This window comes from Litchfieldia salsa, from assembly GCF_900104555.1.
GTDB lineage: Bacteria > Bacillota > Bacilli > Bacillales > Bacillaceae_L > Litchfieldia > Litchfieldia salsa.
Map to the genome: position 1 here is coordinate 1 of NZ_FNJU01000005.1, position 49,458 is coordinate 49,458.

48 protein-coding genes are annotated in these 49,458 nt (G+C 36.5%); 26 read left to right on the plus strand and 22 right to left on the minus strand.

Annotation, left to right across the window (positions count from 1 at the left end; genetic code table 11):
• Nucleotides 1-96: 96 nt before the first annotated feature.
• From BLQ56_RS11430 to yjfP, 4 genes are all read right to left on the minus strand, one after another.
• Nucleotides 97-1,215 (minus strand): TIGR04053 family radical SAM/SPASM domain-containing protein, encoded by a 1,119-nt coding sequence (locus tag BLQ56_RS11430; protein ID WP_090854014.1) that lies wholly within the window; start codon nt 1,213-1,215, stop codon nt 97-99.
• Between the two features lie 84 nt (nt 1,216-1,299).
• Nucleotides 1,300-1,893 carry a molybdenum cofactor guanylyltransferase gene (locus BLQ56_RS11435; RefSeq protein WP_175490274.1) on the minus strand — a complete coding sequence of 198 codons (594 nt, stop codon included), beginning with the start codon at nt 1,891-1,893 and terminating at the stop codon, nt 1,300-1,302.
• A gap of 252 nt (nt 1,894-2,145) precedes the next feature.
• On the minus strand, nt 2,146-2,457 hold the full coding sequence (locus BLQ56_RS11440) for a metal-sulfur cluster assembly factor (RefSeq protein ID WP_090854020.1): 312 nt from the start codon (nt 2,455-2,457) through the stop codon (nt 2,146-2,148).
• A 78-nt stretch (nt 2,458-2,535) separates the two neighbouring features.
• Complete coding sequence (yjfP, locus tag BLQ56_RS11445) at nt 2,536-3,303, minus strand: esterase (protein ID WP_090854024.1); 768 nt, start codon at nt 3,301-3,303, stop codon at nt 2,536-2,538.
• 161 nt (nt 3,304-3,464) lie between these two features.
• Here yjfP and BLQ56_RS11450 point away from each other — a divergent pair, with 161 nt between their 5' ends.
• From BLQ56_RS11450 to BLQ56_RS11455, 3 genes are all read left to right on the plus strand, one after another.
• On the plus strand, nt 3,465-4,289 hold the full coding sequence (locus tag BLQ56_RS11450; protein ID WP_090854026.1) for a Cof-type HAD-IIB family hydrolase: 825 nt from the start codon (nt 3,465-3,467) through the stop codon (nt 4,287-4,289).
• 103 nt (nt 4,290-4,392) lie between these two features.
• The gene (locus BLQ56_RS23515; protein WP_175490275.1) at nt 4,393-4,545 is read left to right on the plus strand and encodes a hypothetical protein; all 153 of its coding nucleotides are present in this window, start codon (nt 4,393-4,395) and stop codon (nt 4,543-4,545) included.
• A 2-nt stretch (nt 4,546-4,547) separates the two neighbouring features.
• Nucleotides 4,548-4,745 (plus strand): DUF3813 domain-containing protein, encoded by a 198-nt coding sequence (locus tag BLQ56_RS11455; protein WP_090854031.1) that lies wholly within the window; start codon nt 4,548-4,550, stop codon nt 4,743-4,745.
• Between the two features lie 43 nt (nt 4,746-4,788).
• Here the strand turns inward: BLQ56_RS11455 and BLQ56_RS11460 are convergent, their stop codons facing one another.
• Nucleotides 4,789-5,658 carry a BsuPI-related putative proteinase inhibitor gene (locus BLQ56_RS11460; protein WP_090854034.1) on the minus strand — a complete coding sequence of 290 codons (870 nt, stop codon included), beginning with the start codon at nt 5,656-5,658 and terminating at the stop codon, nt 4,789-4,791.
• Nucleotides 5,659-5,703: 45 nt separating this feature from the next.
• Nucleotides 5,704-6,549 (minus strand): YitT family protein, encoded by an 846-nt coding sequence (locus BLQ56_RS11465; RefSeq protein ID WP_090854037.1) that lies wholly within the window; start codon nt 6,547-6,549, stop codon nt 5,704-5,706.
• A gap of 174 nt (nt 6,550-6,723) precedes the next feature.
• On the opposite strand from BLQ56_RS11465, the gene BLQ56_RS11470 reads away from it, so the two are divergent.
• Complete coding sequence (locus BLQ56_RS11470; RefSeq protein ID WP_090854040.1) at nt 6,724-7,584, plus strand: DegV family protein; 861 nt, start codon at nt 6,724-6,726, stop codon at nt 7,582-7,584.
• Between the two features lie 73 nt (nt 7,585-7,657).
• Complete coding sequence (locus BLQ56_RS11475) at nt 7,658-7,789, plus strand: DUF3941 domain-containing protein (protein ID WP_090854042.1); 132 nt, start codon at nt 7,658-7,660, stop codon at nt 7,787-7,789.
• Nucleotides 7,790-7,980: 191 nt separating this feature from the next.
• On the opposite strand, the gene BLQ56_RS11480 is transcribed toward BLQ56_RS11475, so the two are convergent.
• Entirely contained in the window at nt 7,981-8,841 is an 861-nt protein-coding gene (locus tag BLQ56_RS11480; protein WP_090854045.1) for a CvfB family protein, read from the minus strand.
• A 144-nt stretch (nt 8,842-8,985) separates the two neighbouring features.
• On the opposite strand from BLQ56_RS11480, the gene BLQ56_RS11485 reads away from it, so the two are divergent.
• The 3 genes from BLQ56_RS11485 to metH all read left to right on the plus strand — a co-directional run bounded on the left by BLQ56_RS11485 (nt 8,986) and on the right by metH (nt 15,563).
• Complete coding sequence (locus tag BLQ56_RS11485; RefSeq protein WP_090854048.1) at nt 8,986-9,477, plus strand: YajQ family cyclic di-GMP-binding protein; 492 nt, start codon at nt 8,986-8,988, stop codon at nt 9,475-9,477.
• A 795-nt stretch (nt 9,478-10,272) separates the two neighbouring features.
• Nucleotides 10,273-12,117 (plus strand): bifunctional homocysteine S-methyltransferase/methylenetetrahydrofolate reductase, encoded by a 1,845-nt coding sequence (locus BLQ56_RS11490; RefSeq protein ID WP_090854050.1) that lies wholly within the window; start codon nt 10,273-10,275, stop codon nt 12,115-12,117.
• Nucleotides 12,117-15,563, plus strand: coding sequence for a methionine synthase (gene metH, locus BLQ56_RS11495; protein WP_090854053.1), 3,447 nt, complete (start codon nt 12,117-12,119; stop codon nt 15,561-15,563). The genes BLQ56_RS11490 and metH overlap by 1 nt, the downstream gene beginning before the upstream one ends.
• 52 nt (nt 15,564-15,615) lie before the next feature.
• On the opposite strand, the gene BLQ56_RS11500 is transcribed toward metH, so the two are convergent.
• Nucleotides 15,616-16,125 carry a GNAT family N-acetyltransferase gene (locus BLQ56_RS11500; RefSeq protein WP_090854056.1) on the minus strand — a complete coding sequence of 170 codons (510 nt, stop codon included), beginning with the start codon at nt 16,123-16,125 and terminating at the stop codon, nt 15,616-15,618.
• Nucleotides 16,126-16,215: 90 nt separating this feature from the next.
• On the opposite strand from BLQ56_RS11500, the gene BLQ56_RS11505 reads away from it, so the two are divergent.
• Together BLQ56_RS11505 and BLQ56_RS11510 are read left to right on the plus strand one after the other, a co-directional pair.
• Entirely contained in the window at nt 16,216-17,076 is an 861-nt protein-coding gene (locus tag BLQ56_RS11505) for an SDR family oxidoreductase (protein ID WP_090854059.1), read from the plus strand.
• A 311-nt stretch (nt 17,077-17,387) separates the two neighbouring features.
• The gene (locus BLQ56_RS11510; RefSeq protein WP_090854062.1) at nt 17,388-18,293 is read left to right on the plus strand and encodes a nuclease-related domain-containing protein; all 906 of its coding nucleotides are present in this window, start codon (nt 17,388-17,390) and stop codon (nt 18,291-18,293) included.
• An 843-nt stretch (nt 18,294-19,136) separates the two neighbouring features.
• Here the strand turns inward: BLQ56_RS11510 and BLQ56_RS11515 are convergent.
• The gene (locus tag BLQ56_RS11515) at nt 19,137-20,480 is read right to left on the minus strand and encodes an alpha-amylase family glycosyl hydrolase (RefSeq protein ID WP_090854065.1); all 1,344 of its coding nucleotides are present in this window, start codon (nt 20,478-20,480) and stop codon (nt 19,137-19,139) included.
• A gap of 83 nt (nt 20,481-20,563) precedes the next feature.
• Complete coding sequence (locus BLQ56_RS11520; protein WP_090854068.1) at nt 20,564-21,430, minus strand: AraC family transcriptional regulator; 867 nt, start codon at nt 21,428-21,430, stop codon at nt 20,564-20,566.
• Nucleotides 21,431-21,553: 123 nt separating this feature from the next.
• Between BLQ56_RS11520 and BLQ56_RS11525 the strand changes: the two genes are divergently transcribed.
• The 3 genes from BLQ56_RS11525 (at nt 21,554) to BLQ56_RS11535 (ending at nt 24,883) form a co-directional block, all read left to right on the plus strand.
• Nucleotides 21,554-22,930: an MATE family efflux transporter gene (locus tag BLQ56_RS11525; RefSeq protein WP_090854071.1), complete on the plus strand. Its 1,377-nt coding sequence runs from the start codon at nt 21,554-21,556 to the stop codon at nt 22,928-22,930.
• Nucleotides 22,931-23,140: 210 nt separating this feature from the next.
• Nucleotides 23,141-23,482: a P-II family nitrogen regulator gene (locus BLQ56_RS11530; protein WP_090854074.1), complete on the plus strand. Its 342-nt coding sequence runs from the start codon at nt 23,141-23,143 to the stop codon at nt 23,480-23,482.
• Between the two features lie 27 nt (nt 23,483-23,509).
• Complete coding sequence (locus BLQ56_RS11535; protein WP_090854076.1) at nt 23,510-24,883, plus strand: ammonium transporter; 1,374 nt, start codon at nt 23,510-23,512, stop codon at nt 24,881-24,883.
• 382 nt (nt 24,884-25,265) lie between these two features.
• On the opposite strand, the gene asnB is transcribed toward BLQ56_RS11535, so the two are convergent.
• A complete protein-coding gene (gene asnB / locus BLQ56_RS11540) occupies nt 25,266-27,113 on the minus strand; it encodes an asparagine synthase (glutamine-hydrolyzing) (RefSeq protein WP_090854078.1) in 1,848 nt (615 codons plus the stop codon).
• A 211-nt stretch (nt 27,114-27,324) separates the two neighbouring features.
• Between asnB and BLQ56_RS11545 the strand changes: the two genes are divergently transcribed.
• Nucleotides 27,325-27,882 carry a DUF2777 domain-containing protein gene (locus BLQ56_RS11545; RefSeq protein ID WP_090854081.1) on the plus strand — a complete coding sequence of 186 codons (558 nt, stop codon included), beginning with the start codon at nt 27,325-27,327 and terminating at the stop codon, nt 27,880-27,882.
• A gap of 391 nt (nt 27,883-28,273) precedes the next feature.
• On the opposite strand, the gene BLQ56_RS11550 is transcribed toward BLQ56_RS11545, so the two are convergent.
• A complete protein-coding gene (locus BLQ56_RS11550) occupies nt 28,274-28,615 on the minus strand; it encodes a YisL family protein (protein WP_090854084.1) in 342 nt (113 codons plus the stop codon).
• 328 nt (nt 28,616-28,943) lie between these two features.
• On the opposite strand from BLQ56_RS11550, the gene BLQ56_RS11555 reads away from it, so the two are divergent.
• Nucleotides 28,944-30,137, plus strand: coding sequence for an ornithine--oxo-acid transaminase (locus BLQ56_RS11555; RefSeq protein ID WP_090854087.1), 1,194 nt, complete (start codon nt 28,944-28,946; stop codon nt 30,135-30,137).
• Between the two features lie 268 nt (nt 30,138-30,405).
• Here BLQ56_RS11555 and BLQ56_RS11560 read toward each other — a convergent pair whose 3' ends face one another.
• Nucleotides 30,406-31,311, minus strand: coding sequence for a fumarylacetoacetate hydrolase family protein (locus BLQ56_RS11560; protein WP_090854090.1), 906 nt, complete (start codon nt 31,309-31,311; stop codon nt 30,406-30,408).
• Between the two features lie 244 nt (nt 31,312-31,555).
• Here BLQ56_RS11560 and BLQ56_RS11565 point away from each other — a divergent pair, with 244 nt between their 5' ends.
• Complete coding sequence (locus BLQ56_RS11565) at nt 31,556-31,729, plus strand: aspartyl-phosphate phosphatase Spo0E family protein (RefSeq protein ID WP_090854093.1); 174 nt, start codon at nt 31,556-31,558, stop codon at nt 31,727-31,729.
• 34 nt (nt 31,730-31,763) lie between these two features.
• Here BLQ56_RS11565 and BLQ56_RS11570 read toward each other — a convergent pair whose 3' ends face one another.
• The gene (locus BLQ56_RS11570; protein WP_238457252.1) at nt 31,764-33,026 is read right to left on the minus strand and encodes a DUF418 domain-containing protein; all 1,263 of its coding nucleotides are present in this window, start codon (nt 33,024-33,026) and stop codon (nt 31,764-31,766) included.
• Between the two features lie 57 nt (nt 33,027-33,083).
• Between BLQ56_RS11570 and BLQ56_RS11575 the strand changes: the two genes are divergently transcribed.
• The 8 genes from BLQ56_RS11575 to BLQ56_RS11610 all read left to right on the plus strand — a co-directional run bounded on the left by BLQ56_RS11575 (nt 33,084) and on the right by BLQ56_RS11610 (nt 36,034).
• Complete coding sequence (locus tag BLQ56_RS11575) at nt 33,084-33,305, plus strand: spore germination protein (RefSeq protein ID WP_090854099.1); 222 nt, start codon at nt 33,084-33,086, stop codon at nt 33,303-33,305.
• Nucleotides 33,306-33,324: 19 nt separating this feature from the next.
• Nucleotides 33,325-33,540 carry a spore germination protein GerPB gene (locus tag BLQ56_RS11580; RefSeq protein WP_090854102.1) on the plus strand — a complete coding sequence of 72 codons (216 nt, stop codon included), beginning with the start codon at nt 33,325-33,327 and terminating at the stop codon, nt 33,538-33,540.
• 274 nt (nt 33,541-33,814) lie between these two features.
• On the plus strand, nt 33,815-34,447 hold the full coding sequence (gene gerPC, locus BLQ56_RS11585; RefSeq protein WP_090854105.1) for a spore germination protein GerPC: 633 nt from the start codon (nt 33,815-33,817) through the stop codon (nt 34,445-34,447).
• Between the two features lie 2 nt (nt 34,448-34,449).
• Nucleotides 34,450-34,629 (plus strand): spore gernimation protein GerPD, encoded by a 180-nt coding sequence (locus BLQ56_RS11590; protein WP_090854108.1) that lies wholly within the window; start codon nt 34,450-34,452, stop codon nt 34,627-34,629.
• Between the two features lie 4 nt (nt 34,630-34,633).
• On the plus strand, nt 34,634-35,083 hold the full coding sequence (locus tag BLQ56_RS11595) for a spore germination protein GerPE (protein WP_090854111.1): 450 nt from the start codon (nt 34,634-34,636) through the stop codon (nt 35,081-35,083).
• Nucleotides 35,084-35,302: a spore germination protein gene (locus tag BLQ56_RS11600; protein ID WP_090854114.1), complete on the plus strand. Its 219-nt coding sequence runs from the start codon at nt 35,084-35,086 to the stop codon at nt 35,300-35,302. It begins immediately after the preceding gene.
• Nucleotides 35,303-35,450: 148 nt separating this feature from the next.
• Nucleotides 35,451-35,669, plus strand: coding sequence for a spore germination protein (locus BLQ56_RS11605; RefSeq protein WP_090854117.1), 219 nt, complete (start codon nt 35,451-35,453; stop codon nt 35,667-35,669).
• 119 nt (nt 35,670-35,788) lie between these two features.
• A complete protein-coding gene (locus BLQ56_RS11610; RefSeq protein WP_090854120.1) occupies nt 35,789-36,034 on the plus strand; it encodes a hypothetical protein in 246 nt (81 codons plus the stop codon).
• 41 nt (nt 36,035-36,075) lie between these two features.
• On the opposite strand, the gene BLQ56_RS11615 is transcribed toward BLQ56_RS11610, so the two are convergent.
• Complete coding sequence (locus BLQ56_RS11615) at nt 36,076-36,375, minus strand: HNH endonuclease (RefSeq protein ID WP_090854123.1); 300 nt, start codon at nt 36,373-36,375, stop codon at nt 36,076-36,078.
• A gap of 175 nt (nt 36,376-36,550) precedes the next feature.
• On the opposite strand from BLQ56_RS11615, the gene BLQ56_RS11620 reads away from it, so the two are divergent.
• Nucleotides 36,551-37,405 (plus strand): DegV family protein, encoded by an 855-nt coding sequence (locus BLQ56_RS11620; RefSeq protein WP_090854126.1) that lies wholly within the window; start codon nt 36,551-36,553, stop codon nt 37,403-37,405.
• Between the two features lie 109 nt (nt 37,406-37,514).
• Here the strand turns inward: BLQ56_RS11620 and addA are convergent, their stop codons facing one another.
• Together addA and addB are read right to left on the minus strand one after the other, a co-directional pair.
• Nucleotides 37,515-41,276 (minus strand): helicase-exonuclease AddAB subunit AddA, encoded by a 3,762-nt coding sequence (addA, locus tag BLQ56_RS11625; RefSeq protein ID WP_090854129.1) that lies wholly within the window; start codon nt 41,274-41,276, stop codon nt 37,515-37,517.
• Nucleotides 41,269-44,763 carry a helicase-exonuclease AddAB subunit AddB gene (gene addB, locus BLQ56_RS11630; RefSeq protein ID WP_090854132.1) on the minus strand — a complete coding sequence of 1,165 codons (3,495 nt, stop codon included), beginning with the start codon at nt 44,761-44,763 and terminating at the stop codon, nt 41,269-41,271. The genes addA and addB overlap by 8 nt, the downstream gene beginning before the upstream one ends.
• Before the next feature lie 216 nt (nt 44,764-44,979).
• On the opposite strand from addB, the gene BLQ56_RS11635 reads away from it, so the two are divergent.
• Nucleotides 44,980-46,140: an MFS transporter gene (locus tag BLQ56_RS11635; protein WP_090854135.1), complete on the plus strand. Its 1,161-nt coding sequence runs from the start codon at nt 44,980-44,982 to the stop codon at nt 46,138-46,140.
• Nucleotides 46,141-46,179: 39 nt separating this feature from the next.
• Here BLQ56_RS11635 and BLQ56_RS11640 read toward each other — a convergent pair whose 3' ends face one another.
• The 5 genes from BLQ56_RS11640 to BLQ56_RS11660 form a co-directional block, all read right to left on the minus strand.
• Nucleotides 46,180-46,743 (minus strand): HAD-IA family hydrolase, encoded by a 564-nt coding sequence (locus tag BLQ56_RS11640; RefSeq protein ID WP_090854138.1) that lies wholly within the window; start codon nt 46,741-46,743, stop codon nt 46,180-46,182.
• Between the two features lie 24 nt (nt 46,744-46,767).
• On the minus strand, nt 46,768-47,076 hold the full coding sequence (locus tag BLQ56_RS11645) for a hypothetical protein (protein ID WP_090854143.1): 309 nt from the start codon (nt 47,074-47,076) through the stop codon (nt 46,768-46,770).
• Between the two features lie 176 nt (nt 47,077-47,252).
• A complete protein-coding gene (locus BLQ56_RS11650; protein WP_090854777.1) occupies nt 47,253-47,807 on the minus strand; it encodes a YdcF family protein in 555 nt (184 codons plus the stop codon).
• Nucleotides 47,808-47,932: 125 nt separating this feature from the next.
• Nucleotides 47,933-48,511 (minus strand): histidine phosphatase family protein, encoded by a 579-nt coding sequence (locus BLQ56_RS11655; RefSeq protein WP_090854145.1) that lies wholly within the window; start codon nt 48,509-48,511, stop codon nt 47,933-47,935.
• Nucleotides 48,512-48,595: 84 nt separating this feature from the next.
• Nucleotides 48,596-49,162, minus strand: coding sequence for an MOSC domain-containing protein (locus BLQ56_RS11660; RefSeq protein WP_090854148.1), 567 nt, complete (start codon nt 49,160-49,162; stop codon nt 48,596-48,598).
• Nucleotides 49,163-49,458 lie beyond the last annotated feature (296 nt).

Consider the following 49,458-nt stretch of genomic DNA (forward strand, 5'->3'; position numbering starts at 1 on the left):
TAGTGATTTGACTTATGACCCCGAGGGGCTAGGCGCTGGAGCTAGACACCTAAACTAAGTATAGACCTTAATACTTTTTCCCTAACCTTTTTTTCTTTACGCCTTACTTTTATGTCTTAGTGATTCGGGTACATACACACAATATGGTTCACTTTCCATATAGTCCCCTGTCATCGCATAGGCACGGGAGCGTGAACCTCCACACACATAACGATACTCACATACTCCACACTTCCCTTTATATAAATCAGGATTTCTTAACTCCTGGAAGATTGGTGAATTCCGATAGATCTCTGGCAAAGGAGTTTCACGGACATTCCCTGCTTTAATTGGTAAGAGACCACTTGGGAATACATCACCAATATGAGATATAAAAACAAAGCCATTACCATCGTTTACACCTTTTGGTGCTCTGCCAAGTCCATCAAATGATCCTGTTTTGCCTTCCATAAGCGCATCTCTATATTGCACTTTTGTTTTTTCAACTGTTGTCTCTTTCATTTTCGACTGTATTACCACTCTACGGTAATGTTGTGCAGCGGTTGTTTTTATATCAAACTTGACTTTCTTACTTAGCTGATAAAGCCACCTGAAAACTTGTTCATGTTGAACAGGCGAAATCATATCCTGTTTTTTCCCACGTCCAGTTGGTACTAGGAAAAACACACTCCAGAGCACACATTCAAGCTCTTCAACAAGCTTAGCCATCTCTTCAAGCACATCAATATTGTAAGTTGAAATAACCGTATTTATTTGGATTGGAATTTCCAGTTCATGTAAATACTTTATCGCATTCATTGTTAAGTCAAACGAACCACTTGTCCCTCTGAAATGGTCATGGATTTCGGCAGTTGGTCCATCCAAACTAAATGCCCATCTTGAAAGACCAACTTCTTTTGCTTTTTCGATCGCTTCTTTTGTCACATTTGGTGTAGCACTTGGTGTCATTGAGACTCTGACACCTTTCTTTATTGCGTATCCTGCAATCTCATACACATCCGGTCTCATCAATGGATCCCCACCCGTAAATACAAGCATTGGATTATTCATTGAATAAATATCATCTATTAATTGTTTACCTTCTTCAATTGTTAATTCGCGTGGATCGCGGAGATATTGTGCTTCTGCACGACAATGTAAACATTTCAACTCACAAGCTCTGGTGAGCTCCCAAATGACTATAAATGGATCATGATTAAAATCTCTATCAAACACGAGGAACAACCTCCTTTGCCTTAATAGAGATATTGTAGCATTCACATTTCAATCGGTATGTTAAACAAATCACACAGATTCAGCTCAAGAGAGATTTTCTAAGTCAGTGAAGAAATTAATATTTTTAAAATGTTCTTCAGAACATCCTAAAACATCCTCTTTCAAGTATAAAACATTGCATTCTTCTAATAATGCAGTCATCTTTAGTACGTTCTGATCAAGCAATTTCTTGATACTCATTTCAGTATGTGCTGAATAAACGCCAATTAATGGTTGAAGTCGATTCTTTATCACTGGTATCACTGCATCTAAATCGTCATCTCGATGATTAAGTAACGTTTTGATAATACTCTGTTCCATTTTTGGTGTATCACATGGTAATACTACATACCAATCACCACACATTTCTTTCATTCCAGAATAGATGCCAGCAAGTGGCCCCAAACCTCTATATATCGGTATATCCTCAATGACTTTTACATCTACCATGTCTTCAATACGACTTTTCAATCTAGGATGACTGATAATGACTACTTCATCACAACACTCCGTTAAAATTTGAAATGAATGCTGAAATAAGTAATTATTGTTAAAGCGAGCAAACGCTTTTTCCCCTCCATAACGCCTTGATTCTCCACCTACTAACAAGATACCAATGGTCTTTCTATATTTATTCATGCTCACCATCCATCCTCAGGTTTTGTCTAATAAAGTGTCTGCTTTCGAATAATTGTTGCTTTAAATCCGCAGGCTGAATACACTCCGCGTCCTGCGGGTGACCCGTGAGCCTCCTCGTCGCAATTGCTCCTGTGGGGTCTCACTTTGGCCACTGATCCCGCTGGAGTCTACGTGTATTCAGCCTGCTAGAAACTAGCATTCCAAACCAATAAAAAAGAAGGTTATCATCTTGACAACCCTCCTTTAACAAGCTTAGTCTCTTACACCTAATGCAATCTTTGCATATCTAGACATTTTATCCTTTGACCATGGTGGATTCCAAACAATATTGACATCTACCTCTTTAATCTCTGGTAGATCTGCTAACACAGCCTTAACATTTTCAGCAATCGTACCTGCCAATGGACATCCCATAGATGTTAACGTCATTGTTACTGTAAGAATTCCTTCATCATCCAACTCTACACCATAAACTAATCCTAAATTAACAATGTCTACGCCAAGTTCTGGGTCATTAACTGTTTCTAATGCGCCCATAATATTTTCTTCTAATGCCTTATCCAAGTTTAGCCCTCCTTTTTGTTACATTCTATTTTAAGTATAACGAAAATAACTGAATAACCAAAGTAATACGGGTCACAATTATAGGTGTGTCTTGAACCATTCTACCGTTTCAAGCAATGCTTCCCTTGATACTTTATGACCAACTTTTGGATCTTCAATAAATTTGAGTTGATCTTCTTTACCTTCATAGTATGGTAAAATTCTTTTATAAAAATCAAACGTATATTGATATGGAACAACTTCATCTTGTTTCCCGTGCCAAAACAAAATAGGACGACCTTTTAGTAACTCTGGTTGTTTACCTAAATCAAATTCTGCAAGTTCCGCTATTTGCCTTTCTAATTGTTGATCACTAACCGGGAGTGTATGCCCTTGCTGTTTAATCCCAGCAATTAACCCACGACAAAAACCCTCATAATGTGGGCTTCCCATTAAACTAACTGCAGTATTAACCCACTCATACTGAGTCAGTGCCCCAAACATTGTAATAGCACCCATAGATGTCCCCGCTAACCCAATACGATTAACATCTACTAAATCTTGAGCTACAAGCTCTTCTTTCATAAATGACAATTCTTTAATATTTTGAAGTACGATATCCCAAAATTTAAAGGTCAATTCTTTTCCCTGTCCTTCTAATGCACGTTCACCATGATAGAGTGAATCAGGGAGGATTACTCTATACCCCTCTTCTGCCAAAAGATAAGCAAAATGCAGGTTATGCTCCTTCGCGCTTGTAAAACCATGTATAAAAAAAATAAGTGGTAATTTTTGTTGTTGTAAATGTTCCTTTACTATATGTAAAGTGGGTATTTGTGCAATTGTTTTATTTTCAATAATAACCATCTGACTTTGCCCCTTTAGGAAATACTTCTAAGTGTAAAACATATACATAGTTTATCATGGACAAAATAAAGATGGAAAAAATATGCATTAAAACATTTGACGTTTGCCATCGTTATTGCTTAAGTTAGTATTACCAATACATTCTTAAAGGAGCTTCTCCTATGCCTAAAAAACAACATTTAATTGCGTTAGACCTTGATGGAACATTATTAAGTGACAATAAAACCATTTCTGACCGTTCAAAAGCAACGATTAGCAAAGCTCGTGAAGAGGGTCATATTGTCATTATTTCAACCGGTAGACCTTATCGCTCCAGTGCAATGTATTATAAAGAACTTGGCCTGAATACACCGATTGTGAACTTCAATGGAGCTTATATCCATCACCCATTGAATAATAAATGGGGGGTTTATCACGAACCATTAGAACTTCAAACAGTTAAAGAAATCGTTGAAGCGAGTGAGGCCTTTGAAGCACATAATATTTTAGCCGAGGTCATTGATGATGTGTATTTCCACTACCATGATGAGAAGCTTTTAGACATTTTTAGTCTGGGAGATCCAACCACTCAAACTGGTGATTTGCGCCAAATTCTTCATCATGATCCAACAGCATTATTAATTCATCCTAAAGAAGACAATGTTGAACATATTCGCAAGCATTTATCTGATGTCCATGCAGAGGTCATCGACCATCGGAAATGGGGTGCCCCCTGGCATGTGATAGAAATTGTGAAAGCTGGGATGAATAAAGCCGTCGGACTAAAACGAATTGCTGAGGATTTTGGTATTCCTAAAGAGCGAATTATTGCTTTTGGTGATGAAGATAATGATTTTGAGATGATTGAGTTTGCTGGCCACGGGATTGCTATGGGAAATGGGATTGAACAATTGAAAAACATAGCGAACGATACTACTCTAACTAATGAAGAAGACGGTATAGCTATATACTTAGAAGATTTTCTAAATCTTTCATTAACTAAATAGCACCAAGGATTCCCTTTCATAAAAAGCGGAAAAAGACACAAAATAATATCGACGCTTAAACAAAAAGCGTTGCTGTTCTTAGCTTAAAAAGGGGGAATTACGAATGGGTAAGAGTAATAAATCGAAGCGATTTGTTAAAGATGGCGTGGATTCTCTTCAAAAGTATTCAGAGCGTTTCCCTTATCATTCGACACTAGCAGAAGCTGAAGAAAAGAAAAAACAAAACGTAGAAACTTCCTCATATGGAGGGATATAAAAATGGCTAATCCATTATTTCAACAAGCTCGTGAGACGGTTGCAATTGCAGAAAAAGCACAAGCTGGTCAGGTGGACTTATGTCCTATTGAAGCAATGAATGTTGCCAAAAATGCGTTATCTTCAGCGTTTGCGAATTCTACCACTGCTGAGAAAGAACAGCTGCATGACCTTCAAGATCGATTAGATCAATTACAATAATCAAATGTGGGCTGTCCTATTTTTAGGACAGCCTTATCAATTCTTATTGAAACTGCTCTAATTTAGCGTGATAAGTATTAACAATCGAACCATCATTAGCACTTCTTTCAAATAATTGAAGAGTTAAAGTACCATTTGAAGGAAGTTTCTCAAGCGGAATTGTTAGGTTTATTTCAAAAGCGGACCAATTTGGAGCTCCTTCTTTTGTTAAAAATGGAGTTTCTTGTATCACATACTCATGACCATCTTCTACAGAATAGAAAAAGCTGCCTTCGAAGACTCTTGCTTCCCCTGTTACCTTATATTCACCATTACCACCCATTACTTGTATATTACGAAATGCCACATTTTCTTCAGGAACACTTACCTTAGTTTCAGCTTTAAGTGTATGTGCAACAGGTACTTTAACTCCATTTATTTGTGAAGCGATAATTTCAACAGTTGCAGTATATTCACCACTTGGGACTCTTTCGCCTGTTTGTTTATAATCCCATACCTCTTGCCAAGAAACCTCTTCACCAGCTTTAATCTCAAGATCTTGAAGAGCCATGATGAATGACTTATCAATTGAATATCGATAAACCTCCACGCCTTTAGTATCTTTTATATAAATTTCATACTTTTGTCCAGAAGTGAAGGTTAAATTAATATCCTCTTCACTTGTGTTTTTTACAGTAATTGTAAAAACCGCTTCTCCTGCACTAGCTTTTGATTCAATCGTTGCATCAAGATTGCTTAACAATGCATCAACATCTCCAGTCACTTCTTCAGCCGGGACTTCAGAAGGATTATCCTCAACCGTACTACCATTCACCGGGATTTCCTTTTGTGATTCCTCGGTTATGTTTTCACTCGTCCCACAACCAGCAAGAACTGTACCAAGCACCAACAGTAAAAGAAAGATTTTTTTCATTATAATTGCCTCCTTTTTAACTTAGTCGTAACTTATGATAAAAGGTTACGTTTCTTTTCGAAAGAAACCAAAAATGCCTGTAGTCTGAACGATATTAGTAAATGCGTTCGGATCAACCGATTTAATTACTCGTTCTAAATCAAAAAGTTCATATCTTGTTACTACTATTATCATCAGGTTTTTCTCTTCATTTGTAAATGCCCCTTTTGCTGGAATTAGGGTAATTCCTCTTACCAATTTTTCATGTATTGCTTTTTTTAGTTCCTCAGCTTTCTTTGTAACAATCATGGCTGTCAACTTTTCATGACGTGTGTGAATGGCATCAATTACTCTTGTAGACACATAGATAAACACCAAAGTATATAAGGCTTTTTCCCAACCATACAAAAAACCAGCAGTCAGAATAATAAACGAATTCATAGTAAAGAAGTATGTACCAATTGGTTTATCCTTTTTTCTAGATAAAATCATAGCGACTATATCTAGCCCACCGGTTGAAGCTCCCCATTTTAAAGTGAATCCCACTCCAATTCCAATTATTACTCCACCAAAAACAGCATTCAGAATAATATCGTCGGAAAGCTTATATATTGGGACTATTGAAAGAAATAATGTTGTCGCAGCTACGGAAAGAAAACTATAAATTGTGAACGATTTCCCTATTCTTTGCCAACCAATAAGAGCGACGGGAATATTTAACATTAATAGTAAAATACCAGTCGATAGATAAAATGGCGAGTATACCTCAAGCGTTCGCGAAATGAGCTGTGCCACACCGGTAAAACCACTTGAATATACATCTGCCGGGATTAAAAACATATTAAGAGCTATTGCATTAAGTAATGCCCCTAAAATAACGACAATCGCTTTTTTAATCTGTAATGTAACCATTTATATCAGACCTCCCTTAGGATTCTTTATAGTTTGGACATTTCTTTTATTATTTAGCCTTTTTCGTAATATTAATAGAGAAAGATTGTTTTTTTTCTTTAATCTAGCTACACTAAACAAAAGAGCCATTATTTTATAATCATTGTTAAGAAAATCTTGAAAGAAGGCGATGGAATGAACGTTAAAATACTTGCAGATAGTGCTAGCGACTTGCCATTAGATTTTTTTAAAAATTCGAATGTAACCCTTTTCCCACTAGGTGTTCATTTAGATGGTCAAGACTTTCTTGATTTAGTTTCCATTAATCCAGGTGAAGTTTATGCAAAAATGAGAAATGGAGCGGCACCAAAGACGACACAAGTGTCTCCCCATTTCTTTAAAGAGGAATTTCAAAAGTTAGCTAGCAACAAACAATCTGGTATTTATATTGCTTTTTCATCTGAGTTATCAGGAACTTATCAAACAGCTCTGATGATGAAGCAGGAGGTATTGGATGAATATCCAGATTTTGATTTAACCATTATCGATACAAAATGTGCATCTCTTGGATTAGGACTAGTTGTTCAGGCTGCTGCTGAATTAGCAACTAAAGGGGCTTCTAAAGAAGAAATCATAAACGTTGTTAAGGATAAGGCCACACATATGGAGCACATTTTTACTGTTGATGATTTAGAATATTTAGCAAGAGGTGGAAGAGTAACAAAAACCGCTGCCTTTGTTGGTAGTTTATTAAATATCAAACCGATTCTTAATGTTGAGAATGGAAAACTAATACCACTCGAAAAAATTCGTGGGAAAAAGAAAGTCATAAAACGCATTTTAGACATTATTGAGGAACGCGGGACCAATTTGGAAGATCAAACCATTGCGATTAGTCATGGTGATGATTTTGAAACGGCGAACGAATACAAACGTCTTATTGAAGAAAAGTTTGGATGTAAGTCTGTGTTCACAAATATGATCGGTGCATCTGTAGGTTCACATGCCGGTCCTGGTACAATTGCGATCTTCTTTTTAAATCAAAATCGATCCTAGAATACTACATACTTTATACACCAGTGGAAATGCTAACATCGAAGTAGTTAGTAACTTTAAGGGAGTGTAATGTATGTCTAAGACTAGTGATAATGATAAAAAAGCTAAAGATCATAATGCGATGAATCATGAAAAAAATATGTTAGCCGAAAAAAATCGTGAAATGGGAAAGCATCAGTATTCTAAGAAAACAGATCATCTATAAGAAAAGCGCAAGCGCCTGTTCAGCCCCGACAGGCATAAGGCAAATCACGTAGGAAATCTTGTTTTCCGTAGTGATTTGACTTATGACCCCGAGGGGCTAGGCGCTGGAGCTAGACACTAAAACTAAGTATGAAACTTTTATGTTTTCTTGCAAAAAACAAAAGAGCAAACCGCAAAGGTTTGCTCTTTTCTCTATTCTTTTTTAAAGTATGTCCATCCATCTTTTTGGTAGACCTTGCCGTCCTTCATCAATCTGCCTAAAGCACGTTTAAAAGCACCCTTACTCATTTGGAATCTCTCTTGAATATCGTCAGGATCACTCTTATCCCAGTATGGCATTGCCCCGTCCCTGCTTTCCATATATGAGAACAATTGCTCTGAGTCACTATCAAGTAGTTCATGTGTTCTTCCTAATAGTGATAGGTTGACCGAACCATCCTCTTTAACATCAATAATACGACCTTCCACTTTTTGACCAAGACGAGGCTCTTCACGTCTCTCTGTTTCATGGATAAAACCGATGTATCCTTCTTCTGTTAAGACAAATGATCCGACTAATAATAAACGATATACAGTGCCTGATACATTTTTATTAAAATCATTTTTTGATGCAGGTTTAGAGACTGTTCTAATTACATCTTCTGTTGCAAGCTTACCAAATAAACGACCATTCTTATCTGTTTTTAAGCTACAAAACAGCATATCTCCTTTTGCAGGCCATATATGATCAACACCTGGTAAATCATCCTTTGAAACTAATACATCTTTACTAATGCCAATATTGACAAAAACACCGAGGCTTGGCTTCACTTCTACAACTTCAACCCAATCATAAATACCAATCTGCACCTTTGGTATTGTCATTGTGGCTGCAAGTCTCCCTTGATGGTCTTGATATAAGAACACTGTATTGCGGTCATCTTCATTAAAGTCCTCTGTGATATCTTTCTTGTGGAGTAGAACATCCTCGTCCCCATTCGTCAAAAAAAAGCCAAATGGTGCATCTCGATCCACCATTAAACTAACTACAGTTCCAGCTTGTAATTCATCCATATATGTAAGTCCTTCTTTCTCTTAGTTCTCTTATTAAAATCGTAACCCAATTAAGAAGCTATTATAACACTTTTTTGGTATAAGTTGTTCTTCCTGCATTATTTTACTATAATCAAAGATAAGAAAAGTATACGGAGGTAAACTATGTCAAAAGAAAGCTCATTTGATATTGTATCAAAGGTAGACTTACCAGAAGTCTCCAACGCAATAAATATTGCCCTAAAAGAAATTAAAACCCGCTATGATTTTAAAGGAAGTAAAAGTGATATTAGCCTAGAAAAAGAAGAATTAGTTCTCATCTCTGACGATGACTATAAACTTGAACAACTTAAGGACGTGCTTGTTTCAAAATTAATTAAACGTGGTGTGGCAACAAAGAATATTCAATATGGAAAAATTGAGGGTGCTACAGGTGGAACCGTCCGTCAAAAGGCAAGTCTTGTTCAAGGAATAGATAAAGAAAATGCAAAAAAGATAAACACAATTATTAAAAATAGTGGGCTTAAAGTTAAAAGCCAAATACAGGATGACCAAATTCGGGTCAGTGCCAAAAGCAGAGATGACCTCCAACAAATTATTTCTGCAATCAGAGAAGCAGACTTACCGATTGATGTGCAATTTCTTAACTATCGTTAAGAAAAGCGTAAGCGCCTGTTCAGCCCCGACAGGCATAAGGCGAATCACGCAGGAAATCTTGATTTCTGAAGTGATTTGACTTATGACCCCGAGGGGCTAGGCGCTGGAGCTAGACAACAAAACTGCATTGAAAAATTCATACCATCATTAACTTATAAAAAGGGAGCCAGAACGCTAAGTTCTCCTCCCTTTTTCTTTTATTAAAATTCACAAAAATAACACATTAGCAAAATATTCTATTGATTTTATTGTAACTTTCAGATAAATTATACTAATAAGCTTTTACATGCTAAAGCATTTAAGCAATACCAAAATTTAATACACCCATTCTTATCAAGAGAAACAGAGGGACTGGCCCAATGAAGTTTCAGCAACCAGTCAATCGAGGGAAAGTCTTACTAGCAAAATGTGAATTTTGATTTTAGGTATAAATATGAAAGCAACTGAGGAAAACTCGTTTTCCTCATCTGCTTTCATATTTATACCGTATTTCAACGAAGTTGAAATTGATGAGCGACGCTCATCAAAAATCAAAATCCACCTGCACCCGCTACAAAGACCTTAACGAGACCCAAGTTGGAATAAAAGAATGGATTTGCAAAAATCCATTCTTTTATTCACAACCACACACCCAACTAGGTGAAAAATCTCCCCTCCATTGACCAGGTGCTAAATCCAGCGAATTGTAAAAAATTCGAAAGATAAGGAGAAGCGAAACTCCAAATTTCAAGTCTTCTTCTTATAGAAGGCTTTTTTTATGTTAGATTATCTCACAAAATACAAGGAGGAACTAATATGGGATTACTTGAAGAATTAGAAACCAAGATTTTAATAGGTGATGGCGCCATAGGTACATTGTTACATTTACATGGAATTGACAGTTGTTTTGAAGAATTAAATCTCTCAAAACCAGACCAAATTAAGTTCATACATGAAGCTTATATCGAAGCAGGAGCTAACGTGATTCAAACAAATACTTATGGAGCCAACTACCAAAAACTCGCTCGGTATGGTTTAGAGGATTCTGTGGTAGAAATAAACAAAGCTGCCGTTACCATCGCTAAGGAAGCAGCAGGTAACCAAGCATATGTGGTAGGTACAATAGGAGGAATTCGAAGCTTTCAGAAAACAACCATTAGTCTCGAGGAAATTCAACGTAGTTTCGAAGAACAGCTGACAGTCTTACTTGACCAAGGTGTCGATGGAATTTTGCTAGAAACATACTATGATTTTGAAGAATTAAAAACAGTTCTTCAAATTGTAAAAAGAGAAACCAATAAGCCTATTATTGCAAATGTTTCACTTCATGAAGTAGGTGTACTGCAAGATGGTACTCATCTTGCAGACGCATTTTCCGAATTAGAAAATCTTGGTGCAGATGTGATTGGGATTAACTGTCGATTAGGCCCACATCATATGATTCGCTCTTTAGAGGAAGTTCCTCTCCCGAAAAAAGCTTATCTTTCAGTTTATCCAAATGCTAGTCTACCCGAGTATGTGGAAGGCAGACTTGTTTATGAAACACATGAAGATTATTTTAGAGAAAGTGCAAGACTATTCAGATTAGAAGGAGTCAGGTTAATAGGTGGTTGTTGTGGAACATCTCCCAAACACATTAAAGCAATTTCAGAAGCATTGAGAGGTTTGCCACCAGTAACTGATAAATCGGTTAAGAATAGACAGGTAGAAATTACAACTGAAGTTAAAATACCTAACCATACAACACCAATCCATGAAATCGTTAAAAGTCGCCGTTCTGTGATCGTTGAACTTGACCCACCTAAGAAACTAGGTGTTCAAAAATTTATACAAGGAGCAAAAGCTTTACATCAAGCAGGTGTTGATTCGGTTACATTAGCTGACAATTCATTAGCTAGTCCGAGAATCAGTAATTTAGCGTGTGGGAGTATTTTAAAACAACAGTTTAATATCAACCCATTAATTCACATAACATGCCGTGACCGAAATTTAATTGGGTTACAGTCACATTTAATGGGGTTACATACACTTGGTCTGAATGAAGTGTTAGCCGTCACTGGAGATCCTTCTAAAATTGGTGATTTTCCGGGTGCAACCTCTGTTTACGATGTTTCATCATTTGATCTTATAAGCTTGATTAAACAGTTTAACGAAGGTATCTCTTATTCCGGGAAATCCTTAGGTCAAAAAACAAACTTCTCAATCGCTGCAGCTTTTAATCCTAACGTTAGACACCTTGATAAAGCAGTGAAAAGACTTGAAAAGAAAATTGATTGTGGTGCTGATTACTTTATTACACAACCATTATATAATGAAAAACAAATCATTGATGTTTATGAACATACAAAACATTTAAGCGCACCCATATATATAGGGATCATGCCGTTAACTAGTGCAAGAAATGCGAACTTTATTCACCATGAAATTCCTGGGATTACTCTATCTCAGTCAATTCGTGAGCGAATGGAAAATGCTGACCAAGATCCACAGAAGGCTCAAGAAGAAGGAATCGCAATCGCAAAGTCATTAATCGATGTTGCATTCGACTTGTTTAATGGCATTTACTTAATAACCCCCTTCTTGCGTTATGAGATGACAGTAGAATTAACGAACTACATCAAAAATAAAGAGCTTGCAGCAATTGAAAGGAAGGTTCATTAATGAGCAAATCAATCATAGAACAACAACTTTCCAAAAAAATCCTTGTAATCGATGGTGCTATGGGGACAATGATTCAGGACGCAAACCTTACAGCAGAAGACTTCGGTGGTGAAGAATATGACGGTTGTAATGAATACCTCACATTGACCTCTCCTGAAACGATTACTAGGATTCACGAGGAATACCTAGAAGCTGGTGCAGATATTATTGAAACGAATACATTTGGGGCAACAAGTATCGTTCTTGATGAATATGACATCGGACATCTTGCCCTTGAGATTAATATAAAGTCAGCTAAGCTAGCTAGAGAGGCTGTCGAAAAGTTCACAAGCCCAAAGTGGCCACGGTTTGTTGCTGGCTCGATGGGTCCAACTACAAAAACCTTATCAGTGACTGGTGGAACTACGTTTGAGGAACTTATTAAAAATTATGAAGAACAGGCCCGTGGACTAATTATAGGGGATGTAGATTTACTTTTGCTCGAAACAAGTCAAGATATGTTAAATGTAAAAGCAGCGTTCATAGGGATAAATGAAGCCTTTCAGAAAACAGGCATTACTCTTCCTCTCATTGTTTCAGGAACCATTGAACCGATGGGAACAACATTAGCAGGACAAAATATTGAAGCTTTCTACTTATCACTAGAGCACATGAAGCCTCTTGCAGTAGGACTAAATTGTGCAACAGGCCCAGAGTTTATGACTGATCATATCCGTTCATTATCAGACCTAGCAAATACAGCCGTTAGTTGTTATCCTAATGCCGGATTACCTGATGAAGAAGGGCAGTACCATGAATCTCCAGAATCTTTGGCACAAAAATTAAAAGCGTTTGTAGACAAAGGTTGGTTAAATCTTGTTGGTGGATGTTGTGGAACGACTCCTGCTCATACACGTGCAATGGCTGAAATTGTAAAAGATATTCAACCAAGAGAAGTCCCAGCCGCTTCACATCCACATGCGGTTTCAGGAATTGAACCGTTAATCTATGATGACAGTATGAGACCTTTATTTGTAGGTGAAAGAACAAATGTAATTGGATCTAGGAAATTTAAGAGATTGATTGCTGAGGAAAAATACGAAGAAGCTTCTGAAGTTGCACGCGCACAAGTTAAGAATGGTGCACATGTTATTGATATCTGCTTGGCTGACCCTGACCGTGATGAACTTGAAGATATGGAAAACTTTATTCAATATGTAACTAAAAAGGTCAAGGTTCCACTTGTGATAGACTCAACAGACGAAAAAGTAATTGAACGAGCATTAGCCTTTTCACAAGGAAAAGCAATCATTAATTCAATTAACCTTGAAGATGGAGAAGAACGATTTGAGATGGTGGTCCCACTAATCAAGCAATATGGTGGTGCAGTTGTTGTAGGGACGATTGATGAAATTGGAATGGCTGTTACAGCAGATCGAAAACTTGAAATCGCTCAACGCTCACATGACCTGTTAGTTAATAAGTATGGCCTAAATCCTAAAGATATCATTTTCGACCCACTTGTTTTCCCTGTCGGGACAGGTGATGAACAATATATTGGTTCAGCGACTGAAACCGTCAAGGGAATTAAGCTCATTAAGGAACAACTGCCTGACTGTTTAACAATCTTAGGAGTAAGTAACGTTTCATTTGGTCTCCCACCTGTTGGTCGAGAAGTTTTAAATGCTGTATATCTTTACCACTGCACTCAAGCTGGGTTAGATTACGCAATTGTTAATACTGAAAAACTAGAACGATTCGCTTCAATAGCTAAAGATGAGATTAAGCAGGCTGAAGACTTATTATTTAATACAACTGATAAAACATTAGAAGATTTCACTGAATTTTATCGAGGGAAAAAGAAGGAAGCAAAAACAACAACAACTAACTTGAATCTTGAAGAAAGATTAGCTTTTTATATTATTGAAGGAACAAAGGAAGGACTTCTTCCAGATCTAGAATTAGCTCTTAAAAAATACCCTTCTCCGCTCGATGTTATTAATGGACCGTTAATGGAAGGCATGGCCACCGTAGGTAAACTCTTTAATAATAACGAGTTGATTGTAGCAGAGGTTCTGCAGAGTGCTGAAGTCATGAAAACATCTGTTGCTTATCTTGAACAATTCATGGAGAAGAAAGATGATAGTGGCAAGGGTAAAGTCATTTTAGCAACAGTTAAAGGTGATGTTCATGATATCGGGAAAAACCTTGTTGATATTATTTTAAGTAATAATGGCTTTAAAGTTGTAGACCTTGGCATCAAAGTGACACCTCAACAATTAATTGCAACTATACAAGAGGAAAAACCAGATATTGTAGGATTATCTGGGTTACTTGTTAAATCAGCACAACAGATGGTGATCACTGCACAGGACCTTAAACAAGCTGGTATTTCAGTACCTATTTTAGTTGGTGGAGCAGCACTTTCACGTAAATTTACAGATAATAAAATTTCCCCTGAATATACAGGACCTGTACTTTATGCAAAAGATGCTATGGATGGTTTATCCTTAGCTAACCGACTGCAAAATAAAGAGCAATATAAAGAATTATTAATTGAACTTGAAGAAAAAAGAACAAAACAACAGGCACTAGCGAAAGAAACTGTCCAAGTATCAAAATCAACCACCGCTGTGTTAACACGCTCAAACGTTTCAACGTCAGCGCCAGTGTTCGTTCCACAGGATACAAAATTACATGTTCTAAAACAGTTTAGCTTAGCACAAATTGAACCATATATTAATATGCAAATGCTGATTGGTCATCATCTAGGTCTTAAAGGAAAGGTAAACCAATTATTAGAAGCAGGCGATGAAAAAGCAACGAAGCTTAAAGAAATGATTGATGAATTAATCTTAAAAGCAAAAACAGATTCCCTTATTAATCCATCGGCTCTTTATCAATTCTTCCCTGCTCAAAGCGATGGGAATAACGTTATTATATATGACCCTGAAAATCATAAAAAAGTGATTAAAACGTTTACGTTTCCACGACAAGAAAAGGGTGCTTTTCTTTGCTTATCTGACTTCTTAAAGTCAGTAGATAGTGGCGAAATGGATTATGTAGGATTTTTTGCAGTTACTGCAGGAAGTGGAGTTCGTGAAATTGCTCAAAAATATAAAGCTGATGGTGACTTCCTGAAAAGTCATGCTATTCAAGCACTAGCTCTTGAAACAGCTGAAGGTCTTGCTGAACGCGTTCATCAACTAATGCGTGACCGTTGGGGATTCTCAGACAGTCCTGATTTTACCATGCAAGAACGTTTTGCTGCTAAATATCAAGGACAACGCTTTTCATTCGGTTACCCAGCTTGTCCTGACCTTGAGGACCAAGAAAAGCTATTTAACCTGCTTCAACCAGAACAAATCGGAATCCAACTAACAGATGGTTTTATGATGGAACCTGAAGCATCTGTTACAGCAATGGTTTTTGCTCATCCAGAAGCTAGATATTTTAACGTTTTATAAATGATTGAAAAGGCTTGAGTCTCTCGAGAGATAACTCAAGCCTTTTTTTCGATCAATTAACAAACATATACATTTCAATCTCATCCACATATTCTCCATCATCAAATTTTACAAATTTCACTTTCCTCCCCTCTTCTTTAAATCCAAGCTTTTTATAGAAGTGGATTGCCCTTTCATTATGTGAAAATACCTCAAGACATACTTTTTCAATCTTAGGATGTTGTTTTGCATAATGAAGAAGTTCATCCATTAGTAAATGCCCGATCCCTTTGTTACAGTACTCCTCTTGTATACTAATGCTAAGATAGCCAACATGCGAGATTCTTCTTTTTCTACATAACTCAAAATCAAGTACACCTATAATTGAATTTCCAACCTCTGCAACCAACAATAACGTACCGTCCTTGTCAAATTCTTTTAACCACTTTTCTTGCTTTTCAATACTTGCTTGATATTCCTCAGGAGAAGTTAGCATAAAGTTCGATTCATTTAGTACTACCTGTATATGCTTTATTAATTGTCCAGCGTCTTCTATATTTCCTTCACGAATATTGATTTCCATGTATAATCCTCCTTTGATAAATAAAGATTAATAAAGGTATGTAGTACATTCTTTCCATCTTTCCATCTTTTACATATTAGGAGGTATTTTATGAGTAATCAAGCAAAAGGACAACCTGCTCAACATCAAGATCAACAACCTGGTGTTGAATCAAAAATGAATCCGACCCCAATTTCTGAAGATGCTAGTTATAAAGGAAGTGGGAAATTAAAAAACAAGGTAGCCATCATTACTGGTGGTGACAGTGGTATTGGCAAAGCAGTGTCTATCTACTATGCCAAAGAAGGTGCTGACATTGTCATCGTTTATCTAAACGAAGACAGTGATGCACAAGAGACTAAAAAGCAAGTCGAACAAGAAGGACGAAAATGTCTTTTAATTTCCGGCGATATTGGGGATGAAGCGTTTTGTCAAAGTATTGTGAAAGAAACCATTGATACGTTTGGAAAACTAGATATTCTAGTCAACAATGCAGCTGAACAGCATCCACAAAAAAGCATTGCTGACATTACTTCAGAACAGCTAGAAAAAACATTTAGAACGAATATTTTCTCATTCTTTTATCTGACAAAGGCAGCCTTACCTCACTTACAAAAAGGGAGCTCTATTATCAATACCGCTTCGATCACAGCATATAAGGGTAATGAACAGCTAATCGATTATTCTGCTACAAAAGGAGCAATCGTTACCTTTACTCGTTCACTTTCCCAACAATTGGTAGGACAGGGTATTCGGGTTAATGGGGTGGCACCTGGACCTATCTGGACACCACTTATCCCATCAACATTTCCTAGTGACCAAGTAGCGAAATTCGGAACAACCACACCAATGAAACGTGCTGGTCAACCTGAAGAAGTTGCACCAAGCTATGTTTTTCTAGCAAGTGATGACGCATCATATATTACCGGTCAAATGATCCATGTGAACGGCGGAGAAGTTGTGAACGGATAAAAAAGGAAAAGCGCAAGCGCCTTGGTCAGCCCCGACAGGCATAAGGCGAATCACGCAGGAAATCTTGATTTCTGAAGTGATTTGACTTATGACCCCGAGGGGCTAGGCGCTGGAGCTAGAGCTAGATACCAAAACTAAATTCGAATTTTATAATTTCCTATAAAACCAAAATAGACTTAGTTCCTTCACTAAAAACATGCTAAATCGACTAAAATAGAGAAATGTTAACAAAACATTCTTTCTTTTCTTCCGATTAGGCATGTTTTTTTATTATGATTAAATAAAGTTTGTACTAAGAAAGGAAATGGGAAATGATCTATAAAAACAGAACTGAATCAGATGTATTGAAAACTTTTAGAGCATTAAACAATCGGTCTGATTTACTTGAGGATGATCAGAAGTATTATTCAAACCTAGAAAAAGGCTTTAGGGGAGAAGTACAATTTGATGTACTTCTCGAGAAGTTTCTATGTGACTATTATATTTTAATTGATTTACAGTTTGAGATTAACAGGACAACGTTCCAGATTGATTCATTAATGATACATCAAGAAAGCATCTACCTTTTCGAGATAAAAAACTTTGAGGGAGATTATTGTTATGATATTGATATTTTTAACACAACTTCTGGAAAGGAATACAAGAATCCTCTTGATCAACTTAAACGAAGTAAATCCTTACTCAGACAACTGCTGCAGAATATCGGGTGTAAATTTACCATAGAAGCATATGTGATTTTTGTAAACCCCGAATTCACTTTATATCAAGCTCCGCCTGCCCTGCCTTTTATTTATCCAACACAAATCAACCGCTTTTTGAAAAAACTTCAAATCCAACCTTCAAATTTAAAAGATTATCATCAATCTCTTGCCGATAAAATAATTTCTTTGCATATAAGTAAATCGTCTTATTCACTGTTTCCTACCTATGAATATCAACAGTTAAAAAAAGGAATTACCTGTAATGTCTGTTACTCTATTTCAACGTCTATTCTAGGAAAGCAGGCTTTGTGCACAAACTGTGGAAACAAAGAAAAGGTTGATTCAGCAATAATAAGGAGCACCCAGGAATTCAAACTCCTTTTTCCTGATCAAAAGGTTACAAGTTCCAAAATACATGAATGGTGTAAGATCATCGAGTCACAGAAAAAGATAAATAGAACACTAAATAAACACCTAACAAAAATTGGAGATTGTAAATGGACTCGATATAAGTGATTAGTTGATTTCATAGATTAATAAGTTAGGATTTTGGGATGTTAACAGATTCTTATAGACACTTTCATAGCTATACCTATGTGTTTTGTTCGATAGACGGCTTTATTGGACATTCTCACTGTTTTGCCGGAACGTTTTGTTCGATAGACAGCTTCTATCGGACAAATCCTAGGATTTGCCTACCTGTTTTGTTCAATAGACAGCTTCTATTGGACATTCTCACTGCTGCGCCTATCTCGTTTGTTCAATAGGAAGCTTCTATCGGACAAACTCTATGATTCGCCTACCTGTTTTGTTCAATAGACAGCTTCTATCGGACAAACTCTATGATTCGCCTATCCATTTTGTTCAATAGACAGCTTCTATCGGACATACTCTATGATCCCCATATCCATTTTGTTCAATAGACAGCTTCTATTGGACATTCTCACTGCTGCGCCTATCTCGTTTGTTCAATAGGCAGCTTCTATCGGACAAACTCTATGATTCGCCTATCTGTTTTGTTCAATAGACAGCTTCTATCGGACAAACTCTATGATCCCCATATCCATTTTGTTCAATAGACAGCTTCTATTGGACATTCTCACTGCTGCGCCTATCTCGTTTGTTCAATAGGCAGCTTCTATCGGACAAACTCTATGATTCGCCTATCCATTTTGTTCAATAGACAGCTTCTAACAGACAAACCCTATGATTCCCTTATCCATTTTGTCCTATAGCCACTTCTCTTAGAACTCAAAAAAAAATATATTTCAACTTAGAATCACCATAAAGAACAACATAAACATTAATAACACTCATAAAAAAGGTCTATCCATTCTAATAGAATGGATAGACCTTCTCTTAACGCTTCTGATGCTTACGACGGTTCAGAATAAAAAAGACAATCATTAATAGTGGGATAATAACTATTGTAAGAACAAAACCAATGTTGATACCTTGACGGTCTTCCAAATGAAACACTTCTGCTTTTTCACGATCAAGGATGATGGTATATTCTCCAGCTTCTTCAACAAAAACATTTTCTTCAATTAATCCTCTTAATTGTTTATTATCGTCTAATTCCTCAGAATTGATTGTCACCTTTTGTGTCTTAGTTGAATTGTTGATAACGACAATATCAGTTCTTTCTTCATATGTACTTTTAAGTACAAGCATTCCGTCTTCTGTTTGATGAAGCACATCATAATTCCCTTTTGTAATTGATGGAACACCACTTCTAATCTTACTAAGCATTGTCATATATTTCTCAAGTTCATCATCTGTACGGAAGTTCATAAGCGGACTATTTGTTGGAGGCTCTCCCCCATCCTGAACAATTTCAGTTCCATAATAAATAATTGGTACACCAGGTGTAAGATATAAATAGGAAAGTGCTAATTTTAAACGCGTGACAGGATGTTCTTCATTTTCTAATGAACGTCTAGTAAAACGAATTGTATCTTTACTATCTACATACTTTACTGAAAGCTGCTCAGTATCAATAATACTATCACTAAATGATTGATCAGAATCACTCAAGATGCTTGCTGCTTCCTGATAAATTGTAGGATCTGCTAAATAAGTAAATCCTACTGATTTATATGTCTCTAAGTCGGATTTATTTGCCTCGGCTATGAAGAGAAACTCTTTGTTTACATTCGTTATTTCTTGATAAAAATCCACCCAAAAATCGACAGAAACCTGATTCATATTTGTTAAATGATAACCGTCAATCCCCGTTTCGTTTACCCACATTGCTCCTGCATTGAGTAATTCATCCTCATTTATTGAAGCAGACGCTGGAAACTCAATCATCACCTTTAGATTTTTCTCATGTGCGTCACCAATAAGAGACCTCAAATCCTCGATTGATCCAAAATGTTGGTCGACCTCGAAATAATCAATTTGGTCTCCACTTTTATATTTTTGTCCATTTCCAAAAATGGATGAAAGTAATATAGTCGTAAAGCCCATATCCTTTATGTAATCTAACTTTGCAGAAATTCCTTTTAGATCTCCACCGTGATATGCATGTTGGTCATTTGTATTTACATCATAATCATTTGTTGGATCACCATTATTAAATCGATCTACCATGATCGAATAGATAACCTCATTACTTCCATTAACACTTGTCGCATGTACAGGAACAGTAATCAATAGAAGAAATGACAATAAGAATAATACTCGCTTAAAGCCTTTCATTATAAGATCCTCCTAAATTTTTCGAACATCGTGAACTCTCTTACATTACCCAATTAAATCAATACAGTCAAACCAGATCACACTTAACTTTCTCTTTGAGAAAATTGTCTATATTCTGATGGACTAACTCCTTCTACTTTCTTAAATAATTTTGAAAAATACGTATGGTCCTGAATTCCGATGCTTTTAGAAATTGTCATTACCTTGTCATTTGTGTTTGTTAATAGTCTTTTCGCTTGGGCAATACGGTACTTATTTAAATAATGGATAGGACTCATCCCTATCGTTTTTTGCATACATCTCGTAATATAATCAGAGTGAAAATGAAGTTCTCTCGCAATATCATCCATTTTAATATCCTCTTTGTAATTTCGTTGGATATAGTTCAATGTTTTTTCAGTTACATTCTCAGTTGCAGTCGGAATTGTCATAACATCTTTTTGTAGTTGAAGTAATAACTCCTCAAAGTAAATTTGTTGCCTCAAAGGAAAATCAGGAGTATTTGTTACACCAACATTAAGCATGTTTTCAAAGATACTTTCTATATAATTAGACTGATTTACTTTTCCAAACCTAGGAATTTGAAAAACATATTTACTTGGGGTGACAAAGTCTCCTTCTGACACAAGAATATTTCCCCAATTAATTTCTTTACGTTTTTTTATAAGAAACTCTTCTTGGATTCTAAAGTGAATCCAAAAATACTTCGTTTCAACCTCGCACCCCTTATACCCAAAATGTTCTAGACCAGGTAATAAGCAAATATATTCTCCCTTTCCAATCTCAAAATTACTATTATCTTCTGAAAGAAACATTTTTCCTTCAACAACATAAATCAGATCAAACACTGAAAAAGTTCGTTTAAAATGTTTCTTCCCCACTGGGAGTGTTGCTTCTCCCATTTTCACAAATACTGGAAATGGGGGAACATCAATATGTAATACTGTCATTATAGACCACCTTTTATGTCGTTATATTCCAAACTCAGTCGATTCTATCTCTTTTTATTATAACGGATTCACTATAAACTAGGAATTGTTTTTCACATCGGAATCGTCAAAGGGAGTGACACAATGAAAGTAACTACTACCACGAAGAAAATAACCCTGTTTGCTCTAACATGGCCGATATTCATAGAATTATTACTTCATATGCTTATGGGAAATGCAGATACATTAATGCTTAGTCAATACTCGGATAATTCAGTAGCTGCTGTTGGAGTAGCTAATCAAATATTTTATGTATTTATCGTAATGTTTGGTTTTATAGCAGCAGGTACCTCCGTTTTAGTTGCGCAATATTTTGGAGCTAAACAATTTAAGGAGGCTGCTGAAATATCAGTAGTTTCCATTGCAGCTAATTTCGTCTTTAGTTTATTCCTCAGTGGAATTGTAATTCTGTTCAGTGTAAACATGTTAAAATTTATGGATCTACCAACTGAACTTTTAGATGAAGCTAATTCATATCTAAAACTAGTTGGAGGCACAGCCTTTCTTCAAGCTTTAATTATGACAATTGGAGCAATAATCAGAAGCTATGGATATACAAAAGATTCTATGTACGTGACAATTGGTATGAATCTTATTAACGTCATAGGAAATTATTTATTTATATTTGGACCACTAGGAATACCTGTTTTAGGAGTATTTGGTGTTGCATTATCAACAGTTATTAGTAAAGCAATTGGTTTAATCGCCATTACTTACCTATTATTCAAACGGATTGATAAAGAACTTCCTTTTAAACGCTTATTTCAATTACCAATATCACACTTAAAGAACTTACTAAGAATAGGCGTCCCCTCTGCTGGTGAGAATCTTTCCTATAGTGGCTCTCAAATGGTGATAACCATTTTTATTACAATGATAGGAACCGAAGCATTGACAACGAAAGTGTATGCACACAATTTAATGATGTTGATTTCACTGTTTAGCATCAGCATTGCTCAAGGAACACAAATCATAATCGGACAGATGATTGGTGCAAGAGAACTAAGTAAAGCCTATATTACCTGTCTAAAAAGCTTAAATAAAGCTTTAATTATTAGCTTTATCTTTGCGGTCATCTTTTGGCTTAGCTCTGATCCATTATTTTCAATTTTCACTAATAATCTAAGTATCATTGAATTAGGCACTACGCTACTCTTACTTGCGATTATTCTTGAACCTGGTCGAGCTTTTAACTTAATCATTATTAATGCATTAAGAGCCACAGGCGATGTTAAGTTCCCAGTATATATGGGAATCCTCTCAATGTGGGGAATTGCAGTTCCAATCTCGTACTTTCTTGGAATTTATCTAGGTTATGGATTAATAGGCATTTGGATTGCCTTTATCTTAGATGAATGGCTCCGAGGAATCATCATGCTCTGGCGATGGAAAACCAAAGCATGGGAGAAAAAAGCTTTTATACATTCGCAACCCAAGCATGAGGTTGCAGCTTCAACTTAATTATTTTCAAGCTAACTCTTATCGGGTTAGCTTTTTTATGTCAGATTTCCTTACACAAAACTTCAGTTTGTAAGCGTTTGATTGATTTTTTTATGTATTTTTTTAAAATTTTCTCAAAATTCTATTGATTTATTAGCGAATTTAACATATGATAACTTACATAACGTAAGGTGTTAGAAAATATAACATTTAATTTTAGGGGGAATAAGAATGAAAAAGGTTGAGGCTATTATAAGACCAGAAAACTTTCAAGCACTGCGCGACAAGCTTGAAGGTGTAGGGATTAACGGACTAACTGTTTCTGAAGTGGCAGGTTGTGGTCAACAAAAAGGGCAACAGGGGTTATTTAGAGGAAATGCTTTTGAGATTAAGCTCCTTCCAAAAGTAAAAGTTGAAATGGTAGTTGAAGCTGAACATATTGATGAGATCGTACAGATTATTCAATCGACATGCAGCACTAACACAATCGGTGATGGAAAGATTTTTATTTTACCTGTAGAAAATGCCATTCGTATTCGCACTGGTGAAGATGGCGTTCAAGCGATTGTCTAACTCTTAATATGAAAGGATGAGGAACAAATGAAAAAGAAGATATCAGCATTGGTAGCTAGTAGTTTTTTAATTGGAACAGCCGTTTCAGCAGATGGTCCAACAGTAGAATCGGTCAGTGCTTCACTTGACTCCACATGGATCATGGTTGCAGCATTCTTGGTTTTCTTTATGCATGCAGGGTTCGCAATGGTAGAATCCGGTTTTACTAGATCTAAAAACACACTAAATATTCTAATGAAAAATATACTAACAGTCTCAATTGCATCTGTCCTTTATTTCTTAGTAGGTTATGGATTTATGTTTGGCTCAAGCGCTGGTGGATTTATCGGTGTTGATGGATTTGCCTTAGCTGGTGTAGATGACATTGGATTCTTCGTATTCCAGGCAGTATTTGCTGCAACATGTGCCACAATCATATCTGGTGCAGTAGCAGAACGTATGAAGCTTGGAAGCTATATGTTCCTAACTATTCTTATGACAGGTCTTATCTATCCTGTTGTTGGTCACTGGGTATGGCAAGGTGATGGATGGTTGACAGCGTTAGGTTTTGTTGATTTCGCTGGTTCTACAGTCGTTCACTTAACAGGAGCTATTGGTGCTATTGTTACAGTTAAATTCTTAGGAGCTCGTATTGGGAAATACTCAAATGGTAAAGTAAATGTAATCCCTGGAAGTAATATTCCTTTAGGCGCACTAGGCGTATTCATCCTTTGGTTTGGCTGGTTTGGATTTAACGGCGGAAGTACTTTAGCTGCTGATCCTGAATTAGTTCCACACGTTGTTGCTACAACTTTATTATCAGCTTCATGTGGTGTCTTAGGATCTGCTTTCTACTCATTATTCCGTTACAAACGTATTGACGCTTCATTAACTTTGAATGGAGCATTAGCAGGTCTTGTTGGTATTACGGCAGGTACTGCTGCAGTTTCTCTTGTTGGTGCTATCATCATCGGTTTCATCGCTGGTGTGATTCTTATAGAAGCAGTTCAATTCCTTGATAGAGGATTAAAGCTTGATGACCCTGTAGGTGCAATCGCTGTTCACGGTGTTTGTGGTGTATGGGGAACAATCGCAGTAGGTTTCTTCGCAACTGAAGGTGGTCTATTCTACGGTGGTGGAGCTTCCCTTCTAGGTGTTCAGGCTATCGGTGTTCTAGCTGTTATAGCTTGGACAGTAGCTACTGTGGCCTTATCAATCTTCATCATGATGAAGGTAAGCCCAATCAGAGTTTCTCGTGAAGAAGAGATCTCAGGTCTTGACTTTGCTGAACATGGTTCTTCTGCTTATGAATTTCGTGATAGTATCTTAACTGAAAACAATCCAACTCCTTCAGGAACTGATTTCGGAAGTGGATTAGTACAACGGTTAGATAGCTTAGGTACAAAAACTAAAAATGCTTAATTCCGCGTATACCGCGAATTAATAAATGTTTAACTTAACCACACTTAAATTAAGTGTATAGAACTCTTCAATTCCCCTAAGAGTTTTCACTATACAAGTAGTAGTCGTACTGCCTTGGACTCCAGTTAAAAGGTATGTACACCCCCTGTATTCCAGTTACAGGGGCTTTTTTTTTGACCGAAAAGCACAGGCGCCTGTTCAGCCTCAGGCAGGCATTAGGCGAATCACGCAGGAAATCTTGTTTTCCGTAGTGATTCGACTTATGACCCCGAGGGGCTAGGCGCTGGAGCTAGACACCAAAATTGAGTGCGACATTTTTATGTTGTCTCTATAAAAAAGGACTACCATTAAGGTAGTCCTTAGAATAGATTGTGTTAAACATCTACTCTACAATATTAATATTATATTCTTCAAACCATACATGAACTTGAGCAAGGTATGCTAGTAGCTGTGGTCCAGACATTAATTGACCAAACCATGGCACCTTGAACGCTTCTCCATTCGTATCGACGATTTCTCTTAATTTCTTACGATCAAAAAACTCATATAATACAGAATTATTGTTTTGAAGAATCTCATTTAACCACTTCTTTACAGCCATTGTATAATGTGGATTATGTGTTTTTGGATATGGGCTCTTCTTTCTATATAACACTTCATCAGGCAAGATTCCTTCTAACGCACGTCTAAGGATTCCTTTCTCCCGGTTTCCGTGCATCTTCATCTCCCACGGGATATTCCATACATATTCTACTAATCGATGATCAGCAAAAGGAACTCTAACTTCAAGACTTGCTCCCATACTCATTCGATCTTTTCGGTCTAATAAAGTTGTCATAAACCAGATCATATTTAAATAGAATAGCTCTCTACGCTGAGCATCTACTTTACTTTCTCCTTCTAACTTAGGTGTTTCTTTTACTGTTTCTTCAAACTTAGTCATCACATATTCATCTAATTTTAATTTCTTTCTCCATGAAGGTTGTAATAAATCCATTCGTTCATCAGTAGATCTCATCCAAGGAAATGCTGCAGAAGCTAAATCTTCAGGACGATGGAACCAAGGATATCCACCAAATATCTCGTCAGCACACTCCCCTGATAAACCAACCACGAAGTCTTGCTTTATTTCTTTACAAAACCATAGTAATGATGAATCAACATCAGCCATTCCTGGTAAATCTCGTACCAATACAGCCTCATGCAATTCATCAACAAGTTTTTGTTGAGTAATCACTGAGCTATGATGTGTTGTTCCAAAGGTATCTGACATCTTTTTGATCCACGGTCCATCAGAATTGGGTTGAAATTCATTTGCTTCAAAATACTTTTCATTATCCTCGTAATCGATTGAGTAAGTATGAAGAGGTCCTTTCCCTTCCTTCTCAAAAGCATTTGAAGCAATTGCCGTAATCGCACTAGAATCCACTCCACCAGAAAGAAATGTACACACTGGAACATCTGAAACTAGTTGTCTAGTAACTGCATCCGTAAATAAATGCCTTACTTTTTCAGTTGTTTCATCTAATGAATCTGTATGTTGGGCGCTTTTCACGTTCCAATATCGCCAGACTTTTAACCCGTTTTTATCAAACGTTAAGGCATGAGCTGGACGTAATTCTTTGACTCCTTTAAATACACCATGACCTGGTGAACGTGATGGTCCTAAACCAAATACCTCTGCCAAACCATCATGACCGATTTCTGTTTTTACATAGGGATGAGCAAGTATTGCCTTAAGTTCTGATCCGAAAATTAAATGTCCATTCTCTTCCTTATAAAATAAAGGTTTAACTCCTAAGCGGTCTCTTCCGATAAATAATTTTTCCTTCACATCATCCCAGACAGCAAATGCAAAAATTCCATTTAAGTAATCAACACATTTTTCTTCCCATTCGATATAGGCTGTTAATAGAACTTCTGTATCAGAGTGTCCACTGAACGTGTAGCCTCGTTTTAGCAGCTCTACTCTAATATCTTCAGTATTATAAAGCTCACCATTATAACAAATGGTATATGTTCTTTCTTCTTTTGTCCTAATCATCGGCTGTCTTCCACCAACAGGATCAACAACCACAAGTCTCTTATGCCCAAATGCAGCATGTGTTGTTAACCATATATTCGTGTCATCCGGTCCACGTTTAGCTAAAGTCTCTGTCATTTTATCAACAGTTGCCCGTTCATTTCTTAAGTCAGATCGAAAATCAATCCATCCCGTAATTCCACACATTTTTATGTCACCCTTTCCACCGTATCAATAACTACGGCTAGCAAGCTGATTACATTGTATGCAACGATAGCTTATACAATGAATTGTCCAAATAATTGCAAGCCCTTTCATGTTATAAAATCTTTTATTTTTGTCTAAAAAGGAATTATGAGACCCTAATTCAACACAAAAGAGGAAATATTATAGGGAAGAACTGAATGGAGGATTTAAATTGAATTTGCAGCATCGATTACGCACAATGAGTGAACAAAAACGCTCCTATACACTTGGGAGCGTAGAGTATATAAATGATCAATGGATATTCTTTGATGATGAAAATGAAGAGGCCTCATTACTAGAGGAACTTGTTGATCGAGAAATTGAAGTTTATACGATGAATACTTGGCAAAAAGGATTGTTTAATGCAGATGGGTTGGTAAAGCTTCCTGATTATTATTATAAACTGCAGCATGGCGATTGTATTCGAGTGTCAAAAACACTCCCTTACGCTTATAGCGAACTTCTCAACCAATTGCCAGACACATTGTTTTTAGAATACACAAAATTTCTGAATCAACTCTCATATTCTTTGTATGATTGTATCTACTGTCACAATATGATGCTTTATGTTCCAGCTCACAGTGAATACAAAGGAGTAAATTTTATTACATATGATAACAATGAGTCTATTTGTTCAGTACAGCATCATTTCCAGCGCGGATTACAAACGAAAGACCGGTTTGAATTTACAATGACAAGTGGAAAAAGAGCGATCTTTACACATTCATAAGAAAAGCGCAAACGCCTTGTTTAACCTCGGGCAGGCATAAGGTGAATCACTTAGGTAACCTTGGTTTCTGAAGTGATTGTTTATTAGATCAAAGTGTCTTACCTGATCACCTTACCGATAAGAATGAACTCTCACTGTCCCAGATCCGGGAATCAGCATCTTTTTATCGACTAGTTGAGAAAGTACTTTTCTAACCGCCTTGCCACTTTAAAATTTTGTTCTTTCTTATCTTTTAAGAAAAGCTCAAGCGCCTTGTTCAGATTTGACTTATGACCCCGAGGGGCTAGGCGCTGGAGCTAAACACTAAAACTGAGTGCAAATTCTTATACTTTTCTTATCTTTTAAAATAAGAGGCTGTCCCAAAAGGAGACAGCCTCTTACCTTATAATTATTATACTGGTAATGAAAATCCTAAATAAATCGTCGCGATTAATGAAACAAGTAATAATATCCAAAACATCATTGTAGGTTTGCCCTTTTTACTACGGATAAGTACCATTTCAATAAATCCAATCGTTAAGATTCCAAGGATTAATTTAAGTATGTATGCGAATGGAAGTGATGCTGCTCCGAAAAGCAGTTGTGCTCCTGTTAGAATCGTCAATACATAAAATAATCGTAGTACCATATGTACAATTTTTGCACCTTTAGCTTTTCCACCTTTTTGCAGAAACAAAACTACTACAAACAAGATGATTGCTAGTGCCCACGAAGTTATATGTGCGTGCGTCATTCTTTATTCCTCCTAAAAATTTTCACTATATTTTTATAATAACATGTTTTAATCCAATACGTAAAAATTGAAAGATAATAATTTTTTATGTGAACGTAATGAATGATTATACAATACTCCGACATCTCTTCCTCTATTTGTATAGTAATCCACGAGAAGCTTCCATACTTTCTGCATATTCATAAAATTCCTACTAGACTTCTCACTTTCACAAGTATTGATTCAATGAATATAGTAGGCTATTGTTAAAAACATAACAATTACTTATTCTATACGTCTCTTTAAATCAGTACATAATTATCACTAAAAGAAACGGGGGAAACTGGCAATGAGTAAGACTCAAGAGATCATTACATTGACAGACCAATATGGTGCAAAAAACTATCACCCATTACCAATCGTTATCTCAAAAGCAGAAGGAGTTTGGGTAGAAGATCCTGAAGGAAATAAATATATGGACATGTTAAGTGCATACTCTGCGGTGAATCAAGGACATCGTCACCCTCGAATCATTCAAGCATTAAAGGATCAAGCCGATAAAATCACCTTAACATCACGCGCTTTCCACAATGATCAGCTTGGACCATGGTATGAAAAAATGTCTAAGTTAACCGGGAAAGATATGGTACTCCCTATGAATACTGGCGCTGAAGCTGTTGAGACCGCTGTCAAAACGGCTCGTAGATGGGCTTATGACGTAAAAGGCGTACAAGATAATTTAGCAGAAATTATTGTTTGCGAGGATAATTTTCATGGTAGAACAATGACAGCTGTCTCAATGTCATCAAGCAATGAATATAAACGTGGATTTGGTCCTATGCTACCAGGAATCAAGGTGATTCCCTATGGAGATATTGAAGCACTTAAATCAGCCATTACACCCAATACTGCTGCGTTCATATTTGAACCAATTCAAGGAGAAGCTGGAATTAATATTCCACGAGAAGGTTTTTTAACTGAAAGCTTTGAAGTTTGTCAGCAGGAAAACGTCCTGTACATCGCTGATGAGATTCAGGCTGGTCTTGGTCGTTCTGGTAAAATGTTTGCATGTGATTGGGAAAATATTAAACCTGATATGTTCATTCTTGGTAAAGCACTTGGTGGAGGCGTATTTCCAATATCCTGTGTAGCTGCTAACAAAGACATATTGGGAGTATTTAACCCAGGTTCTCATGGTTCAACATTTGGAGGGAACCCTTTGGCATGTGCTGTTTCAATCGCTGCTCTTGACGTATTAATTGATGAAGATTTAGCTCGACGTTCACTAGAGTTAGGAAGTTATATGCAGGAAAAACTCCGTGAAATTAATAATCCGATTATTAAAGAAGTAAGAGGAAGAGGACTTTTTATTGGTGTGGAGTTAACTGAGGATGCTAGACCCTACTGTGAGAAGTTAAAAGAGGTTGGCTTACTTTGTAAAGAAACCCACGAAACAGTTATTCGTTTCGCACCTCCATTGGTGATTTCTAAGGAAGATCTAGATTGGGCCATTGAAAAGATAAAAGAGGTATTATCTACTTAATCTAATGCAATTTAAGAAAATAGAGGCTTGGACATAACGAAAGTGTTTAACTGAATTTCCGAACAAATCATTCACTTAGCGGATGAAATATACGTAGACTCCTGCGGGATGAAAAGCAACGGTTAGACCCCGCAGTGCGAAGCGCGAGGAGGCTCACCAGCTTCCCGCGGAAAGCGAAGTATATTTCAGGAGCGGTGTTTCTTCACCATCTATTATTGTTCGACTTTTCATTTAGTTAAAACACATGTCCCCGCCTCTTTTATTTAAATTATACCCCTACACTATTTATAAGTGTTCCTAACCCTTCTATGCTAATTTCAATACTATCTCCTTGTTTTAAAAATCTCGGTGGTTTAAATCCTTTTCCAACACCTGCTGGAGTTCCAGTCGCAATGATATCACCAGGCTCTAATGTCATACCAGCAGAAATCACAGAAATAATGGTTTGAACATCGAAAATAAATTGCTTCGTGTTACCTTTTTGTCTTAGCTCCCCGTTCACCTTCGTTTCTAGTGATAAGTGATTCGGGTTAGAAATGATGGACTTATGAGCAATAAATGGCCCCATTGGACAAGATGCATCAAGGCTTTTGCCAATAAAGAATTGCTTGTGACGACTTTGCAAATCACGAGCGGTGATATCATTTACAATCGTGTAGCCAAAAACATAATCTAAGGCTTCCTCTTTCGAAATCGATCTTCCTTTTTTCCCAATAACAATGGCTAGTTCACCTTCATAATCCAACTGATTCGTTATATTCTCATGTAATAAAACAGAATCATTAGGTCCAATGACTGTAGTAGGTGCTTTCGTGAACATCATTAAATGTTCTGGAATATCTGCTTCACTTCCCATTTCAATTGCATGTTCAGCATAGTTTTTTCCAACACAGAAAATGTTCTTTAAAGGCCTAGGTATCGGCGCCTTTATTTTCACATCATTTGGTGAGTAAAAATATTGGGCTCCCTTCTGTTCTAATGCAAGTTTTTCAATTACTTTAATTGATTCATCCAAAACTTCATTCATCCTTATAAAATCTATGATTGAATTAGGTATGTTCTTGCTACCTAATAAAGCTTCTTCAGCATATTGCACATCAATTATGTATGATACCCTTTCATCCACTAGTCCAACAAAACTACGTTCATCCTTCACTGCTGTTACAAATCTCATTAGTCTGTTCACCTCATATCATCATCTTACATACTAAATTCGTTATACATCTGCCTTTTCCCTTCAGAACAGAAAGAAAAAACATCCCATTTCCTAAAACCCAATAGCTACATGTAGAAAGTTGTTGTATTTTGTAGTTTTCTAGCTTGTTTTAGCGAAAATGTTTTTTTTATAAAAATGAAGTTATAATAGTAAGACAACCCACCTAAGGTCACTTGAAAAAACTTAAATTGGAGATATGCCCATGTACAACTTGAAAACAATTATAGAAAGCAAACGTAGCGAGATGATTTCATTAGCCAAGCACCAAGGGTATACTGCTCCAAGAACCATTCAATGTAGTCAGGAATTAGATAAACTTATAACACTTCATCAAAAACATTCAAAGAATGAAGGCAATGAATATATAAAACATTAATAAAAAACGGCCCACCAAAAAGTGCCGTTTTTTATTAATTATTTCTTCCTTTCTCAAGAACCCTACGACGAAACACTTGCCTCTTCCCATAAGTTAATGATCTCCATATCCATTCTACTGGACCATATTGATAATGACTCAACCACCATTTACTGATAACAACCTGTACACTATAAATGAAGATCGTCAAAATTAATCCTAAAGAAGGAGTTACTTTTCCATATAACCCTAGGCCATAATTATAAAAAAGAAGCGTGCAAACAATTGACTGAAATAAATAATTGCTTAACGATAATCTCCCTACAAAACTTAATGGTGATAATACCTTTTGCCAGGTCTTATTCCTTGTGAGTAACATAATCGAGGAAGCATAAACCATAGCTGCTGCCGGCCCTCCAATCGAATCCTGTAAAAAATCCGTGGCAATATTTTTTTCTGTATAGTAAGGTAATAGTTTTATAGGAATTGCAATTATAACAGCGATGAAAAGGAGTCTTTGAACAGCTTTTACATGTGATTCTATTTTAGAAAACCACTGCTTTTTAGCGATATATGCTCCTAAAAGAAACATTGGTAATAAAGCAAATACCAAAAATATGGCATTATCTAAGTTATTTACATAATACCAATCTTGAATTCTCTGTAACGTGATTTCTGTAATAGAACCAGAACTGTAAACCTTTGCTGTCTCTTCTGCTATCCTTGCTGAATAGTTCTGTAGTAAGCTTGTCGGATCGACCAAATAAGAAAGCATCAGTAATCCAAAAAACAACAAAGAAGGTACAAAGATAAGTAGCAATGAAAGAACAAGCAACGACAAAGGCTTGGTCTTATAAAACAATAGAAATATTACCCCAATGATTGCATATGATATCAATATATCTCCATGCCATATGAAGAAAGCATGAATACAACCAATAATAAGTAGAACTAGTAAACGCCTAGTAACTAAGAGTGAAAATGAATACCCTTTTATGACGACTCTTTTTTGAAAAAGCACCATCCCAAAACCAAACAAAAATGAGAACAAAGTATAGAAATTGGCTTGAGCAAATAAATCAATGAATTGAAGCGTCATTTGATCTATTTGTGACGGCCACCAGCTTTCAGGTTGTAAATGAAGCATCGGTGAATTAAACGAGGGCATATTAACTAAAAAAATACCAAAAATAGCAAAGCCCCTAATGATATCAACCCCCTGAATCCGTTCGGATTTCGAGATAGGTTGTAATCCATTCATATTCATAACATCACATCCTAATTCAACTTTATTGTTTATTGTTGCTTTCGATTTCACATCTTTTCTTTCTATGCATATTATAGCAAAGATATTATTCTATAAAGGATGTTTATTATGCCAGCGATTGTTGGAGCGGTTAAAGTGAACAGTATTGGGAACAGTAGTATCTTTAATATTGGAGATGTTTTTAACATAGCACCTGCTAGTACGGCTAAAACCTTTGCAGGAGCTGGATCATTTAACACTGGTGACGGATTGCAAGTTTATAATCAGCGAAGTGTCACAAACACATATGATACAGACACAATTGATCAGGTGAATGTTGCAAATGCATAACTGCTAGGGAGGGATGTTTGTGAATTTCTATATCAATCAAAATATCTCTATCCATTACTTTAAAATTGGAAGTGTCACGAATTCATCTGTCTTGCAAATCGGAAGTGCAGGAATGATTAAGTCTCTGTCTAATAATTATAATACAGGAGGATTCCTTGAAGCAGCTCCTGAAACTGGTGACGAATCGGGAATCACAGGACCGGTTGTCCCCTTACAGCCACCAACCACAGCATAATGATAAGAAAAGCGAAAGCGCCTCGTTCAGCCCCGACAGGCATAAGGCGAATCACGCAGGAAATCTTGATTTCTGGAGTGATTTGACTTATGACCCCGAGGGGCTAGGCGCTGGAGCTAGACACCAACACTAAGTTGAATATTTTATACTTTCTATAAAGGACAAAAACCTGAAAAGAATACATTCTTTAGTAATCCATGCATACTTTTAGAATATACACTATTCTTTCTTATCTTGATAGAAAGGTTTGGGAATATGCTGAGGAGTGGTCATCATGTACACAAATTTCCATGAAATATTCACATATTTACGAGAACTACACAAGTATGTTGAACGACAAAATCAAAGAATTACTACCATGGAACGGACCATACAAGAGCTTCAAAGGTCCCTTCATGACTTAAGTCAACGTCCCTCTACTACGATTGAGAGAATTGAATATAAATTTGATCAATTAAAAGTTGAATCACTTGAAGGGACATTAAATATTGGTTTAACTCCAAATGGTGAAAACATTGAGGATTTTAGTGTCGCACAAGGTAAGATGAATGTTCCTGAAATGCGGAATGCTCAACCTGATGAATATCTGCAATCTTACCATGAAAATATCCACAAAGAAGTGATTCAATATCTAGATAATGACTGCCACGAGTTTATTAGAAACCTAGAAGTGCAAGGAAACCACAATCTTGATGATTCATATCGTGAGTTTATTATAGACGATATTCGAAATCAAATACCAGAACGAATTCATTATTATCTTAAACAACAACAAGCTAACTTACATTTACCTGATAAAGCAAAAGAAGTCCATCACCATACAGTTGATACAGTTATAAAAGACATCCAGAATTCAATTGTTACATTTCTAAACAACATTCCAAATGAAATGAAAGGTGGCAATTAAAATTGAACTTTACAGTTGTAAATAAAGAGCTAAATGTCGGTCACATTGATATTGTTGCAGTAGCATCTTCATCTGTTTTCTTAGTAGGAGATACTAGAACAATTACCTTATCTTCTAGTTTTGATACTCCCCCTGAATCACTGATAATCGGACCTTTTGTCCCATTATCACCACAGGGATAAAAGAATGTTTAGGCGATTATCGGTCGTTGAGTCAATTTATGTGAATTCGGTGTCATTTAGTTCCGTGTTGCAAATTGGAGACTCTAGCCACATCACACCTGTTACGCAAGCCTTAGCAGTTAAACGAGAATATCCATTATTCTTCTCAAATGAAGGAAACTTTAATGAGTATTCCGTCTTTACAAGGCCAATTCCTGCTGTTTCCATTGAAGAATCTTTTAATATGGCAACCTTCAATGAAAAACCTAATATTAAAGTAAATACCATTCGGGTAACGGGTGCGTCGGCTTCTTCAGTTATTCATATCGGATCTACTAACAACATAAGGGCTGAAGCTAGAATTAAGCACATTCGTCAACTACTCGATCAACCCGAAGATATGTCTATCTCAAAACAAGATCAAATAAATAGTCAATTAGAAGGACCCTCTTCTAGTGAGGAAGGAGGAGCTTAAATGCCTGCAATTGTTGGACCCTGTAAGATAAACAGTATTGGTGGTGGGGTTGTTAACTTCGGGGACGCTTTTTATCTTTCTCCAAAGGATACATCTAAAACGAATGCCGGTTGTGGCGCTTTTAATACCGGTGACTTTATCATGACAAATAGTGGTGTCAGTGCTACAAACACATTTGACTCTGATCTCAACGATCAACAATTAACTGGGAATGCTTAAATAAATGACCCGAAGCTATAATAGTAGCATCGGGTCATGTTTTGTAAACTCCGAGAGGTAATCACTGAATAGTAAAGATGTCGAACATAAAACATTGACTATACATATGATAGTTAGTAAAAATCGAGAATACAAAGGGTGCTTATATATGCCATCAATCGTAGGACCAATAAAAATAAACAGTGTCGGCGGAGGAGTCGTAAATTTCGGGGACGCTTTTTATTTATCACCTAAGAGTACGTCGAAAACTAACGCAGGTTCAGGGGCATTTAATACCGGTGACTTTATCAATACAAACAACGGTGTTAATGCAACAAATACATTTGACCCTGATGGAAATGACCAACAACTCGCAGCAAATGCTTAAAGTTGGCTAAAATGAAGCCTATTTAGGAATTAGTCGGATTGATTATGGACAGTGGTACAATCATTTCTCCTTTTATTTCATACAATTTAGTGAAGTGTTATAAAAGGAGGAGAAATTTGATGAATTATTATGATATGTGCTGTAGATATAAAGGCCGTACTGTAACGATCACTGATAAAGCTGGAAAACAACATTGTGGACGTATTGTAGATGTGACTAGAACTCATGTATACATTGCCCCACAAGGTGGAAGAAACTTAGGCGGCTTCAGTTATGGTTTTTATGGCGGATGGGGATATAGACCTTACGCAGTACCCCTTGCCTTTATCGGCGGATTGGCTCTAGGAGCAGCATTTTTCTGGTAAGAATGAAAAAGCTAAGAAACTGAGGAAACTGGCGTTTGTCCTCAGTTTTTTAGTTCGTTTGACTTTCTTGTTTTCGGTAGTTTACTTGAAGGCTGTTTACGAACCCATTTAATGAACGATGCAATTTTTTCGTCCTCTTTCAGTAAAGGGATTGTATACAGGCGCACTGCTAGCTCAGAATTATGATAGAGGGCATGGATTTGCTTATGACAAGGGATACAAAGAGTAGATGTGGCTTCAAATGTACCACCCATTTCTTTAGGTATGAGATGATGTACAGTTGTCTCAACTTCCTCTCTCTCGCAAAGTTCACAAGCACCAAGTCGCTTTTTACGTCCCACTACTAAACTCTCCTTTAGTTTGTTCTTTTAATGTTATTTTCCCTAGTACAATTGATTTTAGCATAATAAGGTTTAATGTCTAAAAAGTGAACCTTCACTTTCATTCTTTTGTTTACTTTATAAAAAGATTATAATAAAAAAGATAGCTTAAACCCAGTAGAAGGGGAGTAATTATATGACAAAGAAGATTGCGTGGGTGACTGATTCCACCGCAACATTCACAAAAGACGAACAACAATGGCTAACAGACAACCATGTCTATGTAATTCCGCTAACTGTTATTTTCGGGGAAGAACAATTTAGAGAAGGTATCGAGATCACGACCGAGGAATTCTACAAAAAAATGAGTGAGTCAAACGTATCACCCTCTACCTCACAACCAACGCTAGGAGACTTTATCGAACTTTATACCCATCTAAAAGAACACTATGATGAAGCAGTGGCAATTCATGTATCTGGTGAACTTTCAGGTACGTATTCAACATCTGTTCAGGCAGCTGATATGGTTGGGTTTCCAATACATAGCTTTGACTCGTGGATAGGATCATTTCCATTGAAAATGATTGTGAAAACAGGAATTGAACTTTACAAGCGAGGAATCGACATTCCTGATATACTTATTCACCTTACGAATTTAAGAGATAAATGCAAGCTTATGCTTCTTCCTGCCAGTTTAGAACAGTTACGAAAGAGTGGTAGAGTTTCCAATTTCGGCTCATTTATTGGTAACCTTTTACAGATAAAACCTATTCTCTCTTTTAAAGAAGGTAAGGTTCATATGATCGAAAAAGTAAGATCATATAGCAAAGCGGAAAATACAATTATAGATAAGTTCCATCAAAGTTTTGAAACTGGGATATTAGAAGAAGTCGCGGTGTTATATGCAGGTGAGAAATCAGTGGCAGACAAAGTTGTACAGAGGATGAAGGATAAATACCAGGAACTTAAAATTGAAATCGTTCCACTGATTCCTGTTGCAGGTGTACACACTGGGATTGGAACAGTTGGTTTGGCATGGATTGAAAAATAACCAAGAAAAGCGGAAGCGCCTTGTTCAGCCTCCACTGGTTCCGATTTTCTTATCTTTTAAAAAATGAGGCTTATCCCAATAGTGCTTGGGATAAGCCTCAACTTTTTCCTTACATTTTCAACATAGATCCACCATCAAAGAAATAAAGATATTTCTCAGTTAATGGCTTTCTCCAAATAGCTTCTATTGCTTTTGTATATAGTTCTAATTGAACTTTATAACGTTCTTCAAGAACTGGTTTGGCTTGCTCAAAATTTTTGAAACGATTAGTTATTTGATCTGTTTTATAATCCACCAATACAATTCCCGCTTCATCCTCAAAAATACAATCGATGACCCCTTGAATCAAAACATTTTCATTTTGGTCATGTTCCCAATCTGCATAAGCATCTTTAGCAGGTATGCCCATACTAAATGGTACCTCACGCCTAACTTCTGATGCATGTATCATTCGTAACCCTATTTCCGAGCGGAAAAAAGCAACAACATGATCATAATCAATCACTTCACCCTGCTCCCATGTTAAAAGCTCATTGTTAATCATCTTCGCCACTTGCTCTTGAATGGTATCTTGAGTAATTTCGCGCTTTAAATCCACATGTTGCATGACCATATGCATAGCAGTGCCAACTTCTGCTGGTGTTAGTGAGGTCTTTTGCATAAATCGTGGTCGGTCAACAAGCGGTGTTTTGAATTTCCGTTGGAAAGTTACATCACTATATTCATCTAAACGATCACGCTGGCGCTTAATTTCAGAAACACTCTGCTTTGAGCGGTGATTTGCTGCCGGTAAGTAATCATATGACCACTTAAGTTGATGGTCTATTTTAGCTTTATATTCTGACTCGATTTCAACCTCTTCCCCAGCTTCAATTGCACAGAGAATTGGTTCATTCACCTTTTGCTCTTCATTGGATAATGTATGAAGATCTTCTGCTTGAATTCGTTGGACACTCCATTTAGCAGGATGATTCATTAATTCCTCAGGGATATTACTTACTTCTTGCTCTCCACGAAGTAATGTACCATCACGATGTCTTATAAGAGCAGGACCAATCCAATCGAGATAGTTCTTAGCACTAGCACGTCTTCCATCAGAAAGTAACCAATTTTGATTAGAGAGCTCTTCCTTCCACTTTTCCACTTTCTTATCAAAGTCTTTTACCGTTCCAATAAGGATTAGCTTCTCCTTGGCTCTAGTTAAAGCTACATAGAGAACCCTCATTTCTTCAGCGATTAGTTCAAGCTTCATCTTTTTCTTAATTGCCTGCATTGGTAAGGTTGGATACGTGATTCTTCTAGTTGGATTCACATACTTTGAACCAAGGCCTAGCTCCTTATCAAGCAAATATTTCTTATTTAAGTCCATCATATTAAATTGCTTCGAAAGACCACCAACAAACACAACCGGAAATTCAAGTCCTTTACTACTATGAATCGTCATCATTCGAACAACATCCTCTTGTTCACCAAGTGCTCTAGCTGTTCCCAAATCATCTCCACGTTCTTGCATCCGTTCAATAAAACGCAAGAATCGAAATAACCCTCTAAATGCTGTAGATTCATATTGTCTAGCTCGGTCATAAAGTGCTCTTAAGTTAGCCTGTCGTTGTTTACCACCAGGCATTCCACCAACAAAATCATAAAAGTAGGTTTCTCTGTACAATTGCCAAATTAAATCTGAAAGACCACCTTGTCTTGCATGCTTTCTCCACTCAGTTAACTGCTTTAAGAACAGTTGTACCTTATGGGCTGTTTGATCAGTAACTGGTTGATTCTTCACAAAACTCTTAAGCGCACCGTAAAAGTAGCCAGACTTTTCCTGAATTCGAATCGCGGCAAGCTCATTGGCATCTAAGCCGACAATTGGTGATCTCAAAACCGAGGCCAGTGGAATATCCTGGTACGGATTATCAATTACTTTTAACAGTGACATCATAATCGCCACTTCTGTTGCTTCAAAATAACCTGTTGAGAGATTTGCATAGACAGGAATTCCCTGTTGCTTAAATTCCTCCATCATTTGTGGAGCCCAAGGCATTGATCGAAGTAAAATCACAATGTCACGGTACATTAAGTTTCTCGTCCGCTCAATGCTCCGATCATACACTTGGAAATTAGCGCTAATCATGCTTTTAATTTCTTTTGCAATGGCCCTTGCTTCAAGCTGTGCAGTCTCAAGTTCAGCTTGTTCAAAGATGGCAAGCCCCTCTTCTGACTCTTCATTATAATCACTCTCGACATCACTACCCATTCGATCAATTAAGAATAATTCTGCTGACATGGCATCACTCGCTGGATAATCTGCACCAAGCTTTAATTCCGCATCATCATCATAATCAATCTCACCAACAGTCTCACCCATGATTTGTTTGAATAAAAAATTCGTACTATCTAATACCTCTGCTCGACTTCGGAAGTTTTTAGATAAATCAATCCTTAAGCCACTACTTGATCCATCCTTCGTAAACCTTTTGTATTTACTTAAAAAAAGGAGTGGTTCAGCTAATCGAAACCTATATATTGATTGTTTGACATCTCCAACCATAAATAGATTACCTGATTCCTCCTCCTCTTTGGAAACCAGCTGAAGGATTGATTCTTGAACCATGTTCGTATCTTGATATTCATCTACTAACACTTCTTCAAAATGCGCTCGATATTCTCTTGCAGCCTCTGACGGCTTTAACTCATCATTTAACTCATCATTTATAGATGGCTGACGTAAGATACTTAAGCAATAATGCTCAAGGTCTGAGAAATCCACCAAGCCTTTTTCTTGTTTTGCTAATTGAAATTTATTCTCGAACTCTTTCACAAGAGAAATAAGCATCTCAATTGATGGTTTCATTTCAATCAGGTCATTAAGATACCCTTCAGGCTTTCGATCAAACAATTCTTCCTTCAGCTTCTTGACAAGATTTTTTGCGTCATCTCTTAAAGAACTGACGTTTTTTAATAATAACGCATCATACTCGTCACCTTTACATGGCTTTGCAGTCTTAAAGGTGACTGTTTGCATTTCGTCATAGAGAGCTTGCCATGAGACATTTTTTGCTTTTATTAGTCGATACAATTGCTCAAGATCTGTTTCAATCGTTACAGCCCTCGGTGCAGGCCCACCAGGTTGTTTTGTTAACTCCAATGCCCTTTCAAGACCTTCCTTTGCACTTTCAAAAGAAAGAGATATATCATCCATGATGTAAGAGATAAATGCTGTTTCCTCTAATTCTTTCCCCTCAACATTATACAAGTTAACAATCTCATCTAACCAATGGGATGGTGAAGGATTAGAACGGGAAAATTCATATAATCTACGAATCATGTTTTGAAGCTCGATATCATTGCGATCATTTGAATATCGGTCAACCAAATCAAAAAATGCTTCATTTTCCTGATTGCTGTATTGTTCCTCAAGTAAGCTTTCCATCACTTCATCACGAAGTAATTCACCCTCAGTATCATTTGCAATACGGAACCCCGGGTCAAGATCAATTAAATAATAGTATTTTCGAATGACATTTAGACAAAAGGAATGCAAAGTAGAAATTGATGCTTGGTTTAACAAACTTAGCTGTTTTCTAAGATGACTTGATTCAGGCTGTTCCTTTAACGTCTGTTCAAGTGCCTCTCCAATACGATTACGCATTTCTGCAGCGGATGCGTTAGTAAACGTTACAACTAATAAGCGATCAACATCAACAGGGTGCTCATTTGATGTTACCTTCTTAATAATTCGTTCTACTAATACGGCTGTTTTTCCCGATCCCGCTGCGGCTGCAACAAGGATATCTTGTCCATTTGCAACAATCGCTTTCCACTGATCATCCGTCCATTTACTAGTGGTAGGCTTTGCGATTATTTTATTCATAAATACCAGCCTCCTTTCGAATTTTCTCAAGGATGGTTTCTTTCTTTTCATTCTGAATCACTCTATATTCGTTTTCCTCAATTGATTGGTCAAATTGGCAAACTGTTTTAAATGAGCAAAATGTACAAGGTGTTTTATCCTTCATTTTATATGGTGCAATATCAATGACTCCATCTGTAATATTATTACCTATTTGTTTGAAGACTTTTCGAACATGTTTCTTTAAATAGGTTAATTCCTCTTCACTTGCAATTGATGAGTTAGAATAAAAACTTCCATCCTTTTTTATAGCAGCTGAAACGACTTTTGAATAACCTGATTCTAAGCCTTGATCCATCAAACGAACGGATTCTTCATCACCTAATAATAAACCCTTCATTTTAAAACTTTTGAAAATCTCATCCTCAATTGTATCTTCTGTTATGACTGCTGATTTACTATTAATCATTGGATCATGCACATGAAAATATAATACACCTGCTGGAGTTGCTGATGTACCAATCCATTCCTTAGAATGACTAATAATCACATCAAGATAAGTAATCATCTGTAGTGCAAGGCCGTAATATACTTCAGTCAGATTCAGAGATTTTTGACTTGATTTATAATCGATCACTCTTAATAAGAGTCCTTTTGAGCTTTCAGCCTTATCGACACGGTCAATCCTTCCGACAAGCTCCATTTTAAATCCGTTATTTAACTCAAATGGAATGGAAGGCAATGGACCATTTTTTCCAAAATCGATTTCTAGCCCAACTGGTGAAAACCCACTTGTTTTCGCATGCTCACTTAAAATTCTAGATGCCCGACTAATGACTTTTTGTAGCTTATGCTTAATATAATAAAAGCGATTTGAACTCAATAAAATTTCTCGTTGTAGCTTTGGAGCAAGTAATTCAACTGCCTCAACGGAAAGTTGTTCACATAGTTCAATTGTTAAATCCCGCCAATCTATGTTTCTATGACGCAATGTATCTGAAATATGCTTAAGTGCAGCATGAAATAATTGTCCAATATCAGGTGCTTCTAATTTAAAGATTTGACGTTCCTTTAATTTCAAGCCATAGTTGGCAAAATGGGAAAATGGACAGCCCTGGAAGGTTTCCATCCTTGACACGCTACCTTGAATACTTTCACCAAATAATTCCCTTGTCGTTTCTATAGGAAGTTTTTTCGTTTTATTGCGATAAAAAAGGCTTCCTAGAACTTTCTTACTTCGCTCATTCCAAGCATCATCATTCATTAAATAATTATAAGAATCCCACCATAAATCCTCAATCGGATAAGCCCGTATCCACACTTGTAACTGTGAGGTTAAGTAAGATAAGGTGACAGAAGGATTAACGATATAATCTAACTGCTTGCTTGGTGAAAGCTCAGAGGGTTCATTAACAAGAAACTCTTCATTTATAGATGGCAAGATTTGTTTAAGTCTTTTTATAATAATCGATGCTTGTAATGATTTCCCTTCATCATTTGCCAATGGATAACTCATATATAATTGATCAGAACAGCTCGTTAACGCTCCATAGATTAAGAAGTTTTCATCTAATAAAACTTCTCTATTAAGTGGAGCAACTTTTAAGCCTGAATGAATCAATTTCTCTCGATCATGCTGTGAGAACACTCCCTCTTCATTCGGTCTAGCAGGAAGTACTCCATCATTTGCTCCAATGATAAATGTACATTTAATATTAGAGAATCTTGAACGTTCAAGACTCGCCACAAGTATTTGGTCCATCGCTGGAGGAACTAGTGCAAATTGCATATTTTCCATCCCAGTTTCAAGCATGTTTGTAAAAAGCTTGATAGATACCTTCTCCTCAGACATAACCTCTACAAATTGATCCATCAGTTCTAGGACAGCATTCCATACTTGATCATGTTCTCTCGCTTCACTAAGCTTGCCTTCTTCTTCAGCTCCACTTCTTAGCCTTTCCATCTTCTCTGGAATTTGAAGTTCATTTAAATAGAGATAGAGTGCTTCACATAATTCGCGACCGGTTTTAGCTTTGGCAAATCTCTTTTGTAAGTTCAATAGAGGTGTGACAATCATTGATCTTAAACGATTAATTGAGTCTTCCATTTCTTTTTCACGATCTGTCTGTGGTAAGTCCTCACCCTCAAGCGCCCGTATTTTTCGATAACCCCAACGTTCTTTACTTGTCCATTTATATCCTTGTATTCCATATTCAAGTACATAGTTTTCTAACTGATCCATTTCCTCGCGGAGCGTATCTATGGATTCATCTAAAGGGTAGAGAAGGTCTGTTTTGACACAACGGAAAACAGACTCGTATCTCCAATTACCTCCTAACACTTCTAAGCTTGACCTGATAAATTCGATTAATGGATGATTAAGCATTGAGCGTTTTTGATCAATAAAAAATGGAAGGTTATAATCAGCAAAGATGGTTTGGATTAGCTCATGATAGTCGCTTGCGTTCCTGACAAGAACCGCGATATCTCTATACCTATATTTTTCTTCTCGTACTAGCTTTAAAATTCTCCTAGAGATTCCTTCAATCTCAGCTCTTCTATTTACTGCCTGTCCAATGGTAACAGTTGTATCACCATTGAACGGGACAGTTGGTCGAAAGTCATAAAATTTCTCTAGATGTTTAAGAGCTGGAGCAGAATCAAATCTTTTCGTTTCCGATAATATAATTGGACGTTCTAGATAAACCATATGCTCTTTGGCCAAGTTAACAATACTTTGGTAAGTATTACCTGTCATTCGAAACAAACTTAGGTCATCTGGGGGTTGCTCATCATAACACCTGTCAACTGTAAGCGCGATTGTAACGGTTCTACAATATTTCGTCAACTCTCCGACAACTTCTAACTCAATCGGTGTATAACTATGAAATCCATCAATGAGTACATCTGCATCTCTTAGGTAAGATGAATCACGAATTTTCTCTGCTAATAATCTTAAATAATCCTCTGAATCTACATATTTCTGAAAAAGATGAAGTTCTAATTCTTGATAAATCAACTGTAAATCATGAAGTTTATCTGCAAGTACCACTTGATTTTCAGAATCAAGAAAATAGCTCTTGTCCTCTATAAGCTCAGGAGTGACACAGTATCTCTTAAACTCTGCTACCATTTCTTCTAGTTGAGTAATAAACCCATTTTTATCTGCTGCCTTGGAAAAGACCTTTAATTCTTGCTTTCGTTGTTCAACAATTTTTCTAATAATCATATTCATTCCAACATTGTTAAGATGATATCGACTCATCCCACCTGTTTCCTGTAACACACGCCAAGCTAATCGTGTAAAACTAAATACTTGAGCTCTCATCATTCCACCTAAACCCGGTGTGTTGATTAAGTCATATTCAGATTGAAACGTCATTTGATCTGGTACAAGATACACAATCGGATCCCCGACTGGATTTTGAGTTAATTTTTCTCGTATTTGATTAAGACATGCTGTGGTTTTTCCAGTTCCAGCACGTCCTATAATAAATTGTAATGTCATCTGTATAACCTCCCATATGTAGCCATAACCAATATTCACACTTGGCTGGAGATAACTTTAGTAGATTTAGAGTTTGCTTATCTATTTTACACCGAACATACTTGTTAAATCCATTTAACATGACTGGGAAAGAACACCATCCTTTTAGATTTACTCATGAAACAAGAGACAATAATCATCAATAAAGCATACCTTAATCTTAGGGTGGTGCTGATAATGAAACAACTTCGATATGTGGGTATTTTACTTGTCATAACAGGTATTTTTGTTGCTAGCAATATTTACACATTAATTCCAATCTATGATCAGGTTGCGGCCGGACTTCATAGCTCGCCTAAGCTTATTATTTGGGGAAGCAGTATATTTTCACTATGCTATGCAGTTGGTTTATTATGCTTTGGACCTCTTTCAGAAATCATTGGACGGAAAAAAGTGATTGTCATTGGATTATTATTATCATGTATAACAACCGCTGTAGTTGGATGGTCATTTAATCATTGGAGTTTGATCCTATTTCGTGGGATTCAAGGATTCGCACTCGGAAGCTTTGCACCAGTTGCTTTTGCTTATATATTTGAATTATATCCAGAAAAGAAGCGAACGTTGCTGCTTGCGTTAATAAATAGTGGATTTTTAATGGCTGGAATACTTGGACAATTAATCAGTTCCTTTTTAACACTTCATTACAGTTGGGAAGTTGTCTTCTTTAGCTTTGCTTGTATTTATTTTTCACTATTCTTCTTGAGTTATTTCCTACTACCAAATACACATCAACAGACTAGTTCAACTTCTCGAAGAATTTGGCGGGATTTCTTCCTTTTATTGAAAGATAAAAACCTTCTCAGCTGTTATATGATAACATTCACTTTACTTTTATCTTTTGTCGCATTTTATGACGGTTTAGGCCGTATGCTTACTACCCATTATGAAATTGATAGTCAATCCTTAATGGTTATTCGAGCTATTGGAATCATTGGAACCATTTTCTCAATCTTTACTGGAAGATTGATTAATCGATATGGACTAAACAGAGCATTGGTTGTTGGCCTAACATTAGGGATCAGCAGTACTTTTTTTATGATTGTTTTAAATCATCAAATACTCGCAATTACGATATTATCCATTTTGTTTGTCTCATCCATTTCTATGCTTATACCCATCATGATTACTTATATAGGTAAAATCGGTAACCACGCAAGAGGTTCCGCACTTTCCTTGTATTCTTTTGTTCTATTAGTTGGTGCAAGTGTCGGTCCGATACTGGCTTCTTTCATGCCTTTTCTCTCACTATTGAAAGTCTTGTTATTTCTCTTTTTTACTAATTTAATAATTGCCAGAATTCTTCAATTAAGGAATGAAGACAATACTTCACTTTAGAAAAGTAAAAAGAAGGACTGTAGCCTAAGTCCTTCTTTATCACTCTTGTATGATTGAGAAAAAGTCTTTATAGTCATTTAGATAATAATCGGCTCCTTGTTGTTGGTTCTGAAAAAGACAGGTTTTCAAACCGATTTTCTTTGCAGGAATAATATCTAAAAGACGATCACCTATCGCAAAATCAAGGTGATATCTTTGATGCAGATACTCATACGAAGCCGAATCTGGTTTACGTGGAAAGCCATCATCACCAGCCACAATCTCTACAAAATATTTATCAAAATGATAATAGGCCAAAATGTCTTGAACAGCTTTTCTCGGTTTATGAGTCATTATGACATTGTTTTCAGCAAAAGAAAGTATACGCTCTACATCAGGAAATGGCTTAATTTCGCTTATTGGAACCAGACTTTCCAAAGAATGAAAGTGATTAACCTGTTCCTCTGTTAGCTGAAAAAACTCGGTAGCATGAGAAAATGATACTTTCAATCGTTCTAAAATTTTATCTTCAGGAGTATCATCCTGAAGTACTTTCCTAAAAATCTTTGTAAATACTGGGTATGTATCAAATAAAGTTCCATCAAAATCCCAAAGTATATTCATGTATCCCCTAACTTCTTATCCCACCTAGATCGATAACAGTTTTTTCTCACCCATTACAAAATAAAAACCCGTTTCTTTTATATCTTGGGATATATTTAATAGACCTTCCTCTTCTAGCTTAGGAAATAGAACACTTGGATCTTCAATTTTAAAAGCGAGCATATCTTCCTTAATTAACCCTGTAATTCGAATATCATCTAATTGATGAACTAATTCCTCATCACCAAACACACCAATTGCTACTTCATATGAAATTGCACCAGAATCAGAACCATCTAATTCAATTTCCTCCGACTTTAAATACCAAAAATCAAACAATACTTGTTGTTTCAATGTTCTTCACTCCTATTACAAATAGTTACTATTAACATTCCCGAGACTTGAACCCTCCATACGTTGCCAACATGTACCGAACCGAAACTTCAAAAAGGAAAGTTGCCAATTGGTCTCCATGGAGTCGTTTCTATTTATAGGGTACAGCTTGTTGATAAGCATGTTGTTCACTTAGATTACAGGGGGGTATACTTAAGTATGTAGTATTTTGTTAACGCTAGGTACTCCCTTATATATGATCTAGGAATTGAAATGGCAGGTGTTTTTGCAGGAATACCGACAATCGAAAGGTCATAGTCTTTGGCTATCGATGTACCTCTAAAAACATGATAATCATTTGTCACCAGTAAGCCAACTTTCATTTCATTTGAGATGAATTTTTTCGAGAACATGATATTCTCATCGGTTGAAGTAGACTGATTTTCTATGAAAATTCTAGACTCACTTATTCCTTGATTCATTAATTCCTTTTTAATGGCTTCTGCTTCTGAAATGTCTTCCCCAGGTCCTTGGCCCCCTGAAGCAATGGCAATTGTATTCTCATTTTCATTGAGGTACTCTGCTGCTGCATCAATTCGATACTGTAGTGATAGAGAGGGAGTTGTTCCTTTCACTCTAGCACCCAAGATAATCAGATAATCTGCATTTTCCGGAATTTCTTTATTACTAGAACTAAACATATTTAATTGTAGATAGCCGATATAAGAGAACCCACTAACCAAAATAATCATGATGGAGATGAACCACTTTTTATTCCTTTTTATACGTTGAAGCACTTATTACACCCCTACTATTTTAAATACTCTTCCCCTCAACAGTTTACTAATATCTTCCATGTGAAACAATCTTTTTTATATTAAGTTGTTTTTAAATGCTTTGTACAATTATACAAAATGCAATCCCATTCGTTCTTGTTCTTTTTCAAAGTAGTAATGGATGTGTTATTTAGCGGTTCTGTTATTTTATAATGAGGTGTTAACACTTCCAAAATCTGCTCAATGAATGATCCATGACTAACAACCAATATATTCTTTTTACGATTGATGTCACAAACCTCCTTAATGAACGCAAGACCTCTTGTTAGAACTTTATTGTTACTCTCGATTCCTAAATCTAATTCTCTCCAATTAGTCCCCCATTTCCTTACCCGTTCCTCTTCAGTTGTCCCCTCTATTAAACCACTTCCTACTTCAGAGATCCTAGAATCTAAGTATATTGGTAGACCAGTATACTCTCCAATTATCTCTGCGGTTTGCCTTGCTCTTACTAGGGGACTAGAATAAACCACATCCCATGTTTCGCTCGTTATTCTCTTAGCTAGTTGATGCGCACCCCTTACGCCTACTTCATTCAATGCGATGTCACATTTCCCCTGTTCTCTTCCTTCTTCATTCCAAGATGTGCGCCCATGCCGAATAAACCCAATAATAGTCATCATTACTCATCCTCTATCAAAATTAAAATGCTGAAATCTTTTTGACTTCAGCATTAATGTACTGTTAAACTTTCATATTCTTACTCATTGCATTGGATTACTAAAATCATTAATAAGTATTTTAACCTCTTCATTTACTGTTATATGACCTGGACATTCTACTGCACAAACAATGCCACGCTTTTTATAGCCAGCTTTCACGAATCTTGTAGCTACCTTCTCTTCTGAAGGATAATGCTGTTGAATCATTTCACCTGGATGAATACAAGGTTTATTTTCCCCCATACAAATTAGACCGACACCATTTGGAAAAAGAAGCCGAGAGCCCATTGGAAGAGTTGTCAGGTCCTTAAATCCTGAAATCAATAGATTCGCACCTAACCACTCGGGAAGAACCTCACTTACACCTAGTTCTGTCGCAATGTCCCTAAGCTGTTCTTCAGAGACAATTGTGATTTGACGTCGATTAAGTATCTCTGTTCCTTTTTCATACATAGGTTGACGTGAATCTGCTTTAGCAGTGATTCCAAAATGTCGATCTCCTTTTATCCCTCCAAATTCAAGTGTTACTTCTGGAATACGACGCGTCACAAATGATTCATGTTGATCAGCCGTCATAATCGCTTTTACTTGAGCAATGCTAGTTTTCATACGATATCTCTTCTTCCTATGTGTGTTTTCTTCTATTTTACACTAATTGATTAGTTAAAGAATACTGTTCCACGTCTTTTAAAACCAAGCCCTGTTTAAAAATACTTTTAACATTTTTATGCTAAACCAACGATTCTGAACCAAGTTTGACTTCGGACAGGAATTGTAATTTCAATGGCAACTGAGTCCGAACCTGGATCGACTTCAGACAAGAATAGTGATTTCATATTCAACTGAGTCCGAACTTGGGTCGACTTCAGACAAGAGTAGTGATTTCATATTCAACTGAGTCTGAA

Coding starts and splice junctions, on each gene's coding strand:
- BLQ56_RS11435 (WP_175490274.1), bottom strand. CDS start 1,893: ATGAATAAATATAGAAAGACCATTGGTATCTTGTTAGTAGGTGGAGAA.
- yjfP (WP_090854024.1), bottom strand. CDS start 3,303: ATGGTTATTATTGAAAATAAAACAATTGCACAAATACCCACTTTACAT.
- BLQ56_RS11450 (WP_090854026.1), top strand. CDS start 3,465: ATGCCTAAAAAACAACATTTAATTGCGTTAGACCTTGATGGAACATTA.
- BLQ56_RS23515 (WP_175490275.1), top strand. CDS start 4,393: ATGGGTAAGAGTAATAAATCGAAGCGATTTGTTAAAGATGGCGTGGAT.
- BLQ56_RS11455 (WP_090854031.1), top strand. CDS start 4,548: ATGGCTAATCCATTATTTCAACAAGCTCGTGAGACGGTTGCAATTGCA.
- BLQ56_RS11460 (WP_090854034.1), bottom strand. CDS start 5,658: ATGAAAAAAATCTTTCTTTTACTGTTGGTGCTTGGTACAGTTCTTGCT.
- BLQ56_RS11465 (WP_090854037.1), bottom strand. CDS start 6,549: ATGGTTACATTACAGATTAAAAAAGCGATTGTCGTTATTTTAGGGGCA.
- BLQ56_RS11470 (WP_090854040.1), top strand. CDS start 6,724: ATGAACGTTAAAATACTTGCAGATAGTGCTAGCGACTTGCCATTAGAT.
- BLQ56_RS11475 (WP_090854042.1), top strand. CDS start 7,658: ATGTCTAAGACTAGTGATAATGATAAAAAAGCTAAAGATCATAATGCG.
- BLQ56_RS11480 (WP_090854045.1), bottom strand. CDS start 8,841: ATGGATGAATTACAAGCTGGAACTGTAGTTAGTTTAATGGTGGATCGA.
- BLQ56_RS11485 (WP_090854048.1), top strand. CDS start 8,986: ATGTCAAAAGAAAGCTCATTTGATATTGTATCAAAGGTAGACTTACCA.
- BLQ56_RS11490 (WP_090854050.1), top strand. CDS start 10,273: ATGGGATTACTTGAAGAATTAGAAACCAAGATTTTAATAGGTGATGGC.
- metH (WP_090854053.1), top strand. CDS start 12,117: ATGAGCAAATCAATCATAGAACAACAACTTTCCAAAAAAATCCTTGTA.
- BLQ56_RS11500 (WP_090854056.1), bottom strand. CDS start 16,125: ATGGAAATCAATATTCGTGAAGGAAATATAGAAGACGCTGGACAATTA.
- BLQ56_RS11505 (WP_090854059.1), top strand. CDS start 16,216: ATGAGTAATCAAGCAAAAGGACAACCTGCTCAACATCAAGATCAACAA.
- BLQ56_RS11510 (WP_090854062.1), top strand. CDS start 17,388: ATGATCTATAAAAACAGAACTGAATCAGATGTATTGAAAACTTTTAGA.
- BLQ56_RS11515 (WP_090854065.1), bottom strand. CDS start 20,480: ATGAAAGGCTTTAAGCGAGTATTATTCTTATTGTCATTTCTTCTATTG.
- BLQ56_RS11520 (WP_090854068.1), bottom strand. CDS start 21,430: ATGACAGTATTACATATTGATGTTCCCCCATTTCCAGTATTTGTGAAA.
- BLQ56_RS11525 (WP_090854071.1), top strand. CDS start 21,554: ATGAAAGTAACTACTACCACGAAGAAAATAACCCTGTTTGCTCTAACA.
- BLQ56_RS11530 (WP_090854074.1), top strand. CDS start 23,141: ATGAAAAAGGTTGAGGCTATTATAAGACCAGAAAACTTTCAAGCACTG.
- BLQ56_RS11535 (WP_090854076.1), top strand. CDS start 23,510: ATGAAAAAGAAGATATCAGCATTGGTAGCTAGTAGTTTTTTAATTGGA.
- asnB (WP_090854078.1), bottom strand. CDS start 27,113: ATGTGTGGAATTACGGGATGGATTGATTTTCGATCTGACTTAAGAAAT.
- BLQ56_RS11550 (WP_090854084.1), bottom strand. CDS start 28,615: ATGACGCACGCACATATAACTTCGTGGGCACTAGCAATCATCTTGTTT.
- BLQ56_RS11555 (WP_090854087.1), top strand. CDS start 28,944: ATGAGTAAGACTCAAGAGATCATTACATTGACAGACCAATATGGTGCA.
- BLQ56_RS11560 (WP_090854090.1), bottom strand. CDS start 31,311: ATGAGATTTGTAACAGCAGTGAAGGATGAACGTAGTTTTGTTGGACTA.
- BLQ56_RS11565 (WP_090854093.1), top strand. CDS start 31,556: ATGTACAACTTGAAAACAATTATAGAAAGCAAACGTAGCGAGATGATT.
- BLQ56_RS11575 (WP_090854099.1), top strand. CDS start 33,084: ATGCCAGCGATTGTTGGAGCGGTTAAAGTGAACAGTATTGGGAACAGT.
- gerPC (WP_090854105.1), top strand. CDS start 33,815: ATGTACACAAATTTCCATGAAATATTCACATATTTACGAGAACTACAC.
- BLQ56_RS11595 (WP_090854111.1), top strand. CDS start 34,634: ATGTTTAGGCGATTATCGGTCGTTGAGTCAATTTATGTGAATTCGGTG.
- BLQ56_RS11600 (WP_090854114.1), top strand. CDS start 35,084: ATGCCTGCAATTGTTGGACCCTGTAAGATAAACAGTATTGGTGGTGGG.
- BLQ56_RS11605 (WP_090854117.1), top strand. CDS start 35,451: ATGCCATCAATCGTAGGACCAATAAAAATAAACAGTGTCGGCGGAGGA.
- BLQ56_RS11610 (WP_090854120.1), top strand. CDS start 35,789: ATGAATTATTATGATATGTGCTGTAGATATAAAGGCCGTACTGTAACG.
- BLQ56_RS11620 (WP_090854126.1), top strand. CDS start 36,551: ATGACAAAGAAGATTGCGTGGGTGACTGATTCCACCGCAACATTCACA.
- addA (WP_090854129.1), bottom strand. CDS start 41,276: ATGAATAAAATAATCGCAAAGCCTACCACTAGTAAATGGACGGATGAT.
- addB (WP_090854132.1), bottom strand. CDS start 44,763: ATGACATTACAATTTATTATAGGACGTGCTGGAACTGGAAAAACCACA.
- BLQ56_RS11635 (WP_090854135.1), top strand. CDS start 44,980: ATGAAACAACTTCGATATGTGGGTATTTTACTTGTCATAACAGGTATT.
- BLQ56_RS11640 (WP_090854138.1), bottom strand. CDS start 46,743: ATGAATATACTTTGGGATTTTGATGGAACTTTATTTGATACATACCCA.
- BLQ56_RS11650 (WP_090854777.1), bottom strand. CDS start 47,807: ATGATTATTTTGGTTAGTGGGTTCTCTTATATCGGCTATCTACAATTA.
- BLQ56_RS11655 (WP_090854145.1), bottom strand. CDS start 48,511: ATGACTATTATTGGGTTTATTCGGCATGGGCGCACATCTTGGAATGAA.
- BLQ56_RS11660 (WP_090854148.1), bottom strand. CDS start 49,162: ATGAAAACTAGCATTGCTCAAGTAAAAGCGATTATGACGGCTGATCAA.